The 55627-nt window shown below is 60.5% G+C and carries 56 protein-coding genes (2 of these 56 cut by a window edge); 31 read left to right on the top strand and 25 right to left on the bottom strand.

All coding sequences use genetic code 11. From position 1 onward, the window contains the following. From GO988_RS12655 to GO988_RS12645, 3 genes are all read left to right on the top strand, one after another. Positions 1 to 1275: the 3' portion of an MATE family efflux transporter gene (locus GO988_RS12655; RefSeq protein WP_157565977.1), read on the top strand. Its footprint begins 132 nt before the window's first position; only the last 1275 of its 1407 coding nucleotides appear in the window; its start codon lies beyond the left edge, outside the window; its stop codon occupies positions 1273 to 1275. Positions 1276 to 1369: 94 nt separating this feature from the next. Then, positions 1370 to 1939, top strand: coding sequence for a DUF922 domain-containing protein (locus GO988_RS12650; RefSeq protein WP_198172699.1), 570 nt, complete (start codon positions 1370 to 1372; stop codon positions 1937 to 1939). A 19-nt stretch (positions 1940 to 1958) separates the two neighbouring features. Then, positions 1959 to 2291: a tRNA-binding protein gene (locus tag GO988_RS12645; protein WP_157565973.1), complete on the top strand. Its 333-nt coding sequence runs from the start codon at positions 1959 to 1961 to the stop codon at positions 2289 to 2291. 27 nt (positions 2292 to 2318) lie between these two features. Here GO988_RS12645 and GO988_RS12640 read toward each other — a convergent pair whose 3' ends face one another. Continuing rightward, a complete protein-coding gene (locus GO988_RS12640; protein WP_198172697.1) occupies positions 2319 to 2714 on the bottom strand; it encodes a DUF4296 domain-containing protein in 396 nt (131 codons plus the stop codon). 54 nt (positions 2715 to 2768) lie between these two features. On the opposite strand from GO988_RS12640, the gene GO988_RS12635 reads away from it, so the two are divergent. The 3 genes from GO988_RS12635 (at position 2769) to GO988_RS12625 (ending at position 5450) form a co-directional block, all read left to right on the top strand. Continuing rightward, positions 2769 to 3677 carry a DUF58 domain-containing protein gene (locus GO988_RS12635; protein WP_157565969.1) on the top strand — a complete coding sequence of 303 codons (909 nt, stop codon included), beginning with the start codon at positions 2769 to 2771 and terminating at the stop codon, positions 3675 to 3677. Between the two features lie 129 nt (positions 3678 to 3806). Then, on the top strand, positions 3807 to 4703 hold the full coding sequence (locus GO988_RS12630; protein WP_157565967.1) for a hypothetical protein: 897 nt from the start codon (positions 3807 to 3809) through the stop codon (positions 4701 to 4703). Positions 4704 to 4760: 57 nt separating this feature from the next. Next, complete coding sequence (locus GO988_RS12625; RefSeq protein ID WP_157565965.1) at positions 4761 to 5450, top strand: SIR2 family NAD-dependent protein deacylase; 690 nt, start codon at positions 4761 to 4763, stop codon at positions 5448 to 5450. Here GO988_RS12625 and GO988_RS12620 read toward each other — a convergent pair. Beyond that, a complete protein-coding gene (locus GO988_RS12620) occupies positions 5447 to 6154 on the bottom strand; it encodes a TIGR02117 family protein (RefSeq protein WP_157565963.1) in 708 nt (235 codons plus the stop codon). The two genes, GO988_RS12625 and GO988_RS12620, sit on opposite strands and share 4 nt — an antisense overlap. Positions 6155 to 6225: 71 nt before the next feature. Here GO988_RS12620 and GO988_RS12615 point away from each other — a divergent pair, with 71 nt between their 5' ends. Continuing rightward, positions 6226 to 6636 (top strand): hypothetical protein, encoded by a 411-nt coding sequence (locus GO988_RS12615; RefSeq protein ID WP_198172695.1) that lies wholly within the window; start codon positions 6226 to 6228, stop codon positions 6634 to 6636. 45 nt (positions 6637 to 6681) lie between these two features. Here the strand turns inward: GO988_RS12615 and GO988_RS12610 are convergent, their stop codons facing one another. After that, positions 6682 to 7710, bottom strand: coding sequence for an SMP-30/gluconolactonase/LRE family protein (locus GO988_RS12610; protein WP_157565962.1), 1029 nt, complete (start codon positions 7708 to 7710; stop codon positions 6682 to 6684). Between the two features lie 218 nt (positions 7711 to 7928). Here GO988_RS12610 and GO988_RS12605 point away from each other — a divergent pair, with 218 nt between their 5' ends. Continuing rightward, positions 7929 to 8990, top strand: coding sequence for an SMP-30/gluconolactonase/LRE family protein (locus GO988_RS12605; RefSeq protein WP_317164858.1), 1062 nt, complete (start codon positions 7929 to 7931; stop codon positions 8988 to 8990). A gap of 116 nt (positions 8991 to 9106) precedes the next feature. On the opposite strand, the gene GO988_RS12600 is transcribed toward GO988_RS12605, so the two are convergent. From GO988_RS12600 to GO988_RS12580, 5 genes are all read right to left on the bottom strand, one after another. Continuing rightward, positions 9107 to 10093 carry an aldo/keto reductase gene (locus GO988_RS12600; RefSeq protein WP_157565958.1) on the bottom strand — a complete coding sequence of 329 codons (987 nt, stop codon included), beginning with the start codon at positions 10091 to 10093 and terminating at the stop codon, positions 9107 to 9109. Positions 10094 to 10239: 146 nt separating this feature from the next. Then, positions 10240 to 10965: a methyltransferase domain-containing protein gene (locus tag GO988_RS12595; protein WP_157565956.1), complete on the bottom strand. Its 726-nt coding sequence runs from the start codon at positions 10963 to 10965 to the stop codon at positions 10240 to 10242. Positions 10966 to 11042: 77 nt separating this feature from the next. Then, the gene (locus tag GO988_RS12590; RefSeq protein WP_157565954.1) at positions 11043 to 11993 is read right to left on the bottom strand and encodes a DMT family transporter; all 951 of its coding nucleotides are present in this window, start codon (positions 11991 to 11993) and stop codon (positions 11043 to 11045) included. Positions 11994 to 12057: 64 nt separating this feature from the next. After that, positions 12058 to 12513, bottom strand: coding sequence for a hypothetical protein (locus GO988_RS12585; protein ID WP_157565952.1), 456 nt, complete (start codon positions 12511 to 12513; stop codon positions 12058 to 12060). 79 nt (positions 12514 to 12592) lie between these two features. Then, entirely contained in the window at positions 12593 to 14872 is a 2280-nt protein-coding gene (locus tag GO988_RS12580; RefSeq protein WP_157565950.1) for an aconitate hydratase, read from the bottom strand. 225 nt (positions 14873 to 15097) lie between these two features. On the opposite strand from GO988_RS12580, the gene GO988_RS12575 reads away from it, so the two are divergent. Then, positions 15098 to 16384, top strand: coding sequence for a TlpA disulfide reductase family protein (locus GO988_RS12575; RefSeq protein ID WP_157565948.1), 1287 nt, complete (start codon positions 15098 to 15100; stop codon positions 16382 to 16384). Positions 16385 to 16585: 201 nt separating this feature from the next. Here GO988_RS12575 and GO988_RS23765 read toward each other — a convergent pair whose 3' ends face one another. Next, entirely contained in the window at positions 16586 to 17500 is a 915-nt protein-coding gene (locus GO988_RS23765) for a hypothetical protein (protein ID WP_198172693.1), read from the bottom strand. A 215-nt stretch (positions 17501 to 17715) separates the two neighbouring features. On the opposite strand from GO988_RS23765, the gene GO988_RS12565 reads away from it, so the two are divergent. After that, positions 17716 to 19167 (top strand): M48 family metalloprotease, encoded by a 1452-nt coding sequence (locus GO988_RS12565; protein ID WP_157565946.1) that lies wholly within the window; start codon positions 17716 to 17718, stop codon positions 19165 to 19167. Positions 19168 to 19313: 146 nt separating this feature from the next. On the opposite strand, the gene ychF is transcribed toward GO988_RS12565, so the two are convergent. Together ychF and GO988_RS12555 are read right to left on the bottom strand one after the other, a co-directional pair. Next, positions 19314 to 20414, bottom strand: a complete 1101-nt coding sequence (ychF, locus tag GO988_RS12560; protein ID WP_157565944.1) for a redox-regulated ATPase YchF — start codon at positions 20412 to 20414, stop codon at positions 19314 to 19316. Between the two features lie 164 nt (positions 20415 to 20578). Further along, a complete protein-coding gene (locus tag GO988_RS12555; protein WP_317164857.1) occupies positions 20579 to 20956 on the bottom strand; it encodes a DUF3276 family protein in 378 nt (125 codons plus the stop codon). Positions 20957 to 21254: 298 nt separating this feature from the next. On the opposite strand from GO988_RS12555, the gene GO988_RS12550 reads away from it, so the two are divergent. The 4 genes from GO988_RS12550 (at position 21255) to GO988_RS12535 (ending at position 23223) form a co-directional block, all read left to right on the top strand. Next, a complete protein-coding gene (locus tag GO988_RS12550; protein WP_157565942.1) occupies positions 21255 to 22184 on the top strand; it encodes a DUF58 domain-containing protein in 930 nt (309 codons plus the stop codon). Positions 22185 to 22187: 3 nt separating this feature from the next. Next, entirely contained in the window at positions 22188 to 22430 is a 243-nt protein-coding gene (locus GO988_RS12545) for a hypothetical protein (RefSeq protein WP_157565940.1), read from the top strand. Between the two features lie 157 nt (positions 22431 to 22587). Beyond that, a complete protein-coding gene (locus GO988_RS12540) occupies positions 22588 to 23052 on the top strand; it encodes a hypothetical protein (RefSeq protein WP_157565938.1) in 465 nt (154 codons plus the stop codon). 3 nt (positions 23053 to 23055) lie between these two features. After that, a complete protein-coding gene (locus GO988_RS12535) occupies positions 23056 to 23223 on the top strand; it encodes a hypothetical protein (protein ID WP_157565936.1) in 168 nt (55 codons plus the stop codon). A 439-nt stretch (positions 23224 to 23662) separates the two neighbouring features. Here the strand turns inward: GO988_RS12535 and GO988_RS12530 are convergent, their stop codons facing one another. Both GO988_RS12530 and GO988_RS12525 read right to left on the bottom strand, forming a co-directional pair. Next, positions 23663 to 24424: an SDR family oxidoreductase gene (locus GO988_RS12530; protein ID WP_157565933.1), complete on the bottom strand. Its 762-nt coding sequence runs from the start codon at positions 24422 to 24424 to the stop codon at positions 23663 to 23665. Positions 24425 to 24511: 87 nt separating this feature from the next. Then, positions 24512 to 24931 (bottom strand): helix-turn-helix domain-containing protein, encoded by a 420-nt coding sequence (locus GO988_RS12525; RefSeq protein WP_157565931.1) that lies wholly within the window; start codon positions 24929 to 24931, stop codon positions 24512 to 24514. A 128-nt stretch (positions 24932 to 25059) separates the two neighbouring features. Here GO988_RS12525 and GO988_RS12520 point away from each other — a divergent pair, with 128 nt between their 5' ends. The 4 genes from GO988_RS12520 to GO988_RS12505 all read left to right on the top strand — a co-directional run bounded on the left by GO988_RS12520 (position 25060) and on the right by GO988_RS12505 (position 28521). Continuing rightward, positions 25060 to 25626 (top strand): DUF1572 domain-containing protein, encoded by a 567-nt coding sequence (locus GO988_RS12520; protein ID WP_157565928.1) that lies wholly within the window; start codon positions 25060 to 25062, stop codon positions 25624 to 25626. A 25-nt stretch (positions 25627 to 25651) separates the two neighbouring features. Beyond that, on the top strand, positions 25652 to 26554 hold the full coding sequence (locus GO988_RS12515; RefSeq protein ID WP_157565925.1) for a helix-turn-helix domain-containing protein: 903 nt from the start codon (positions 25652 to 25654) through the stop codon (positions 26552 to 26554). An 82-nt stretch (positions 26555 to 26636) separates the two neighbouring features. Beyond that, positions 26637 to 27476, top strand: a complete 840-nt coding sequence (locus tag GO988_RS12510; RefSeq protein WP_157565922.1) for an SDR family NAD(P)-dependent oxidoreductase — start codon at positions 26637 to 26639, stop codon at positions 27474 to 27476. Positions 27477 to 27669: 193 nt separating this feature from the next. Further along, a complete protein-coding gene (locus tag GO988_RS12505) occupies positions 27670 to 28521 on the top strand; it encodes an SDR family NAD(P)-dependent oxidoreductase (protein ID WP_157565919.1) in 852 nt (283 codons plus the stop codon). A 199-nt stretch (positions 28522 to 28720) separates the two neighbouring features. Here GO988_RS12505 and GO988_RS12500 read toward each other — a convergent pair whose 3' ends face one another. The 5 genes from GO988_RS12500 to GO988_RS12480 form a co-directional block, all read right to left on the bottom strand. Then, on the bottom strand, positions 28721 to 29692 hold the full coding sequence (locus GO988_RS12500; protein WP_157565916.1) for a deoxyhypusine synthase family protein: 972 nt from the start codon (positions 29690 to 29692) through the stop codon (positions 28721 to 28723). Between the two features lie 146 nt (positions 29693 to 29838). After that, on the bottom strand, positions 29839 to 30381 hold the full coding sequence (hslV, locus tag GO988_RS12495) for an ATP-dependent protease subunit HslV (RefSeq protein ID WP_157565914.1): 543 nt from the start codon (positions 30379 to 30381) through the stop codon (positions 29839 to 29841). A 212-nt stretch (positions 30382 to 30593) separates the two neighbouring features. After that, positions 30594 to 33176: a TonB-dependent receptor gene (locus GO988_RS12490; RefSeq protein WP_157565911.1), complete on the bottom strand. Its 2583-nt coding sequence runs from the start codon at positions 33174 to 33176 to the stop codon at positions 30594 to 30596. Between the two features lie 167 nt (positions 33177 to 33343). Beyond that, a complete protein-coding gene (locus GO988_RS12485) occupies positions 33344 to 35080 on the bottom strand; it encodes a pyruvate dehydrogenase complex dihydrolipoamide acetyltransferase (RefSeq protein ID WP_157565909.1) in 1737 nt (578 codons plus the stop codon). 141 nt (positions 35081 to 35221) lie between these two features. After that, positions 35222 to 35833: a histidine phosphatase family protein gene (locus GO988_RS12480; RefSeq protein WP_317164856.1), complete on the bottom strand. Its 612-nt coding sequence runs from the start codon at positions 35831 to 35833 to the stop codon at positions 35222 to 35224. Positions 35834 to 36065: 232 nt separating this feature from the next. On the opposite strand from GO988_RS12480, the gene GO988_RS12475 reads away from it, so the two are divergent. The 9 genes from GO988_RS12475 to GO988_RS12435 all read left to right on the top strand — a co-directional run bounded on the left by GO988_RS12475 (position 36066) and on the right by GO988_RS12435 (position 46033). After that, the gene (locus tag GO988_RS12475; RefSeq protein ID WP_317164855.1) at positions 36066 to 36500 is read left to right on the top strand and encodes a hotdog fold thioesterase; all 435 of its coding nucleotides are present in this window, start codon (positions 36066 to 36068) and stop codon (positions 36498 to 36500) included. Next, on the top strand, positions 36500 to 37738 hold the full coding sequence (locus tag GO988_RS12470; protein WP_157565907.1) for a chorismate-binding protein: 1239 nt from the start codon (positions 36500 to 36502) through the stop codon (positions 37736 to 37738). The genes GO988_RS12475 and GO988_RS12470 overlap by 1 nt, the downstream gene beginning before the upstream one ends. Before the next feature lie 132 nt (positions 37739 to 37870). Continuing rightward, positions 37871 to 39703 carry a 2-succinyl-5-enolpyruvyl-6-hydroxy-3-cyclohexene-1-carboxylic-acid synthase gene (gene menD / locus GO988_RS12465; protein ID WP_157565904.1) on the top strand — a complete coding sequence of 611 codons (1833 nt, stop codon included), beginning with the start codon at positions 37871 to 37873 and terminating at the stop codon, positions 39701 to 39703. Positions 39704 to 39833: 130 nt separating this feature from the next. Continuing rightward, on the top strand, positions 39834 to 40658 hold the full coding sequence (gene menB, locus GO988_RS12460; protein WP_157565902.1) for a 1,4-dihydroxy-2-naphthoyl-CoA synthase: 825 nt from the start codon (positions 39834 to 39836) through the stop codon (positions 40656 to 40658). 167 nt (positions 40659 to 40825) lie between these two features. Then, positions 40826 to 41536: a hypothetical protein gene (locus GO988_RS12455; protein WP_198172691.1), complete on the top strand. Its 711-nt coding sequence runs from the start codon at positions 40826 to 40828 to the stop codon at positions 41534 to 41536. 373 nt (positions 41537 to 41909) lie between these two features. Further along, entirely contained in the window at positions 41910 to 43268 is a 1359-nt protein-coding gene (locus tag GO988_RS12450) for an alpha-amylase family glycosyl hydrolase (protein ID WP_157565898.1), read from the top strand. A 64-nt stretch (positions 43269 to 43332) separates the two neighbouring features. Beyond that, positions 43333 to 43782, top strand: a complete 450-nt coding sequence (locus GO988_RS12445) for a hypothetical protein (protein WP_157565896.1) — start codon at positions 43333 to 43335, stop codon at positions 43780 to 43782. A gap of 52 nt (positions 43783 to 43834) precedes the next feature. After that, positions 43835 to 44968 (top strand): AMP-binding protein, encoded by a 1134-nt coding sequence (locus GO988_RS12440; protein WP_157565894.1) that lies wholly within the window; start codon positions 43835 to 43837, stop codon positions 44966 to 44968. Between the two features lie 201 nt (positions 44969 to 45169). Continuing rightward, positions 45170 to 46033, top strand: coding sequence for a DUF481 domain-containing protein (locus tag GO988_RS12435; RefSeq protein WP_157565892.1), 864 nt, complete (start codon positions 45170 to 45172; stop codon positions 46031 to 46033). Between the two features lie 19 nt (positions 46034 to 46052). Here the strand turns inward: GO988_RS12435 and GO988_RS12430 are convergent, their stop codons facing one another. Then, positions 46053 to 46835, bottom strand: a complete 783-nt coding sequence (locus tag GO988_RS12430; protein WP_157565890.1) for a hypothetical protein — start codon at positions 46833 to 46835, stop codon at positions 46053 to 46055. 70 nt (positions 46836 to 46905) lie between these two features. Beyond that, a complete protein-coding gene (locus tag GO988_RS12425; RefSeq protein ID WP_157565888.1) occupies positions 46906 to 48450 on the bottom strand; it encodes a TlpA family protein disulfide reductase in 1545 nt (514 codons plus the stop codon). Between the two features lie 197 nt (positions 48451 to 48647). On the opposite strand from GO988_RS12425, the gene GO988_RS12420 reads away from it, so the two are divergent. The 4 genes from GO988_RS12420 to GO988_RS12405 are packed head-to-tail and all read left to right on the top strand — an operon-like array spanning position 48648 to position 51873. Continuing rightward, entirely contained in the window at positions 48648 to 49088 is a 441-nt protein-coding gene (locus GO988_RS12420; RefSeq protein ID WP_157565885.1) for an ABA4-like family protein, read from the top strand. Between the two features lie 19 nt (positions 49089 to 49107). After that, the gene (locus tag GO988_RS12415; RefSeq protein WP_157565883.1) at positions 49108 to 49986 is read left to right on the top strand and encodes a hypothetical protein; all 879 of its coding nucleotides are present in this window, start codon (positions 49108 to 49110) and stop codon (positions 49984 to 49986) included. Between the two features lie 2 nt (positions 49987 to 49988). Further along, complete coding sequence (locus GO988_RS24610) at positions 49989 to 51035, top strand: sensor histidine kinase (protein ID WP_157565880.1); 1047 nt, start codon at positions 49989 to 49991, stop codon at positions 51033 to 51035. Positions 51036 to 51042: 7 nt separating this feature from the next. Then, complete coding sequence (locus GO988_RS12405) at positions 51043 to 51873, top strand: LytR/AlgR family response regulator transcription factor (protein ID WP_157565878.1); 831 nt, start codon at positions 51043 to 51045, stop codon at positions 51871 to 51873. A 32-nt stretch (positions 51874 to 51905) separates the two neighbouring features. Here the strand turns inward: GO988_RS12405 and GO988_RS12400 are convergent, their stop codons facing one another. The 5 genes from GO988_RS12400 to GO988_RS12380 form a co-directional block, all read right to left on the bottom strand. Next, complete coding sequence (locus tag GO988_RS12400) at positions 51906 to 52748, bottom strand: LytR/AlgR family response regulator transcription factor (RefSeq protein WP_157565876.1); 843 nt, start codon at positions 52746 to 52748, stop codon at positions 51906 to 51908. A 38-nt stretch (positions 52749 to 52786) separates the two neighbouring features. Next, positions 52787 to 53287, bottom strand: a complete 501-nt coding sequence (locus GO988_RS12395) for a hypothetical protein (protein WP_157565874.1) — start codon at positions 53285 to 53287, stop codon at positions 52787 to 52789. A gap of 38 nt (positions 53288 to 53325) precedes the next feature. Then, a complete protein-coding gene (locus tag GO988_RS12390; protein WP_157565872.1) occupies positions 53326 to 54480 on the bottom strand; it encodes a sensor histidine kinase in 1155 nt (384 codons plus the stop codon). Between the two features lie 97 nt (positions 54481 to 54577). Further along, a complete protein-coding gene (locus tag GO988_RS12385) occupies positions 54578 to 55285 on the bottom strand; it encodes a hypothetical protein (protein ID WP_157565870.1) in 708 nt (235 codons plus the stop codon). Positions 55286 to 55492: 207 nt separating this feature from the next. Continuing rightward, positions 55493 to 55627, bottom strand: partial view of a TonB-dependent receptor gene (locus GO988_RS12380; RefSeq protein WP_157565868.1) — the final stretch only. Its footprint extends 2112 nt past the window's final position; 135 of the gene's 2247 nt are visible here — the last part of the coding sequence; its start codon lies off the right edge, out of view — the gene reads right to left on this strand; the stop codon is at positions 55493 to 55495.

Genomic DNA, 55627 nt, shown 5'->3' with positions numbered 1-55627 from the left:
AGCCTTGGCGTAAGTGCCACCACGGTGCTGATGGTGCTGGGCCTGGGCGTGAGCATGGGCGCGGTGCCCCGGGTGGCCGCCGCCAACGGCCGCGGCGATACCGGCGCGCTCGGCGGCCTGCTGGTGGGCGCCGTGTGGCTGAATACGCTGGTGGGCGTGGCGCTGGCCGGCCTTAGCCAGCTGCTGCCGCTGGCCCTCCCCCACTTGCGCCAGGCCCCCGAGGTGGTAGCGCTGGCTACCCCCTGGGTGCGCGTGGTGGGCCTATCGCTGCTGCCCATGATGGTGTTTCAAGGCTTTCGCGAGTGGGCCGAAGGGCTGGGGCTGACGCGCCAAGCCATGCAGCTTTCCATTTTGGGTAACCTGGTGAACGCGCTGCTATGCTACGCGCTCATTTTCGGGCACTTCGGCTCGCCCGCGCTGGGGCTGATGGGCGCGGCCTGGGCCACGCTGCTGGCGCGCATTCTCATGGCCCTGCTGATGGCCCAGTTCGTGCTGCGCGAAGAAAAGCTGCGCACCCGCCGCCCGGCCGAGGCGGCCGCCTGGATGCGGCCGGGCCTAGCCGAGCTGCGCGGGCAGTTGGCCCTGGGCCTACCCATCGGTGTGCAAATGATGTTTGAAGTGGGCGCCTTCGCGGCTTCGGCCTTGATGATGGGCTGGATAAGCGTGACCACCCAAGCCGCCCACCAGATTGCGATTAACGTAGCCTCGGTCACGTATATGTCGGCGAGCGGCATTGCGGCGGCGGCCACCATTCGGGTGGGCAACCTGCGCGGCAGCGGCGATGCCAACGGAGCCCGGCAGGCGGGCTTTGCGGCGTATTGGCTGGCCTTCGGGTTTATGAGCACCATGGGCTTGCTGATGCTGGCGCTGCGCCACATTATTCCCACCTGGTACAACACCGACCCGGCGGTGGTGGCCCAGGCGGCTACGCTGCTGGCCATTGCGGCCGCCTTCCAAGTCTCGGATGGCCTGCAAGTGGTAGGCCTGGGCGCGCTGCGCGGCCTCGAAGATGTGAAAGTGCCTTCGGTGGTGGCGCTGCTAGCTTACTGGGCCATTGCCCTACCCCTCGGCTACGGGCTAGGGTTTGGCCTGCATCTAGGCGCGCCCGGCGTGTGGCTGGGCTTGCTCACGGGCCTTTCGGTAGTGGCGGGGGTACTGCTGCTACGCTTTCGCCGCCAAAGCGCGCCGGGCAGCGCGGCCCCCGGCGCAGGCACCCCCGCCGAAGCCTACCAACAAGCCGAGCTGGTGGTGGCCGAGGGCCAGCCGGCTGGCTAGCGCCCTACCCCCTGCTGGGGCCGGAACTATGGCTTGGCCGGCCGGCGTTGCCGCAAAGCTTGGGCGCCAGTGCCCGGCCTTATTTTCTGCAAAAATGACGAAGAAGCTGCTAGGCCTTTTTGCTTTGGTAGTGAGCCTATCAGGTAGCCAATCGGTAGCTGCGCAAGCGGTGAAGATTCCGGCCGGCACGTTGCGCTGGTCGGCCAACCGCCCGCTCACGGTGGCCGATTTCAAGGGCAAAGCCAAGCCAGGCGAGCCCCACGCCGCCCTCACTTCCGCCAATATCAACACCGGGGCTAGCTGCCGCGGCAACGTGTTTTCGGGCACGGCGCGGGCCAGCTTCGACCCCGCTGCGTCGTGGGTGCGCGATGCCTCGCGCATGACGCCCGCCCTGCTGCGCCACGAGCAGCTGCACTTCGACATTGCCGAGGTATATGCTCGCCGCTTGCGCCAGCAACTAGCCGCTCTGCACGTGCCCTGCGACAAGCTAGGCTCGGCCTTCGACCAAGTGAGCCAGGCCGCTTACGCAGCCTGGGCCAAGGCCGAGGACGCCTACGACCGCGACACCAACCACGGCTTGCAGCACGAGCAGCAAGCCCGCTGGGAAGCCCAAGTGAAGCAGGAGCTGCTGGACTTGGCCGATTTTGTGGAAACCGACGCGTAAATTTCGGTTTTGCTGACGCATGATTTCCTGGGCCGATTTTGAGCAAGTTGACATCCGGGTGGGCACCATTGTGGAGGCTCACCCTTTTCCCGAAGCACGCCGGCCGGCCTACCAACTGCTGCTCGACTTCGGCCCCGAACTAGGTATTAAAAAGTCGAGTGCCCAGCTCACGCACCACTACACGCCCGCCACGCTGCTAGGCCGGCAGGTGCTGGCCGTAGTCAACTTTCCGCCCAAGCAAATTGGGCCGTTTCGCTCTGAGGTGCTGGTGCTGGGCGCGCCCGATGCCGCGGGCCACACGGTGCTAGCTGCGCTAGCCGACTCGGTGCCCAATGGCAGCAAGCTTCACTAGCCAACGCGCTCTACCTCTGCTAATTGTCTACGGATGCACAACAACCGGGTTGCCGCCCAAACTTTTGTCGCGCACCACCAACGAGTCGATTACGGCCGCATAAATTTCATCTAAATCTTTGTTGTGCACCGCGTAGTAGCGGTAGCTGTGCTGGAAGCTGGAGTCGGCGGGCGTGATGCCGTACTTTTTGAAAATGAGCACCTGCTGGCTCTGGTAAAGGGCGCGGGTCGAATCGGTGTTCATGTGGCTGCCCTCCACGCGCGCCTCCAGCAGGTGTATCCGAATCAGGATGCTCGTCACCACGGACGCGGGCAGCAAATTGGGCGGGGGTAGGGGCGCTTCGGGGCGGGCGCAGCCAGCCAGCAGCACCGCCAGCAGCAAGGGCCACCGCCCCGGCGCAACAAAGGAGAGGAGCAATTTCACCCTCAAAAATAACCCCCGGCCGTAGCTTAGCCGCGCGTCTTCTCTTTTTTGCCTATGCCCCCCGCTGCTGCCTCACCTTCGGCCCTACCCGCCAGCCTCACCTTGCTGGTGCGCCGCCTGCGCCACCTCGAAATACGCATGCACCAGGCTGTGGAAGCCCAATTGCAGGGCAATTTCCGGTCGGTGTTTCGCGGCAACGGGCTGGAGTTTGACGACGTGCGCCTCTACCAGTACGGCGACGAAGTGCGGGCCATCGACTGGGCCGTGAGCAGCAAGGGCCACGGCACGTTCGTGAAAACGTATAAGGAAGAGCGCGAGCAGCAAGTGCTAGTGGCCCTCGATGTGAGCGCTTCGCAGCGCATTGGGGGGAGCAGCGGCAGCGCCTGCAAGCTCGATGTGGGCCGCGACTTGGCTGGGCTGCTGGCACTATCGGCCGCCCGCCAAGAAGCCGGCCTGGGCCTGCTGGCTTTTTCCGACCAAAAGGAGCTTTTCCTACCCCCCGCTAAGGGCGTGCGGGCAGCGTATGCGCTGTTGCAGCGCCTCTACGGTTTGCAGCCAGTCTCGCGCTATACCAGCTTGGCGGCCGGCATCCGGCAGGCGCTGGGGCTGCTGCGCCGCCGCACGCTGGTAGTGCTCATCTCCGATTTTATCGACGACAACTACGAGCGCGAACTGGCCATGCTGGCGCGCCAGCACCAGCTGCTGGTGGTGCAGCTGGTGGCCCCGCAGGAGGCGGCTTTTCCGGCGCTGGGCATTGTGCCGCTGCGCGATGCCGAAACCGGCGCGTTGCGCTGGGTCGATACATCGGCACCCGGCTTCCGGGCCCGCTATACGGCGCAAGTGGCTGATAGGCAGCAGGCGCTGCAAGCCTTGTGCCGCCGCCAGCGGGTAGGATTTTTGGCCTTGCGCACCGATGAAGATTTTGTGCCGCAGCTGGTGGGCTTGTTTCGGCAGCGGCGCTAAGGCAGGCATTGGCAGGGATTAACGTATGACTTGTGACTTGAAAAGTGCGCGCATCATCTGGCAAAATTTTGCACTATATGCCGCCAAACGCCGCGCTAATGTCAGTGGCGCTGTCTTAACTTAAGGCTTATGGCACGCTTCATTTTTTCTGGCTGGCTGCTGGGGTTTTTATGCTGGCAAACCGCTTACGCCACCCCGCCGGTGGGGCGCTTTTCGCGCGCGGTGGTGCAGGTGGGCCAGCCGCTCGACTACGAACTGAGCTACCGACACGCCCCCACCGAGGAGGTGGTATTTCCCGATTCGCTGGCCGACTTTGGCCCCTTTGAGTACGCCGGCCGCCGCTGGCTACCCACCCGCACCGCCAATGGCCAAAGCCTCGACCGGGTAGTGTACCACCTGCGCACGTTTTCGCTGGCCGCCGTGCAGCGCTTGCAGCTGCCGGTGCTAGTGCTGGGCGCCCAGGATACCCTGCGCCTGCTGCCGGCCCCGGCCCAAGTGCAGCTTCAGCGCGTGGCCCCGGCACTAGCGGGTGCAGCCCTCCCCCCCCTGCGCCCCGATAACCGCCAGGAGCTGTTGAAACCTGCCTTCAACTACCCCTTCTGGCTGGCGGGGGGGGTAGGGCTACTGGCGCTGGCGGGCGCAGCCTGGGCGCTGTTTGGCCGGCGCTGGCGCGGGCGCTACAACCTCTACAAGCGCCGCAAAAACCACGTGTATTTCCTGGCGCAATTTGCCCGCCACGCCGAGCGCTTCACGCTTTCGCGCTCGGCCCAGGTGGTGGAGCGGGCCGTAGTACTCTGGAAAAACTACTTATCGAGCCTCGAAGACACTAACCTCAGTTCTTTAACCACCAAGGAATTGGCTTCCCATTTCAACGAGGATGAGGACGTGCGCCGCGCCCTGCGCGCCACCGACCGCGTCGTGTACGGCAACTTGCTGAGCGAAGACGCCCGCGAAGTTGATGCCGCTTTTCATCGCCTGCGCTCGTTTGCCGAGCGGCAATACGAGCGTGTATCGGGCAATGCTTAGCACTGGTTACTTCGTGCTTATTAACCCTTAACCGTTAATCTATTAACCATTAAAAAAATGCCCCACCTAGTAGTCCTCACCGGCGCCGGCGTATCGGCCGAAAGCGGCATTCGCACCTTCCGCGACACCAATGGTTTGTGGGAAGAACACCGCATCGAAGACGTGGCCACGCCCGAGGCCTTTGCCCGCAACCCGGCGCTGGTGCTCGATTTTTATAATAAGCGCCGCGCCCAGGCTCGCGAAGTAGTGCCCAACGCTGCCCATTTGGCGCTGGCGGGCTTCGAGGAAGCGCCCGGCTGGCAGGTCAGCATCATCACCCAAAACGTGGACGACCTGCACGAGCGCGCCGGCTCGACGGAGGTGGTGCACCTGCACGGCCGCCTCGACCAAATGCGCTCGGTGAAGAACGAGAACGTCATTTTTGACTGCCCCGGCGACATTGCGGTGGGCGACCTGGCGGCCGATGGCGGCCAGCTACGCCCGCACATTGTGTGGTTTGGCGAGATGGTGCCCGCCATTGAGGAAGCCGCCGAAATAGTGGCCACCGCCGATGCGCTGCTCGTGGTGGGCACTTCGCTGCAAGTGTACCCGGCCGCCGGGCTGCTGCACTACGCGCCGGCCGGTTGCCCGGTGGTCGTCATCGACCCGCACCAGCCCGAAGTAAGCGGCCGGCGCAACGTGCGCTACGTGGTGGAGCCCGCCAGCATTGGCGTGCCCCAGGTGCTGCGCGAGTTGGCGGCGGGCTAGCGGCCCGTCTGGTCGCGGTACTGGTGCAGGATGCCCGTGTCGAAGGGCGTCCAGAGGCAGGCTTTTTGGCCGCTGATTTTCAAGGCGTTATTTGCCCAAGTGTTGCAGGTATAGAACACGCTATACACGCGGTGTGCCTCGTAGAAGGCATCGGTGCGGGCGTAACTGTGGCCGGGTATTAGTTCGACGTTGCCGGCGGCATCATGCCGGAAGCTAGCCTGAATGTAGGCGATAAGCCGGGCGTATTCGGCGGGGCTCAGGTGCAGGGCCACGCACTCGGGGCCGGGCCGCAGCTCACTTTCGGCGTAAAACGTGGCGTGCATGGCCGACGAACTCAGCCAAAACCCAGCCTTGAAGGCGGTGCTTGCCTTGAGGTCGGCCCAGGTGGGCGTGTCGAGGTAAAACCCTTTATCGCCCCACCCAATGCCAACGTAGGGTAGGCTGGCATCGTTGGCCAGGGTGTTGGCATAGCGCACTTGCTGGCTCCAGTCGATGAGGCTGGTTTTGACGGGCATGACCAGGTCGGTGTGCACACCGTTGGAGTAGACGAAAAACGGAATGGTTTCGGCTTCGTTCGACGGCTTTTTGGCCACCGGAATGCGCGACAGCACCCACGAAACTCCCAGGTACACGCCCACGATGCCGGCCAACGAGGCCGCGGTGTAGCCGGTTATTTTTACGGTTTTGCGCAGCAGCGATGCCATAGGGAGAGCGTTATTTTTGCTTGCTAATACGCAATCGTGCCAAAAGTAACCTGCGCCCTTTTCCCGTCTTTATGAGCCAGCCTGCCGAAGAAATTTACGCCATTCCGGCCGAGTACCGCAAGATGGAGAACACCCACATTTTGTTCTGGCTCGTCAAAGACATCAGCTGGTGCATGGTCTGGAAAACGCTGGGCATCTTGATGATAGGCCCTACCCTCGGCATTGCCATCGTCATTGCCTGGCGCACGCGCGCCCTCAAGTCGGAGCTGGCGCACAACCTGGCCATCGTGTTCTGGATTACGGCCAACTCGTACTGGATGCTCAGCGAGTTTTTCGGCTTCGACACCGTGCGCATTGGCACCCTCACCGATGGCAAGCACTTGGCTATCATTCCGTTCGCCATCGGCTTGCTTATTCTGGCCTACTACTACCTGGTGCAAAAACCTCGCGAGGCGCGCGAGGCGCAAGTCGCTACGCTATAAACCCAGGGAAAGTAGCGCGAAGCTGCCGCTGCGCCATACCCCCCTCTACCGGCCCGGCACGCCCTGGGCCAGCGTTTTGATGCGGCATACGAAGGTGGTGGCCATCAGGTAGAGCGAGTGGCCGTCGTCGCCCCAGGCGCAGTTGGCCACTACTTCGCCGGGGTCAATGGTGCCCAGCAACTGGCCCTGTGGCGAGATGATGAGCAGCCCGCCTACTCCCGCCGCGTACACGTTGCCGGCCTGATCAACCTTCAGGCCATCAGGCGTTTCCTTGAAGCGAATTTTGGGCAGGCTCTTCATGTCGAAGAAAGGCCGCTCCTTACTCAGCTTGCCATTCTTACCCACCTCAAAAGCCAGAATAAGCGGCCGCAGTGAGTCGGCATTCGACACGTACAGCGTGCGGCCATCTGGGCTAAAAGCCAGGCCATTGGCAAAGGGAATGTCAGTAGCTTCGGCGGTTACCTGGCCATCGGCGGCGCGCCGAAACACGCCCGTAAAGGGTAGTTCGCGCGGCGCGCTTGGGCCGAGCTTGGGCAAGCCGAAAGGCGGGTCGGTGAAGTAAACGGCGCCGTCGGGCGCCACTACTGCGTCGTTGGGGCTATTGTAGCGCTTGCCTTGGAAATTGTCGGTGAGGGTGCGCTTGCCGCTATTGGGCTGGGCGAGGGGTAGGGCCGCCAGGCGGCGGTCGCCGTGCTCGCAGAACAGCAAATTGCCGCGGCCATCCAGGGCGAGGCCGTTACTGCCCGGCTCGTCTTTATAAGGCATTCGCCCCGTGTAGCCACTGGCTTCTAAGAACTTACTGCGTTTATTATCGGCTGCCTTCCAGCGATAGACGGTGCGCGTCTTGGTATCTGAAAACAGGAGCATACTGCTGTCGGGCACCCACAAGGGCCCTTCGACGTGGGTGTGGCCCGAGGAAATTATTTCGAGTTGCGCGCCGGGCGCCAGTATTTGGTCGAGGGCTGGGCTCTGCCGCACCACGTGCCCAATGGTGAGGGCTGGCTGTTGGGCCCGCGCGGGTCCAACGACCAGCCCCAACGCTGTTAAAAAAAAGGGGTACAATGACAAACGCATAGCCAAACAATGCTTAACCAAAGGGCAAACGCCCGGTAAATCTGCTCATCCTACCCCACCCTGCGCCGGAAGGTTGCGGCTAGCCCTTGTAAATGGCGCGGCCCCTACCCCACCAACCTTGGGCAAAGGCCGCCCGTAGGAACCCAGCCGCTGGCCCCTCATCGCCGGGCACCTCCTACGCTATGTTCGTTCGCTGTTTACTCGTTCTTTTTTGCGCTGTGCCTTTGCTTTCCGCTACTGCTCAAGACCTTAAGATTCCACTCGAAGAAGTAGCCCAGGTGGGTCGCTACCAGCCCATTGGGGTAGGCGTTTCGCACAAAGGGCGCATTTTTATGACGTTCCCTAAAAAGAAAAACGACAAAAACTACAGCTACAATTATGGCTTGGTGGAGCTAGTAAACGGCAAGCGCCTCCCCTACCCTAACGCCCTCTGGAACCAGTGGGATTCGACGCAGGCTCCTAATCGCTTCGTGAATGTGCAGGCCGCCGTAGTCGATGCCGATGACAACCTGTGGGTACTCGACCCCTCGAACCCCGACGACCAGCCGCCAGTTGTATCAGGCATTAAGCTACTGAAAATCAACCTTAGCGATAATAAAGTCGAGCGCATTTACCGCTTCGAGGATTTGCCCCGCGAGCGTACCGGCCTCAACGATGTGCGCATCGACACACGCCGCCAGCTGGCCTACCTCTCCGACCCTGTGCTGGCCGCCCTAGTGGTGCTCGACCTGCGCACGGGCAAGAGCCGCGTCGTGCTGCAAGGCGATAAATCGACCACTACCGAACCCGGCTTTGTGCTGCGCCTCGATGGCAAAGAAGTGAAAGACAAAATGGGTAAGCCCTTCAGCAGCAACGTCAATGGCATTGCCCTGACGCCCGACTTTAAGTACCTCTACTACCGGGCCATCAACCAAACCAAGCTCTACCGCATCGGCACCGAGTACTTGGCCAACCCCGCCCTACCCCCTGCCGAACTGGTGAGCCACGTCGAAACTGTAGGCGAAACCGGCGTGAGCCACGGCATGCTAGCCGATATGCAAGGCAATATCTACCTCTCCGATTCGCCCAACTACGCCATTCGCCGCGTGACGCCCGCGGGCCGCTTCGAAACGCTGGTGCACGACTCGCGCCTGAGTTGGCCCGATACCTTCGCCCTCGGCCCCGATGGCTACCTCTACCTCACCGCTACCCAAATAAACCGCGCTCCGAAGTGGAACGCTGGCGAAAGCAAAGTCGATTATCCCTTCCGTTTGTATCGCCTGAAATTGCCAAAAAACTAATTTACAGAGAAGAACGTCATGCTGAGTCCCGCGAAGCATCTTGGCCGCTTCATCTAACGAGCCTGCCAAGATGCTTCGCGAGGCTCAGCATGACGTTCTTCTCTAATTTATTTTCTCTACCAAATTTGATGCACCTGGGGCCGAATCATGCGGTCGTACACCTCGCGCACAGCGGCCATTTGCTCATTGGTCAGGGCCGGTAGTTCTTCAGTTTTTAGATTTGAGAGCAACTGCTCGGGCCTGGAGGCGCCGGGGATGATGCAGCTTACTTCGGGAAACATCAGTATCCAGCGCAGAGCCAGCGGCGCCAATTCTGGCTGGTTGGGGAATATTTTCTTTAGCTCATCAACTGCGGCGAGGCCCGTGTTGTAGTCAACGCCCGAGAAGGTTTCGCCCTTATCGAACGCTTGGCCGTCGCGGTTGAAGTTGCGGTGGTCGTCCTTATCGAACGTGGTTTGGGGCGAAAACTTGCCCGTTAGCAGCCCGCTGGCCAGCGGCACCCGCACAATTAGGCCCACGTCGCGCCGCTGGGCTTCTTTGAAAAACAACTCGGCCGGACGCTGACGAAACATATTAAAAATCACCTGCACCGTCGTCACGTTCGGGTATTCGATGGCTTTCAGGCCTTCCTCCACCTTCTCCACACTCACGCCCAGGTTGCGGATTTTACCCTCTTCTTTCAAGCGGTCGAATAGCTCGAAAATCTCGGGCCGGTAGTATACCTCCGTGGGCGGGCAGTGCAGTTGAATAAGGTCGAGGGTGTCGAGGCCCATGTTTCGCAAGCTATCCTCCACGAAGCCGCGCAGGGCGGCCGGCTGGTAAGCCTCAGCCGTGTGGGGCTGCAAGCGCCGGCCGCATTTGGTGGCCACGTACACGCGCTCGGAGCGGCTACGCACGAGGCGGCCCACGGCCTTTTCGCTTTCGCCGTCGCCGTACACATCGGCCGTGTCGATGAAGTTGATGCCCGCATCCACGGCGGCGTTCAGGATGCGGTCGGCGGTATCGTGGCTAAAGGGTTCGCCCCATTTGCCGCCTACTTGCCAGGTGCCGAGGCTGATTTCTGAAATGGAAAAACCGGTTTTGCCGAGGGTGCGGTGCTGCATGGGGGGTAGGGAAAAAGTAGAGTAGCCGCCGGATGGCAGGGTGTTTAGCTAAACTCTAAAATTCTCCGCAGGTTGCCTCTCAGCGCATTTCTGCCCAGTAGGCCGGCCCTAAGCGGTGGGGCCTACCCCCGCCATTTACCCCGACCCTATATCTTTCCCTCGCCCACGCACGTGACGCCGAAGAGCTTATTGGCCGAGGCTATTTTCATTTCTACCGACGTCAGGCCCAGCAGCACTTTGTTGACCAAGGCATTGAAAGGCCGCATGTTAGAAGCTGCTTCCTGTTTTTTTAAGTTGGCGAGCTGGCGCACCGACCACACCAGCGGAAACAGCCCGCCGTAGAGGTAATAATTGCTGATTTTGCGAAAACCTGCCTGCTGCAACACCCCACGCAGCATGGGTATCTGGTAGCGGCGGTAGTGGCCCAGGAATACATCGTGCCCACTCCACAATGATTGAAACGCCGGCACCGTGATAAAGAAGTAGTTATTGTCGCCCACGCAGGCGGCCTTCACGCTTTGCAGCATAGCCAGGTCGCTTTCGAGGTGTTCGAGCACGTCCATCATTATCACCAGCCCATTCTCAATTTTTGCCGGAATGGCGTGCACCATCTCTACCTTTTTGCCGCGGGTAGGCGCCATTTCCTCCTCCGAATACCCGGTGTCAACCAAGTATACTTTGCGAATGGCGTCGCCGTATTTTTTCTCCAGCTCCAGCGCAAAAAAGCCCGACCCCGAGCCAATATCTACAATCGTGAGCGGCTGGCCGCTGGCCAAAGCTTTTTGGGTATAGCTGAGGAGCGGCAGCTTTTTGCTTTGATAATACCAGTGTACGTCGGGATTGACGCCGTTTTCAAGCTCTTTTAAATCCATGCGGGCAGGTCGAGATGCGGCTAAAGTAAGGTGGCAGTAAATATAACCCGCCAACTACCGTACGCGCCCCCAAGTGGCTAAACACTGGCTAGGCTAGCGGCAGGCGGCGCCACGGCCTTCCTTTTCCAACTGAGCAGCAACACCCCTATTATAACCAGCAAGGTGCCCGTGATTTGAGCCGCAAAAATCTTTTCATTCAAAAAGAAGTGCGCCTGCAAAATGGTAGAAACCGGCCCTATTCCACTCACAATGGCTACGTTGTTGGAGCCAATTCTTTTCAAGCCCTGCGAGATAATAAAGGAAGGCAGCACCGTAGAGAATACCGCTAGTGCCAGCCCATAGGCCCACAAAGCTTTGCCGGCTACCCATACTTGCCCATTGCCCGCCACGGCAAAATGCACGAATATGCCCGCAGTAGCCGCCAGCATGGCATAAGCCGTGAATTTATTGGCTCCTACCTTCGGAATTACTTTACCACTACCCGCTATGTAAATGGAATAAGTAATAGCGCACAGGAATACCATAAAGCTGCCAAAATACAGTCCTCGTTTGCTGGTATCAATTACTAATTCGCCTACGTAGGCAATTGCAATGCCGCTATACGTTAGCAATAACGCCCCCTTTTGAATACCCGAAATCCGCTGCTTAAAGACAATAGCGTTAATAAAAACCACGAAGCTGGGATACAGAAATAGTATCAGCCGTTCCAATCCCGCCGATACATATTGCAAGCCAATAAAGTCTAATAAGCTGCTCAGGTAATAGCCACAAAGCCCCAAAAACGCTACTAATAGCCATTCCTGGCGGTTCATGCGCACATTGGTTTTCTGCCCTGATACTAGCAACGCCGCTACCCCATAAAATGGGAGCGAGAATACCATGCGCAGCGTGAGCAGGGTAAGCGCATCGGTGTGCGTGGCCCCAAATGCCAGCTTCACAATTATTGCTTTAGTAGAAAATAAAATGGCGCCGACCAACGTGATTATAAATCCGCTAATTGGCACTGCCGAACGAGTAGAATCACTCATGTAAAATGAAAATTGAAAAAGTAGTGCTTACCCAACCAGAGCTGATGCTAAGTGAGAATCTCCATTAAGAAATTAATGCCCTTTTTCTCAACAAAAATGAATAACCATTCCCAATAATTAGGCTTGCATCACTCGCCACCCACAACCAATACCCAATGCCATAATGCGTGATTTCTGCTAATCCACCAGCTTCATTAACAACTACTTTATCAAAAGTCAAAAATGAAAGCATAAAGAATAAAACAAGTGCACTTGCTACTAATGCAAATATCGGCTTATCAAAAAGCAATACCCAGGCTATTAGTAAAAGGGGATTAGCTAGCCAAGCTATTGCAGAAAATTGACCAGCGAAAATTCCAAGCCAACCAATCAATAATAAACTTAATGACTGTGTACCAGCCCCTCCTCTAGAGTCCGCCGTAGTATAATAGGCATTTTGAGTTAAGGAAAAGGCAAATAGGAAAATACTGGTTATCAAAGTCAACTGCCTAACTCTGCTAATACTATTTGTTAACTTCATGAAATTGAATTGTTCTAAAATCAAAACGGCCGCCCCAGTTTCCTGAGGCGGCCGTTTTAACTAAGCAGCAAAACGAAATTTACACCGCTACGCCGCTAGCTTCCAGCTTAATCAGGTTTAGGGCCGAGCCGGCTTTAAACCAGCCGATTTGGCCTTCGTTGTAGGTGTGGTTGACGGTGATAAGGTCCGTATCACCATCGGCGTGGCGCAGGCGCACTTGCAGCGGCTGGCCGGGGGCGAAGGTGGTCAGACCGAGGATGTCGATTTGGTCGTCTTCTTCAATAAGGTCGTAATCCGACTTATTGGCGAAGGTGAGAGCCAACATCCCCTGCTTTTTGAGGTTGGTTTCATGAATACGAGCGAAGCTTTTCACCAACACGGCACGCACGCCAAGGTGGCGGGGCTCCATGGCGGCGTGCTCGCGCGAGCTGCCTTCGCCGTAGTTCTCGTCACCCACCACAATGGTACCAATGCCGAGGCTCTTGAGCACGCGGGCCGCTTGGGGAACCGGCACGTAGGGCGAGCCCTGGGTACCGCTGTCTTTCACGGCGTTGGTTTCGCCGGTGAAGGCGTTGGTGGCGCCGATGAGCATGTTGTTGGAAATGTTGTCCAAATGGCCGCGGAACTTCAACCACGGGCCGGCCATGCTGATATGGTCGGTGGTGCACTTGCCGAGCGCCTTGATGAGCAGGCGCAGCCCCACCAGGTCGCTGCCTTCCCAAGGCTTAAAGGGCTCCAGCAGCTCGAGGCGGTCCGAAGTAGGCGATACGAGTACTTGTACGCTGCTACCATCGGCAGCAGGCGCCTGGAAGCCAGCATCTTCTACTGCAAAACCAGCCGGAGGCATTTCGAGGCCTACTGGCTCGTCGAACTTCACTTCCCCATTTTTGCCGGGTAGGGTATCGGTAAGCGGGTTAAAGCTGAGGCTACCAGCGATAGCGAAAGCCGTCACGATTTCGGGCGAAGCCACGAAAGCGTGGGTGTTCGGGTTACCGTCGTTGCGCTTGGCGAAGTTGCGGTTGAAGCTCGTAATGATGGAGTTACGGCGCTTGGGGTCGTCGGTGTGGCGGGCCCACTGGCCGATGCACGGGCCGCACGCGTTGGCGAGTACTACCCCCCCCATTTCGGCGAAGGTGTCGAGGAGGCCGTCGCGGGCTACGGTGTAGCGCACCAGCTCCGAGCCGGGCGTGATGGTGAACTCGGCGGCTACGTGCAGGCCTTTATCCACGGCTTGCTTGGCGATGCTGGCGGCGCGGGTAATGTCCTCGTACGACGAGTTGGTGCACGAGCCGATGAGGCCGACTTCCAATTTTTCGGGCCAGCCGTGCTCTTTTACGGCGGCGGCAAACTCCGAAATCGGCCAGGCGGCGTCCGGCGTGAACGGGCCGTTCACGTAGGGCTCCAGCGTGTTGAGGTCGATTTCGATGAGCTGGTCGTAGAAATTTTCGGGGTTGGCGTACACCTCGTCGTCAGCGCGCAGGTGCGCAGCCTGGGCGCGGGCCATGTCGGCAATTTCGGCACGGCCAGTGCCGCGCAGGTAGTCGCCCATTTTCTCATCGTAGCCAAATACCGAGGTCGTGGCCCCGATTTCAGCGCCCATGTTGCAAATGGTGCCTTTGCCGGTAGCCGAGAGGCTTTCGGCGCCTTCACCAAAGTACTCGACGATGGCGCCGGTGCCACCTTTTACGGTCAGAATGCCTGCTACGCGCAGAATTACATCTTTGGCCGAAGTCCAGCCGCTCATTTTGCCAGTCAGCTTTACGCCGATAACTTTCGGGAATTTCAACTCCCAAGGCATACCAGCCATTACGTCTACCGCGTCGGCGCCGCCTACGCCAATGGCAATCATGCCAAGGCCACCCGCGTTGGGGGTGTGCGAGTCGGTGCCAATCATCATACCGCCGGGGAAGGCGTAGTTTTCGAGCACTACCTGGTGAATAATGCCCGCGCCGGGCTTCCAGAAACCAATGCCGTACTTGTTAGAAACCGAGGCCAGGAAATCGTAAACTTCGCGGTTCTCGTCGTTGGCAATGGCTAGGTCTTCGGTAGCACCATCCTTGGCCTGAATCAGGTGGTCGCAGTGCACGGTAGAGGGCACGGCAGTTTTGTCCTTGCCAGCCTGCATGAACTGGAGCAGCGCCATTTGGGCGGTAGCATCCTGCATGGCTACGCGGTCGGGCGTGAAGTCAACGTAGCTTATGCCGCGCTGGTACGACTCGCCGACTTTGCCACCGTAGAGGTGGGCGTAAAGGATTTTTTCGGTGAGCGTGAGCGGACGGCCAACGGCCGTGCGGGCAGCTTCGATGCGCGAGCCGAGGCCCGCGTACACGGCCCGAATCATATCAAGGTCAAACGCCATAGTAAGGAGAGTGGGTTGTTAGCTTAGGCGCAAAAGTAACTCGCAGGGTAGGCAAGTTGGTAGTTTATGCGTATACTTAGAACCGGTCCAGATAAGGGAAGGTTCTGCACGATGCGAATGGGGTTTCACCGCAACGGGCACGGCGGTTCTTGGCGCGGCCCCTTGGGGGTGGGCGATAACTAAAGGGGTAGGCTGCTAGTTTTGGGGGTTCTACTTTGCTCTTTCATGAAAGCCTACCCCCTCCTTTTGAGTGCGGCGCTGCTGGTCGGCTGCCAATCTGCCACTACCGATACAACGGCGCAATCGGGTGCCGCGGCTGTTGCGGCGGCCACGCTGCTCACGCCCGGCCCCTGGCGCGGCGAGCTAGCCATTCAGGGCCAGCAACTACCGTTTTTATTTGAGGTGAAAACGGAAGCCGGCAAGCCCGTTGTGTACCTCATCAACAAAGGCCTAAACGGCGAGGAGCGCCTGCGCTGCGACGAAATTTCGGCGGCTGGCGACTCGGCCACTATCAAGCTACACGTCTTTGATGCGGCGCTGGTGGTGCGAGAGGCCGGACCAGGCAAATTGCGCGGCAGCTGGGTAAAATACGATGCCAAAACGCCCTACCGGGTGCCGCTGGCAGCTACGGCTGGCGCACAGCCACTTTTCAAAGGCGCCGCCGACCCCAAAGCTTCTTTCACCGGAACTTGGCAAACGGAGTTCAAGGGCGCGGACGGTGACCCCTACCCGGCCGTGGGGGTTTTCAAGCAGAGTGACAGCGACTTAACCGGCACTTTTCTGACCACGACCGGCGACTACCGCTACCTAGCCGGCCAAACTGATGGCCCTAAAGTGCGCATGAGCACTTTTGACGGCAGCCACGCCTTTCTATTTACCGGCGAGCTGAAAGCTGGTGCTACGCCAAGTAGCATTACCGGGGATTTTTACTCGGGTAAGTCGGGCCATGAAAACTGGACGGCTGCTATCAATCCCAACGCCAAGCTGCCCGACGCCGACACCCTCACCTACCTCAAAAAAGGCGAGTCGCGGCTGAACTTCAAGTTCCCCAGCGTGGCGGCGGGGGGTAGCATTTCGCCCAGCGACCCCAAATACAAAGGCAAGGTAGTGGTACTGCAAATCCTGGGCTCGTGGTGCCCCAACTGCATGGACGAGACGGCCTTTATGGTGCCGTGGTACGAGAAAAACAAGGCGCGCGGCGTGGAGGTAATCGGCCTAGGCTACGAGCGGATGCCCGAGTACGACAAAGCGGCCGCCCGCCTACGCAAGCTGAAAGAGCGTTACAACATCGGCTACGACTTGGCCGTGGCCGGCATTTCCAACAAGGATTCGGTGGCCAAGTCACTGCCGCAACTGGCGAAATTCTTGGCTTTCCCAACTACTATTTTCCTCGATAAGAAGGGCGCGGTGCGCAGCATCCACACCGGCTTTGCCGGGCCGGGCACGGGGAAATATTACGCCGAAGAGCAAGCCAATTTCAACAAAACCGTGGACAAGCTGCTAAAAGAATAGCCTCCCTACCCCCCTGTTTTGCCCTGGGGTCGGGTGCCTGTGCTAGTATTTAGGCTACAGCAGCATTCAAAAAAGAACGTCCTGCTGAGCTGGTTGAAAACATTGCGCTCGCATAGCCGGATTAGTAACCCAACGGCGCGAGCGAGATGCTTCGACCAGCTCAGCAGGACGTTCTTTTTTAAGGAATTATCCCTCGGCGACCTACTTGCCGAGCAGCGGCGCACTAGTTTTGAGCGTCAACGGGGTGAAGCCCGAGCCGCCCCCACCACCGCGCATACCGCCGCCGCGCATGCCGCCGCCATACCCCCCGCCGCCGTAGCCGCCGCGCATACCGCCCATGCCGCCACCCATGCTATTGCTACCCGTCACGTTGTAGTCCGAGTTGTTGCTGCTGCCGGGTGGTAGTTTGGGCTTCATACCCGCCAGCCACACGCCTACTACGGCTGGCTGGCCGCTAGCCAGGGCCGGTAGGCGACGGTAGAGCAAGCGCATAGGCACAGCCAGCTCGTAGATAAGGTTGTTTTGGGCATCCACGGCCACGGCGGCTTTCACGCCGAGCTGCGATTGTGCATCGGTGAGCGTGGGCTCCTTACTGCCTTTGTAGTTGAGCAATTCCATTTCGTTGGCGTTGGCTACGGCTTCGCGCAGGCGGCCGAGGTGCTCGGCTTGGCGCTCGGCGGCCGAGGGGCCCATAGCGCCGGCTGGGCGCTCGGGCGCTGGCTTAAAGGAATTCAAATCGACACCCAACGGGTAGCGGATACCCAACTGCTGCTGGTTGCGGCCAGTAGTATCGAGCCACACCACGAGGCCCAGGTAGGCCATTTTGGCCTGGGTAGGCGCGTCGGCGGCTTTCAGGCGCACATACACCGTACGGTTGTCGTTGAGCACCTGGTACTGCAGCTTGGTATTGGCGTCGTACTGCAAAGAGTCGGTCCAGTCGCTGGTTTGTCCGTCGATAACGGGGGGGGTAGCGAGGAAATGCCCCGGCGCCTTGCTGGGGGGCAGTTTGCTGGCCGTGGCCGCAGTGGCCGCCGTAGTAGTGATGGGCTGGCGGGCGCAGGCAGCAAGCAGCATGGCAGCCGGCACGCAAATACCCAGGAAACGAGAGAAACGCATAAGTACGAAAACCAGTGGACTACAAAACTACACTCCTACCGTAAGTCAGCCATGAAGTCGGGCCCCGCGCGGCGCGGCCATATGGCCCTATTCTTGTTTTAGGGGGGTAGGGAGCGCGGCGGCGGCGCGAGTTGGCCGTAACCTTCGCCCCCACTAGCTGCGTTGCAAAGTTCATTAATTGCTCATCTCTGGCCTTCGGGCTACTCTTTTCTTCCATGAAATTCCCTTTTCTGCGCGCTGGTGCGGCCCTACTGCTGCTCCCCTTGGTAAGCGCGGCCCCGCGCCCGGCCACCCAGCCTTTCACGTTTCCAACCCTCAGCACTACCCTGGCGGCCCACCCGCTGCAAGGCGCTAAGCCCGACCCCCAGGTAATAGCCCAGTTTGGCTTATACGAAAACGCTGCCCTTCAGCAGTATATCACGAAGCAGGGCAAGCAGATGACGGCCATCTCGGACCGCCCCGGCGACTACGGTTTCACCATCGTGGACTCGCCGGTTATCAACGCCTTTGCTACCCCCGATGGCCACGTGTACTTCACGCGCGGCATCATGGCGTATTTCAACAACGAGGCGCAGTTTACGGGGGTGCTGGGCCACGAGCTGGGCCACATCACGGCGCGCCACGGCCAGAAGCAGCAAACGCGCTCTACTATCAGCAGCATTTTGCTGGGCGCCGCCTCCATGGCATCGAGCCGCGTGGCGGCCATTGCCCAGCCCTTGTCGTCGGTGGTGGGGGTAGGGCTGCTCAAGTACGGCCGCGATGCCGAAAACGAGGCCGATGGCCTGGGCGTGAAGTATTCGTCTAAGATTGGCTACGATGCCTCGCAAATGGCCGATTTCTTCCTCACCCTCGAGCGCACCGAAAAGCTGAGCGGCGCCGGCGGCACGCCCACTTTCCTCTCTACCCACCCCAACTCGGCCGACCGCTACGAGCGCGTAAAAGGCCTGGCGGCGGCGCAAAAACGCACGCTCGGCAACCGCACGCTCACCGTCAACCGCGACAGCTACTTGCGCTCTATCGAGGGCCTGCCCTTTGGCGACGACCCGCGCCAGGGCTTTGTGGAGAGTAACGCGTTTTACCACCCCGATTTGAAGCTGCAATTTCCCGTACCCGCTGGGTGGAAAACTCAGAACACGCCCGAGCAATTTCAGATGGCCGAGCCGAGCGGCAAGGCGCTGATGGCTTTCACGGCGGCCGGCACCGGCACACCCGATGCCGCTGCCCAGGCACTAGTTAAGCAGCTGGGCCTCACGGCCACCAGCTCGCAGGCTACCACGCTGAACGGCTTTTCGGCCCTGGCCGTCGAAGGCGACCAGGCGGCCTCTGACCAGCAAAGCACCCCGGCGCACGTGCGCGCCTACCTCATCCAGGATGGTAAAACGGTGTACGCGCTCATTGGGCTGGCGCCTGCGGCATCGTTTGCCACCTACGCCCCGCAATTTGCCAGCGTGGCGCAGGGCTACCAGCGTCTCACCGATGCCAATAAACTCAACCGCCAGCCCGAGCACGTGCACGTCAAAACGGCGGCCAGCGCTACTACTCTCGCTTCCGCTTTCGCCGCCGCTGGCGTGCCCAGCAAGCGCTACGAAGAGTTGGCCATCCTCAACGGGATGCAAACCACCGACCGCCTTAGCAAAGGACAGCTGTATAAAATAGTAGGCAAATAGGACCGCGGATTTCTCGGATTTTGTAGGCGGCGCTACGTAGCGTTAATCTAACAAGCCGCAACAGAAAAGGCTACCCACTTGGGTAGCCTTTTCTGTTGGTAATGTCAGGTGTAGCTACACCCACAAAATCCGTGAAATCCGCGGTCCTAGACGTTGAAGCGGAAGTGCATGATGTCGCCATCCTGCACCACGTAGTCTTTACCTTCCACGGCCATTTTGCCGGCCTCTTTGATTTTTACTTCAGTCTTATACTCCTGATAATCGGCGAGTTTGATAACTTCAGCCCGAATAAAACCCTTCTCGAAGTCGGAGTGAATAACGCCGGCGGCGGCGGGCGCCTTGTCGCCGCGGTGCACCGTCCAGGCGCGTACTTCTTGCACGCCGGCCGTGAAGTAGGTGATGAGGTTGAGTAGCTCGTAGCTGGCGCGGATGAGCTTGTTGAGGCCCGACTCGGTGAGCCCATACTCGCCCAAGAACATGGCTTTTTCCTCAGGGTCTTCTATCTCGGCAATCTGCGACTCGATGGCGGCCGACACGAGCACTACTTGCGCGTTTTCGCTCTTCACGTGCTCGCGCAGGGCAGCCACGTGCTTGTTGCCGTTGGTAGCAATGCTGGCCTCGTCCACGTTGGCCACGTAAATCACGGGCTTGATGGTGAGCAGCTGCAAGTCGGCCACGGCCTCAAGGTCGTCGGCGGTGGCGTCGAGGGCGCGGGCGTTCTGCCCGGCTTCGAGCGCCGTCTTAAACTTGTGGAGGCTGGCCACTTCTTTTTTAGCGGCCGCGTCGCCGGCCTTGGCGCTACGCTCCGACTTGATTAGCTTCTTATCGATGCTTTCCAAGTCTTTGATTTGCAGCTCGGTATCGATGACATCCTTGTCAAACACCGGGTCGACGCCGCCCGCCACGTGCACGATATTGGGGTCGTCGAAGCAGCGCACCACGTGAATAATGGCGTCTACCTCGCGAATGTTGGCCAGGAATTTATTGCCCAATCCTTCGCCCTTGCTGGCGCCCTTCACCAAGCCGGCGATGTCGACAAACTCGATAATGGTGGGCAGCACGCGCTTGGGGTTCACGAGGGCTTCCAGAATCTGGAGGCGTTCGTCGGGCACGGTAATGACGCCCACATTGGGCTCGATGGTGCAAAAAGGATAATTGGCCGATTCGGCCTTGGCGTTGGATAACGCGTTGAAAAGCGTGGATTTGCCGACGTTCGGCAGGCCGACAATACCGCAGCGGAGGCCCATTTTGGTGGAGTTAGGAGTTGTGAGTTATGAATTATGAGTTGCCCACAATTCTAAGGCAAAGGTACGGCAGCCGGCGGCACCCTACCCCCCTCCCAACGCCAAGCGCGCCGCTACCCCCTTCGGAGGCCGCGGCGCGCTTGGGTAAACTTTCCCGGCTGTGGGGCTTAGTAGGTGCTATCGCCGAGGTCGGCAGCGGCCGAGGGCTGGCCGCCTTCGCGGGGCTGCTCGCCGTCGTAGGTGGGGCGCGGGCGGTCGAGCTCGGCTACTTCTTCGGCCGTCAGCAGCTCGTCGCGCACGTAGTCAACGGCATCGTGCAGGGCATCGATAAACTTGTTGAAATCCTCCTTATAGAGAAATATTTTGTGCTTTTCGTAGGTCGCCGGGCCGTCGGGGTCGCTGCCGGGCCGGCGCTTGCTTTCGGTGATGGTGAGGTAATAGTCCTGGCCGCGCGTAGCTTTCACATCGAAAAAGTATGTGCGCTTACCAGCTTTCATACGGTACGAGTAGATTTCTTCTTGGTCTTTAGAGTAGCGGTCTTCCACAAGCGAGATTTATTGGAGAGAGTGAAATAAAGGGTAGTCGGGGCAGCCAGATTTACAGGCCATTCGCAAATATAAAGCCAGATTTACTAATTTAAATTGCTTAAAAGTGCGCTGGTCTAACCAAAAATTACTTGATGAAACCCTGGTTGCCGGCACCTTGTTTATCAGCCTCTAAAGCTACTTCGCGCAGGGGGCTAGCCACACCGCCAGCCCGGCCTACCAGTAACCCCCGCCCTATCCCTCGCTATCGCCTTGAGGGCTAGCTACGTATTCCATATATCCTAGTAATTTTAGTCTTATGCCTTCGCCCCCCCTCGACCTTGCCGCCATCCGTTCGTTTGAAAACCTAGAGCTGCTGGCGCGGCAGCTGGTTGATGGTTTTATTACGGGGCTGCACCAGTCGCCCTACCACGGGTTTTCGGTTGAGTTCAGCGAGCACCGCCTCTACAACTCGGGCGATAGCACCCGGCACATCGACTGGAAAGTATTTGCCCGCACCGACAAGGTATTTGTGAAGCGCTACGAGGAAGAAACCAACTTGCGGGCCTACCTGCTACTTGATGTGAGCCCGAGCATGTACTACCCCGCTCCCGGCCACGACAAGCTGCGCTTTTCGGTGCTGGCAGCGGCGGCGCTCACCACGCTGCTGCAGCGCCAGCGCGATGCTGTGGGCCTCGTCACCTTTGCCGAGCAAGTGGAGCTGCAAACGCCGGTGCGCTCGACTTCGGCGCACCGCCACACGCTGCTGCTGGCTATGCAGCAACTGCTGGAGCGCCCTACCCCCCCGGCCGGCGCACAGCGCGCTACCGACGTGGCCGGCGTGCTGCACACCATTGCGCAGCAGATTCCGAAGCGCTCGCTCGTGGTGATATTTAGCGATATGCTGGGGCGCGGGGCGGCCGAGCAGGAGGCGGCGCTGGCGGCCTTGCAGCACCTGCGCCACCAGCACCACGAGGTGCTGCTGTTTCACGTGCTCGACCGGGCCACGGAGGCCAATTTCGACTTTCAGGACCGGCCCTATATTTTTGAGGACATGGAAACGGGCCAGGAAATTCGCCTGCAACCAGCCCAAGTGCGCGAGCAGTACCGGGCGGCCATGCGGCAGTTTGAAGAAGACTTGGCATTGCGCTGCGGGCAACTCAAAATCGACTTTGTGCCCGTTGATGTGCGCGAGCCGTTTGAGAAAGTGTTGTATGCCTATCTCGTTAAGCGCGGCAAAGCGCGGTAATTCATGTTTGCTACTTTTTTCTTTGGGGCCATTGCCCTGCTGCTGCTCGATGCCCTGCTGGCATCCATCACTATGTACATCGCCTACTCGCACGGCCACTCGCGCCTGAAGTGGTTTTTGCTGGGCCTGGCGCTGCCGTTTCTTTCCATCTTTATTGCCCTGGCTGTAGCCATCCGCGACGAGCAGCGTGCTAAAGCGGCGCGCGGCGGCGCGCCCGCTCCCATCCCCGAGCCGGGCGAGTTTTAATTCCTCCGCTAGCCATTGCTAGGTAGTGTTTAGCAAGCGCTTACGCGTACGCTTCGCAAGTACCGCCAGGCCAGTGCTCCCAACTAAAAAAGCCAACCCGTAGCTTCGCGGCAGTTTTATCACTGGCCGGGCTGCCTGGCATTTCCCTACCCCCCGTATGAGCGCCTACTCCGTTCTTTTGTTTCTTCACTCGTGGTTGCGCTGGTTTGTGCTGGGCGCGGGTCTGGTAGCCGTCTATCGCGGCTACGTAGGCTGGACGGGCCGCCGGGCCTTCGCCAAGGGCGACAACGCGTTCGGAGCCAGCTTTGTAGGCTTTATGCTTTTGCAACTCATCGTGGGCCTGGGCCTGTACTTCGGCCTCAGCCCTGTGGGCCTGAAAGCTATGAAAGTAGCCGGCGCCATGAAGGACCCAACTACCCGCTTTTTCGGCATGGAGCACGTAGTAATGATGGTATTGGCCGTGCTCATCGCCCAGATTGGCCGCACACTTTCCAAAAAACGCCTCAGCGACGTGCAGAAACACAAAACCGCCTTCATCTACTACGGCATCGCCCTGCTACTGGTGCTGCTCATGATTCCGTGGGGCATCTGGAACCCGGCGCGGCCGCTGTTCCGGTTTTAGTTTATGACCAAGCTCTTAGTAGTACGTTTTCTTTGCTTAGCGATGGGCTCCCCCAATGCGCAGCAAGCAGGTAAAGTAGACGTCAAAAAAGAGGCTTTTATAGATGATAACGGCCAGCGCATCTCTTTAAAATTCCACAGACTTGGAAATTTGAAGGAAGCATTATCTTAAATGCCAATGGCAAAAAGGTCGGTGAGTTTATGCCTGGAACCGTTGCGAACTGTAGGTATCAATCTGGCGCTGACTATCTCAAGGAACTACGAGCGGGCTACCTAGACGATATGGGTAGCCCGCGCTTTATAGGCTCGCGCACTTTGGTAATTGGCAAAACCACTTGGACTGAAGGGGTGCGCAACATACCGGCTTGGGATGGCAAAAGCAACCCTGGCAGATGGTATGCGCATAGCTTCTTTGCGCTCTTAAATAGGCACTGTTTTACAATTAATTTTTACAGTCAGCAAAGGCAACTACCAGAAGAAGAGAAATTTAAAGCCGTTCTTGCTTCTATCGTATTGCTTTAACTAGGGTCTTGCCTAACGCACAACGCCGTGCCTCCCAATCTGTTGGAAGGCACGGCGTTGTGCGTTAGGCCATATCAACCGATAGCTGGCTATATGTTCATCCCACCCGAGGCCTCAATGCGCTGGGCATTAATCCACTTCGCATCCTCGGTGCAGAGGAAGGCTACTATAGAGCCAATGTCGTCGGGCTGGCCCACGCGGCCGAGGGGCGTAGCGGAGGCTACTTGTGCGTTCAGTTCTTTGTTGTCGCGCACGTGGCCGCCGCCGAAGTCGGTTTCGATGGCACCGGGGGCTACCACGTTGGCGGCGATGCCGCGCGCGCCCAGTTCCTTAGCCTGGTAGCGAGTCAGCACCTCAATGGCACCCTTCATGCTGGCGTAGGCCGACGAGCCGGGGTAGGAAAACCGCGCTAAGCCCGACGAAATATTGACGATGCGGCCGCCGTCATTAAGCAATGTTAACGCCTTCTGGGTCAGAAAGAACGGGCCTTTGAAGTGAAGATTCAGCGCCTGGTCGAACTGCTCCTCTGAAGTTTCGGCAAATGAGGCGTAGAGGCCGGTGCCCGCGTTGTTGATAAGAAAATCGAACTTATCGGCGCCGAACGTGTCGCGCAGGGCAGCCTTTACTTGTTCGAAGAAGCCGTCGAACGTTTTCACCGCGGAGGCGTCGAGCTGCAAAGCGACGGCCTGGCGGCCGTGGTTCTTTATTTCGGCCACTACGGCTTCAGCTTCGGCTTGCTGGCTGTGATACGTAAGGATGACATCGATGCCTTTTTGGGCGAGGCTCAGGGCCATATTTTTGCCCAGGCCGCGGCTGCCACCGGTGACGAGGGCTATTTTGGAAGTGCTCATTAGGTTGCTTAGTTGAGAATTTCGTGGGTGAATTGACCTGACAAAGGTCCCCTACTCGGCCCCGGGGTTTATGGTGAGTAGCCCACTTTAAATGGTGAGTAGTTCCGAAAATTCTTCGCGCCGCGCGGCCCACACCTGCTCGCGGTACTGCTTGGGCGTGACGCCGGCAAAGCGCTTGAAAAACTTGGTGAAATTCGACGGGTCGTAAGTGAGCTGGGTGGCAATGTCGGCCGCGGGCCGAGTCGTATCGCGCAGTAGCTGCTGGGCCGTCTTCAGGATTTCTGCCTCAAAAAAGAAACACGGCGGCTGGCCCGTCGTCAGCTTAATGGTGTTGCTGAGATGCGTGGGATGGATGCAGAGCTGGCTGGCAAAGTCGCGGATTTCGAGCATCTCGGTAGCGCGGCCGGCCGCCACATCCGCCACGTGCGCCACTACCAGCCGCCGAAACTCGGCCGTTATTTCGTGCTGGCGGGCCAGTATTTTCTTCGGGATGGAAGTTGTTGCCATGTAAGGATAACAAGCTGCGGGTAAAATCTTCTTGCTCAACTGCGAACCAAGCAGACGAAGCACGGGGTAGTTTATTTTTAGCTCGCCAAAGAGGCGCCGCCCGCCCTACCCCCTTATTTCTACCCAGCATGTCTCAGGACTTCCTCGCTAGTGCCCGCAAGCAGTTTGCCTATTATAAGTTGTTGGGCGAGCAAACCTTCGCGCAGGTGTCAGACGACCAATTGTTTTGGCAGCCCAACGCCGCCAGCAACAGCATGGCCGCCATCGTGAAACACTTGTGGGGCAATATGTTGTCGCGCTGGACCGACTTTCTCACCAGCGACGGCGAAAAGCCCTGGCGCGAGCGCGAGGCCGAATTTGACAACGACCTGCGCACCCGCGCCGAGCTACTAGCGCGTTGGGAAGCGGGGTGGCACTGCCTGTTTTCAGCCTTAGATGCGCTGACGCCCAGTGACCTAGCACGCACTATTTACATCCGCCACCAGGGCCATACTGTTATGGAAGCCATCAATCGGCAGTTGGCGCACTACCCCTACCACGTGGGCCAGCTGGTATTTATCGGCAAGCTGGTGCAGGGCGAGGCGTGGCAGTCACTCTCCATTCCGCGTGGTGGCTCGGCGGCGTACAATGCGGAGAAGTTTGCCCTACCTCCTCACCAAGCGCATTTCACTGATGAGCACCTGGGGCAGCAGTAGCGTTTGATTCTCGTAACTTTGCCCGATGTCGAAGCTCCAGACCCTCGAAGACTTTTACCAGCAGAAAATCCATTGGCTGCCCGAAAACCTACGGCAAGATATTGGGCATTTCAACGTATTTCGGCTCGATGACTACGTGGGCCCCAAGGCGTGCAAGATGCCGTATAGCCGCAAGGATTTCTATAAAATCACGTTGGTGACGGGGCATAGCAACTACCACTTTGCCGATAAGACCATCGAACTGCGCGGCAACGCCCTCTTTTTTGCTAACCCGCTGGTACCCTACGAGTGGGAGCCGCTGAACGAGGACCAATCGGGTAATTTCTGCATTTTCACGGAGGCTTTTTTGCAGCGGCAGGGCGGCCCGCAGCCGCAGGATATGCCCATGTTTCGGCCCGGCGGGCAGCCCGTTTATTTCCTGACTGATGCACAGCTGGCTGTTATCAAGCCCGTGTTTGAGAAGATGGCTGCGGAGATAGAGTCGGACTATGCGTATAAGTACGACTTGCTGCGCACCTACGTGTTTGAGCTGCTGCACAGCGCGTTGAAACTGCAACCCGCCACCACGCTCTACCACGACAGCACGGCCGCCACGCGCATTGCCTCGCTGTTTGCGGAGTTGCTAGAGCGGCAGTTTCCCATCGAGGCGCCCGACCAGCGGGTGAAGCTGCGCAGTGCGGAGTCATTTGCCGGGCAGCTGGCCGTGCACGTCAACCACCTGAACCGCGCGCTGAAGGAAGTGACGGGCAAAACCACTACCCAGCTCATTGCGGGCCGCCTCGTGCAGGAAGCCCATGCGTTGCTCAAGCATACCGATTGGAACGTGGCCGAAATCAGCTACTGCCTGGGGTTTGAGGAGCCGGCCCATTTCAGCAACTTCTTTCGCAAGCACCTGGGGGTAGCGCCCTCGGCCATGCGGGCTGTTTGATTTTCGCAAGCATTGGTTTGAACTGGGCAAGCCGGCCGGCAGTAGGCACTTCTAGTTTTGCAGTATCAAAAACGCAAAACTTATGAGCACTCCCAAAACCTGGTTTGTCACCGGCGCTTCGCAAGGCCTAGGCCTCACGCTGGTTAAGCGCCTGCTGCACGAAGGCCACCGCGTGGCCGCCACTTCGCGCCACCAAGTCAGCCTTACCCAAGCCGTGGGCACCAATTCGGCGGCCTTCCTACCCCTGCAAGTTGACTTGGCCAACCCAGCCAGCGTGCAGCAGGCTATCGAGCAGGCTATCAGCACCCTGGGCCACCTCGATGTAGTGGTGAATAATGCCGGCTACGGCATCGGCGGCAGTATTGAAGAACTGACCGACGCCGAAACGCGCCAAGCCTTCGACGTGAATGTGTTTGGGGCGCTGAACGTGGTGCGGGCGGCCCTGCCACACTTGCGGGCAGCGGGCGCGGGGCACATCATCAATATTTCTTCCATCGCGGCGATTGCCGGTGCTACTGGCTGGGCCGTATATGCGGCTACCAAAGCGGCGCTGAGCAGCTTCTCGGAAGTGCTGGCGCAGGACGTAGCCAACTTTGGCATCAGGGTGACGGTAGTGGAGCCGGGCGCTTTCCGCACCAACTTCCTCACCACCGAATCACTGACGCTGCCGCAGCAACCCATTGCGGCCTACGAGGCTATTCGCACCTCGCACGCCAAGTACCTCGAAATGAATGGCGCGCAGGCCGGCGACCCCGAGAAAGCTGCCGCAGCCATCATGCAAATCACCACCGAAGCCAACCCGCCCCTGCACCTGCTGCTCGGCCAAGATGCCTACCAGCGCGCTACCCACAAGCTGGAGGTGCTCGGGCAAAACTTCCAGGCGTGGGAAGCACTCACGGCTTCCACTCAATTTGGGGGGTAGGGCCTACATGGGGCTTCATCCCGAAAGAGTGGGCGTTGGTCGACTAGCTTTTTTGGCTTGCAACTACGGTAAGACGCGCGGTATCGCGTCTATATACTGCACCACCCCCTTTTTAAGCTCTTAGCCATGCTTTATCTCTTCGGCCGCCTCGCCCTCAGCGATTCTTATTACTTCAACCAAGATTTCCACAGCGATGAATACCAAGAAAATATGGTTCGTGACGGGCGCCTCGAAGGGCCTGGGCCTGACGCTCGTGCAGCAGTTATTAGCCGCCGGCTACGCCGTAGCCGCCACCTCCCGCAATCTGGCCGAGCTAACGCAGGCTGTATCGGCTGCAACTGACCGCTTCCTACCCCTGCACCTGGACTTGAGCAGCGAGGCCAGCGTGCGCCAGGCCATCGAAGCCACTGTCAGCACGCTTGGCGGGCTCGATGTGGTGGTGAATAATGCCGGCTACGGCTTGCTGGGCGGCCTCGAAGAACTAAGCGACCAGGAAGCGCGCCAAAACTTCGACGTCAATGTGTTTGGCTTGCTACATGTGCTGCGCCAGGCTACCCCCCATTTGCGGCAGCAGCGCGGGGGCCACGTGTTCAATATCTCGTCTATTGGCGGGTTTTCGGGGGCTTTCCCGGGGTTCGGCATTTACTGCGCCACCAAGTTTGCGGTAGCCGGCCTCACCGAGTCGTACGCCGCTGAGGTAAAAGATTTTAACATCCGAGCTACGGTGGTATACCCGGGCTATTTCCGCACCGAATTTTTATCGTCCGGCTCGTTGGGCACACCCAAGAATCCCATCAACGCCTACCAGTCTATCCGCGACTCGCAGGCGGCGCACGAGCAGCAAATCAACGGCAACCAACCCGGTGACCCAGTCAAGGCGGCCCAGGTCCTCATGCAAGTAAGTGCGGCTGAAAACCCGCCCGTACACCTCTTCTTAGGCGAAGATGCCTACCAAGTGGCTGACCAAAAAATAGCCACTATACAGCACGACTTGCAGCAGTGGCAAGGGGTAGCCACGGCTACGAGCTTCCCGGTTGAGGCGTAAATACAACGCAGCCAAAACCGTTTGTCATGCTAACGAAGGAAGCCTCTTGTCAGCAGGTTATGTAGATGAAGCGGCCAAGATGTTTCCTGCACCGGCCTGACAGACGTAGTTCGTTGTAGTTAATTAGATAATTAAACCCATTAAAAAGCCCGCCCCTGAAATGCAGAGGCGGGCTTTTTCGTAAGCGATTAAGCGGCAATTATTGCCCCAATACAATCGCAAAAATCAACGGAGCGACGATGGTCGCATCGCTTTCGATGATGAATTTCGGCGTTTTCTCGCCTAGTTTGCCCCAGGTGATTTTCTCGTTGGGCACGGCACCCGAGTAGCTACCGTAGCTGGTAGTAGAGTCCGAAATCTGGCAGAAGTAGCCCCACAGCGGCACCGAGTGGCGCTGCAAATCTTGGTGCAGCATGGGCACCACGCAAATGGGGAAGTCACCAGCGATGCCGCCGCCAATCTGGAAGAAGCCGATTTTGCTTTCCTCAGTGGCAGTTTTGGTGTACCAGTCGGCCAGGTAAATCATGTACTGAATCCCGGTTTTCATGGTGTGCACGTTCTGGATGTCACCTGTGATAACGTGGCCGGCGTAGATGTTGCCGAGCGTCGAGTCTTCCCAGCCGGGGCAGATGATGGGCAGGTTTTTTTCGGCCGCCGCCAGCATCCACGAGTCTTTGGGGTCAATCTGGTAGTACTGCTCCAGCTCGCCCGAGAGCAGAATCTGGTAGAAGAATTCGTGGGGGAAATAGGCTTCGCCGGCTTTGTCGGCCTTCTCCCAAAACTTCAGTACCACGTGCTCGAGGCGGCGCATCGCTTCCTCTTCGGGAATGCACGTATCGGTCACGCGGTTCATGTGGCGCTTCAACAGCTCGTGCTCGTCGGCGGGGGTAAGGTCGCGGTAGTTGGGCACGCGCTCGTAGAAGTCGTGGGCCACGAGGTTGAAAATATCTTCCTCTAGGTTAGCACCCGTGCAGCTGATAACCTGCACTTTATCTTGGCGAATGAGTTCAGCCAGCTGAATACCCATTTCGGCGGTGCTCATGGCGCCGGCCAGGGTAATCATCATTTTGCCCCCTTCGGCAAGGTGCTTGTTGTAGCCATCGGCCGCATCAATGAGGGCAGCCGCGTTGAAGTGGCGGTAGTGGTGCTTGAGGAAATTGGTGATTTGCATGGAATGGGTGGGTATTTGGCCCTTTAAAATCAGTTGTCATGGCGAGTGCAGCGCAGCAAGTGCACCAAAACGAAGCCTGAACGACTCGTTCTGGTGCGCTTGCTGCGCTGCGCTCGCCATGACAAACGGGAAGAACGGAAAAGGGATTACGCCGGCTCGGCAATAATCAGATTATGGTTGGTGTAAATGCAGATGTCGGCGGCGATGTGCAGGGCATCTTCCACCATTTGGCGGGCGGTGAGGTGCGGCGCGTGCTTCTTAAGCGCCAGCGCGGCGGCCTGTGCATACATGGCGCCACTGCCAATGGCAGCCACGTCGGAGTCGGGCTCCAGCACGTCGCCGGTGCCGCTAATGATAAGTAGCTCGTCCTTATCGGCAACGACCATCATGGCTTCTAACTTACGCAGGTACTGGTCTTTGCGCCAATCCTTGGCCAGTTCAATGGCCGCGCGCTTGAGGTTGTTTCCGTACGCGCCGAGCTTTTCCTCGAAGCGGTCGAGCAGCATAAAAGCGTCGGCAGTAGAGCCGGCAAAACCAGTCACAACTTTGCCGTCGTTTAGCTGGCGCACTTTGCGCACGTTGTTTTTGGCTACGTGCTTATCCATGGTGGCCTGGCCATCGGCCCCGAGGGCAATCTGGCCGTTGTGGCGCACGCCGAGCACGGTCGTGGAGCGAATTTTTGGTAGCATGACGCAAAAATACAACCCCCTACCCCACCGGTGCCGAGCGAGCGCTAGAAAGACTTGCTTCTAAAGCATAAGAACGTCATGCTGAGCGCGGTGCAGCATCTTGCCTGGGCCGTTGGAATTCCTAATCCTACCGGCGTGGGCGAGATGCTGCACCAAGGCTCCGCATGACGTTCTATTTTTAGGCCCTGGCGGCAGGGCAGCCCCTACCCCCTCTAAAAGCGGGCTTGCAGCTTCGCAAAAAGGAAGCGGCCATTGCTGCCCATCTGCACGGGGTCCCAGGCGCCGCCGGTTTCGGTGGCCTGGGGATTGAAGAAGGTCGGGTACTTGTTGAACAGATTGGAGCTGCCCAGCGACAAGCGCAGCTGGTTGGTAAGGGCGTAGCTCAGGGCCACGTCGGTGGTGAGGCGGTGGCCGTAGTCGTTAAGGTCCTCGTTGTAGTCGTATAGCTTCACGCCGCCAAACTCCACAAACCGCACCAGCGCTCCGAAGCGCCCCAGGTTATAATCAAAGGTCAGGTTGATTTTATAAGGTGGCGCCGAGGCTTTTACAAACGCTTGCTCGCGCTGGCCAAAGAATACATCCTCCTTACCTGCGAGGCCGGGGGTAGTCTTTACATCCGTGACCAGCAAGCGGTTGAGGTTGGCGGCCAGCGTGGTGGTGAGGCGGCCGCTGCCTACCCCTATCGTGTTGGCCACCACAGCGTCGAGGCCCCAGGTGGTAGTTGAGGCGGCGTTGGCAAAGAACTGGGCCTGGCCCACGTTCAAGCCAGCCAGGGTCGAGCCAATGACATTATCGCTCTGGTCGAACGTGCCCGTGAGCACAATGCGGTCCTTGATGTGGATGTAGTAGCCATCCACCGTAAAGCTCAAAATCGAGCCCGCCCGGCCCGTAAAGCCCACGCTCGCCGACTTAGAGCGCTCCTGCGTGAGGGCCGGAATGCCCACCGCTCGCGACACCGGGCCATCGTTGCGGTCAAGCAAAATATCAATCGGCTTACCCCCTACTACGTTGGTAAACACCGTATTAAAATTAATTTGTGCCAGCGAAGGTGCCCGGAAGCCCGTACTCAGCGTGCCGCGCAACGAGAAGTTGTCGCTCAGTTTGAGGCGAGTGGCCACCTTGCCGGTTACGTTGCTGCCAAAGTCGGTGTAGTGCTCGTAGCGCACGGCGCCCTCTACCAGCCAAGCCTTGGTCACGTCGAGTTCGGCGTCGGCGTACACGCCCACGTTGTTGCGGCTGGCCTTCACTTCGTTGCGCGGCTGGAAACCAGGAAACCCCTGGGCACCGCCCGCTATCCCCGAGCCCGGCGCGTAGTTGGTGTAGGAAGCTGCTTCGCCGGCAAAAAGGGAGTACCATTCGCGGCGGTATTCGCTACCAAAGGCTACGTTCAGGCCCTGCAACACAGTCTTGTAATTGTGGCTGATGTTGAGGTCTACCACATCTTGCTGCAACTGGAAGCCGCCCGCATCGAAGCTCGTGGGCGAGGTAGCACCTAGGGTTGCATTCAGCGAATTGCGCACGCCGTAGTGAAAGCGATTCGAGCCGAAGCCATTGCTCAAATCCACGTCCCAGCCCCCAAAATTTCCGCGCACGCCCGCTACCCCCTGCCCGTCGAAAATGCTGCTGCTGATGATGGGGTCGAAGCCATTGGGATACAGCACCGCGTTGCTGCGCGGGTTCGGAATGGTATTGCCATTGGCGTCCGTTACCGTCGGAAACCGCGTGTAGGCATAGGCATCGCCTTTGCGCACGTTGATGCCGCCAAATACGTAGGCGTAAATATTCTCGCTTATCGGCAGCTTACTGTTGAGGTAAGCCGAGGTATTGAGGGCCTTGGGGTCGCCGTATTCGCGGCGCTGAATACCTTCCGTATTGGGCACGTTGGCCCGCTGGGTATGCTCGCGCTGGTTGTAATCGGCCGTGAGGTTGACGAAGCCACCCTTGCCCACGGCCACGCCGTAGTTGGCATTTACGTTGAAGTTGCCGCCGTCAAAATTCTTATCATCGAAACGATACTTGGCGGTGTAGGCGCCGTAGTTGGCGTTGGCCGTCAGCTCCTTAGTACTGGTTTTGAGCACGATATTGATGACGCCGGCAATGGCATCGGAGCCATACTGGGCCGATGCACCATCGCGCAAAATCTCAATCCGCTCGATGCTGGCGGCCGGAATCGTATTCAAGTCGGTGCCCGTGTTGCCGCGGCCCCGCGAGCCAAACAGGTTTACTAGCGACGATTGGTGCCAGCGCTTGCCATTCACGAGTACCAGCGTTTGGTCGGGGCCCAGGCCCCGCAGCGTGGCGGGGTCTACGTGGTCGGCGCCATCGGCGCCCGTTTGGCGGTTCGAGTTGAAAGAGGGCGCCACAAATTGCAGCAGTTGGTTTACATCGAGTTGGCCCGTCTTAGCCGTCACCTCGCGCACGTCGATGATATCAACGGGTGAGGGCGAATCAGTTACGGTGCGGTTGAGGCTGCGCGAGCCTACCACCTGCACATCTTCGAGGGCGGTATTGCCCGTGGCCAAGCGCACGGCAATAGGCCCGTCGCCAGCGCTCACCTCCTGGCCGGCGTAGCCCAGCGCGCTCACCACCAGCCGGGGCTGAGCGGTGCGCGCCCGCAGCACAAAGCGGCCGGCGCCATCCGTGCCCGTGCCGTTGTTGGTGCCTTTCTCCACAACCGTAGCTCCAATTACGGGGCGGCCGTCGGCGTCCAGCACTTGGCCCGTCAGCGTTCGGGTTTGGGCGCATACTACACTACTCGTTACCAGTAGTGGCAAAATCAGTAAGCTGTGCTTCATAGTGCCGGTGTATAAGTGTTTTTGGGGTGTCGGGCAAATATACACTCGTAGCTAAATGACCTTCTGATTAGGGGTCAGATTTAGAATAAAAACAAAAAACCAGCCTGGCAGGGCTGGTTTTTTATAGGGTCAATCAAAAACTATACTACCAAAGGCTAATTAAGGCCTCAGATGAGCATACGCATGGGGTCTTCCAACAGGCCTTTCAGCGTTTGCAGGAAGGCTGCGCCCGTAGCGCCGTCTACCACGCGGTGGTCGCAGCTTAGCGTCACCTTCATGATGTTGCCGATGGCCAGTTCGCCATTTTTCACCACGGCGGTTTGCTTGATGCCGCCCACGGCCAGGATGCAGGCATCCGGCGGGTTGATGATGGCGGTGAATTCGTCGATGCCAAACATGCCCAGGTTGGAAATGGTGAAGGTGCTACCCTCCCACTCGGCTGGCTGCAGCTTCTTGCTCTTGGCCTTACCAGCCAATTCTTTTACCTCAGTGGCAATCTGCGACATGCCCTTGCCGTCGGCATTGCGGATAACGGGTACCAGCAGGCCTTCGTCCACGGCCACGGCCACGCCGATGTTCACCACCTTGTTTTGACGAATACGGTCGCCGAGCCACGACGAGTTGATGGCCGGGTGCTGACGCAGCGCTACGGCCGACGCCTTGATAACCATGTCGTTGAACGACAGCTTCACCGGCGACAGCTCGTTGAGTTTCACGCGAGTTTCCATCGCTTTGTCCATCAGAATTTCCATCGTGAGATAGAAATGCGGCGCCGTGAACAGGCTCTCAGACAAGCGCTTGGCAATCACCTTGCGCATCTGCGACACGGGTGTGTCGGTGTAGGTGCCTTCGGCAGCGGCCGGCGCGGGGGCCGGAGTAGCGGCGGGCTTGGCCGCGGCCTGCTCGGGCAGCGCGGCCTGGATGTACTCGTTCGGGGCCGGCGCGGGGGTAGCGGCCGGCGCAGCAGCAGGGGCGGCTACGGTAGCCGGCTGGGCGTTTTGCAAGTCGCGCGACACGATGCGGCCGTTCTCGCCGGTGCCTTTTATCTGGCGCAGGTCGAGACCTTTATCCTTGGCGATGCTCTTGGCGAGCGGCGAGGCAAGCAGGCGGCCCGTGCTGGCAGGCTCGGCAGCCGCAGCGGGGGTAGGGGCAACGGCGGCCGGGGCGGCCGTCTCGGCCGGAGCCGCGGCGGCGGGGGCTGCGCCACTACTGCCGCCATTCAGCAAAGCCTGAATGTCAGCGCCTTCTTCGCCGATAATAGCTAGTACGCCATCGACGGCAACGGCTTCACCTTCCTTGGGGCCGGTGTAGAGCAAAATACCGTCTTCGTAATTTTCGAGCTCCATGGTGGCTTTGTCGGTTTCGACTTCGGCCAGCACGTCGCCGGATTTTACTTTGTCACCCACCTTTTTGAGCCAGGCCGCGATGGTGCCCTCGGTCATGGTGTCGCTCATTTTGGGCATGCGCACCACGGTGGCTTTCTTGCCGTTGGCGGGCGCGGCGGGGGCGCTGGGTGCCGGTGCAGCCTGGGCGGCTGGCGCGGGGGTAGGGGCAGCCGCCGGAGCGGGCGTTGGGGCGGGGGCAGGAGCTGCTGGCGCCGGAGCAGCAACCACTTGCGGCGCGGCACCACCGCTTTGGCCACCCAGCAAGCTGGCGAAGTCTTCGCCCTCGTTGCCGACTACGGCCAGCACGCCATCGACGGCGACGGCTTCGCCTTCTTTGGGACCGATGTAGAGCAGGGTGCCATCGTCGTAGTTTTCGAGCTCCATGGTGGCTTTGTCGGTTTCGACTTCAGCCAGCACGTCGCCGGATTTTACTTTGTCACCTACTTTTTTGAGCCAGGCCGCGATGACACCTTCGGTCATCGTGTCGCTCATTTTGGGCATCTTAATTACTACGGCCATGATGGGTCTGGGCTGCGCGGTTGCTATCGGAGTTGAGAAGGCCAAAATTAGGGCGAAAATTGGCGCCAACGCCAGCCGGGGGGCCAGCAAATTTTGGCGGACCTAAGTAAGCCAGCTTATTGCTGGTTACGGCGGCCCTTTTTACGAAGATAAGTGGCTTACATCCAAAAAATTGCGAATCGTGTAAAGCGAACCAGTATAGTGAAGCTTGTATAAGCCGAGGTTGTGGTGCTCGAAGCCATCCATGCAGCTGAGGGGGTAGCCCAGCAGCTGGCAAAGCAGCACGCGCAGGGCCCGGCCGTGCAGGCAAACGAGCACAATTTCGTCGTGCGGACGGCTTTGCAGCAGCTCGATAAAGGGGCGCTGGCGGGCCGCTACCTCGGCTGGGCTTTCGCCGCCCGGCAGGCGGGCGTGGGGGTTGCCGGCGGCCCACTGGGCCAGTGTTTGGGCGTACTCGGCGTCTTCCTGGGGCGTGATGCGGGTGCCCTCGCGCGTGCCCCAGCTGATTTCGTTGAGGGCGGCGTAGTGCTCGTGCGGAATGCCTTTATCGATAAAATGCTGCACCGATTGCTGCGTGCGCCGCAGCTCGGAGGTGTAGACGCGGGCAAATGGCACGTGCTGGTAGGCGGCCCAAAACCGCTCGGCCTGCTGGCGGCCTTTGTCATTGAGGCTAGAGTTGACGCCACTGCCCTGCACAATGCCTTGCACGTTGAAATCGGTTTGGCCGTGGCGAAGTAGGTAGAGCTGAATCACGAAGTAAAACGAAGGGGACGGATGCCTCGAAGGTAGAATGGCTGGGCTGCCAAGCTGCCTGGAATGAAGAAATTGCTGGTTTTTAGGTTGGCAAGCCCGATGGGGCCATGGGCACCGCGGCGCCGAGTAGCTTTGCAGCGAAACAAAGGAACGCTTCCTTGGTAAAGAAAGCGACGACTGGCCCGCCGCCGGGCACCGGCCAGTTGTCAATTTCGCTTAAATCTGTGATTCCGTGACGCTGGACGACGTAAAAACTTGGGTGGCCCACCGCCCTACCCTGGCCGACACGCTGGGCATTGAGCTTACCGCGCTTACCCCCGAGTACCTCGAAGGCCGCATGCCCGTTGATGGGCGCACGCACCAACCCATGGGCCTGCTGCACGGTGGCGCCTCGGTGGCGCTGGCCGAAACCCTAGGCAGCATTGGCGCGGCTACCCGCATCGACGTGACCAAGCAGGCCTGCGTGGGCCTCGAAATCAACGCCAACCACATCAAGGGCGTGCGGGCAGGCTGGGTGCGGGGCCGGGCCACGGCGCTGCATGTGGGCCGCACCACGCAGGTGTGGGAAATTCGCATTACGCACGAAGAAACGGGCGCCCTCGTCTGCATCAGCCGCATCACGATGGCCGTGATTGACCTGCCGGCTACCCAGGAAAAAGCAGCCTGATGCCGGTTCTCGAACCTCGCCAGCTACTTTGGCCCACCGCGGCAGCTGGCCTCGACGCCCAGGCCCGACTGCGCCACTTGGCGGCAGGCGCGCTGCGCACGAGCCGGCCACTGGCCATCTGGCGCGAGCCGGGCGCCGCGCACCCGCGCCTGCTGGTGGCCCGCTCGCTGGAGGCCACGTACACGGGCCTACCCCCTGCCCTCGATGGCCAAGCGCCGGCGGGCTTTGCCTTCTTTCCTTTTCGCGACTCTGACCACAACCCGGCGCTTTTTTTGCCCGCCGATGTGCAGTTTGATGTGGCTCGGCCCGACGCGGTGGTGGTATCGCCCGCTGCCCGCGACTTGGTACCGGCGCTTACGGCGTGGCTGGCCCTACCCCCCCTGCCCGAGCTGGCCTGGCACCACGGTGGGCAGCCCGCCCCGCCTGCCGCTACCGAGGCCGAATACACCCAGTTGGTGCGCACCGGTGTGGCCGCCATTAAGGCCAAGGAGGTGGTGAAAGTCGTGAGCTCGCGCGCCGCGCGCCTGCCCCTACCCCCTGGTTTTGACCCGCTGGTGGCCTTCGCCGAGCTGAGTGCCCGCTACGAGCGGGCGTTTGTGTCGTTGGTGAGCGTGCCGGGGGTAGGCACTTGGTTGGGCGCCTCGCCCGAAGTGCTGGCCGAAGTCACGGCCGATGGGCAGTTTCACACCATGGCCCTGGCGGCCACCCAGCCGTTGGTGCCGGGCCGGCTACCGCAAGATGCCATCTGGCGGCAAAAGGAGATTGAGGAACAAGCCCTGGTAGCGCGCTACATCGTGAGTTGTTTCAAGCAGTTGCGCCTGCGCGAATACCAAGAAACCGGGCCGCGCACCGTGGTGGCTGGGCAGCTGCTGCACCTGCGCACCGACTTTGAAGTGGACTTGAAAAACGTCCCCTTCCCCTCCTCCTTGGGCACCGATATGCTCCGCTTACTGCACCCTACCTCTGCCGTGGGCGGCATGCCCAAGGCAGCCGCTCTAGCATTTTTGCAGCGCTACGAAGGCTACGACCGCGCTTACTACAGCGGCTTTCTAGGGCCCGTAAACGTGGGGGCGCCGGGTGTTTCGCGTTTGTTTGTGAACCTGCGCTGCCTGCAAGTGCGCACCACCGAGGCCATACTATACGCCGGCACCGGCCTCACCGTAGACTCAGACCCGACGCGTGAGTGGCAGGAAACCGAGTATAAAATGCAAACCGTGGCGGCAGTATTGGCCATCTAATTAGCTCATTGCTCACAGGAAAAGCACGTCATGCTGACGAGGGAAGCAGCTTGTCAGGTTTGCGTACAGATTATTATATCCTAACAAGCTGCTTCCCTCGTCAGCATGCCAACTGGTTTTTCACTATCCGCCATGAATTCTCTCCAGGCCGTTTTTAACATCGCCGAAATTTGCGCCCAACACGGGATTACCGACGTCATTTTGTCGCCGGGTTCGCGCTCGGCGCCGCTCACGCTGGCGTTTGCGCGGCACCCGGCCTACCGCGGCAAGCTGCGCGTGGTGCCCGACGAGCGGGCAGCGGCGTTTATCGGCCTGGGCATCGCGCAGGCTACGCGGCGGCCGGTGGCGCTGGTGTGCACCAGCGGCACGGCGGGCCTCAACTACGCGCCGGCCGTAGCGGAGGCGTACTTTCAGCAGCTACCACTGCTTGTGCTCACGGCCGACCGCCCACCCGAATGGATAGACCAGCTCGATGGCCAGACCATCCGGCAGCGCGACTTGTACGGTGCGCACGCCAAGGGCACATTTGATTTCCCCGCTGATACCAGCCACGCCGATGCCAAGTGGCACGGCGAGCGCCTCCTCAACGAGGCCATTAACCTGGCGCAGGCTTTTCCGGCTGGGCCCGTGCAAGTGAATGTGCCGCTGCGCGAGCCCTTCTACCCCAAGCCGGGCGAGGAAATGGGCTACGAGCAGCAGGTCAAAATTATGCACGAAGACCAGACCAACGCCACCCTACCCCCCGCCGAAATCCTGACGCTGCGGCAGCTGTTGCGCCAGGCTAGCCGCGTGCTGGTAGTGGCCGGGCAGCAGCCCAGCAACCCTGGCCTAACTGCGGCGCTGCACGAGTTTGCTGCCGCGCGCCAAGTGCCGGTCGTGGCCGATGTCATCACCAATTTAGAGGGGGTAGCGGCCCTGCGGAAGCAAGACGTTTTTCTGGCTGGGTTGCCCAAAGAGCAGAAGGACGCGCTGCGGCCCGACTTGCTTATCACCTTTGGCCAGTCGCTGATTTCAAAGAGCTTGAAGCTATTTTTGCGCGATGCGGCTCCGGCGCAGCACTGGCATATTCAGCCCGCCGGGCCGGTGGCCGATACCTTTCGCAGCCTCACACGCATTATTCGGGTGCAGCCGGCGGCGTTTTTTCAGCAGCTGGCGGTCTTCGAAACCAAAGACTATAACCGGTCCGGGGGTTCGAATCCCTCCTTATCCGAATCTGTGCAAAAAGTTATCGTGGGTTCGAATTCCATCCTCTCTGCAAAAGCAGAAACCGGTTCGAATGCTAGCGCAACCACCGAGCTAGCTATTACCTGGCCGCGGGCCGATGCTGCGGCCACGCAGTTTTTGACCAATTTCTTCGCCGCCAAAGGCCAGCCGTTCAACGAGTTCACGGCCTTTTACCAAACCCTGGCGGCGCTGCCCGATGCCACGGCCTTGCACTTAGCTAACAGCATGGCCGTGCGCTACGCCAATATTATTGGCTTGCCTGCGGGGCAGCAAATTGAGGTGTTTGCCAACCGCGGCACCAGCGGCATCGACGGCTGTAACAGCACGGCGGTGGGCGCGGCGCTGGCCCAACCCGAGCGGCCGGTGGTGCTGCTGACCGGCGACGTGGCCTTCTTCTACGACCGCAACGCCTTCTGGCACAACTACCCTACCCCCAACCTACGGGTCGTGCTCTTCAACAATCACGGCGGCGGCATTTTCCGGCTCATCGACGGGCCGCGCCAGCAACCCGAACTGGACGAGTTTTTTGAAACCACGCAGGCGCTCACGGCCGAGAACCTGTGCCGCGATTTTCAGCTGCGCTACCTGCCCGTAGCCTCGTTTGCCGAACTTGAAGCGGCGCTACCGGTTTTCTTTGCGGCCGAAAGCGGCGCGGCGGTGCTCGAAGTTTTCACCGATAGCAAGACCAACGCCGCTTTTTTTGAGGACTACCGCAAGGCGGCGAAAGCTGCTTTCGCTTGAAAACCAATCCATTGAGCGTCATATTGAATGCCGAAAAACAGCTGGCGCGCGTCGTGGCACAACCCTAACGCTGCGCGCCAGCTACCCCCTGCATTCAGCCTGACGTTCTATATATTTTCTCTTTTAACCTATGTCTGAACCCATTCAGTGGACCCCCATTAAGGAGTTCCAGGAAATCCTTTTCTCCCAGCACGGGGGCATTGCCAAAATCAGCATCAACCGGCCGCAGGTGCACAACGCCTTCACGCCGCTCACGGTAGATGAAATGATTCAGGCGATGGACATTTGCCGCAACCGCACCGATATCGGCGTCATCATCCTAACCGGTGAGGGGGGTAGGGCCTTTTGTTCGGGCGGCGACCAGAGCGTGCGCGGCCATGGCGGCTACGTGGGCGAAAATGCGGTGCCGCGCCTAAACGTGCTCGACTTGCAGAAGATGATTCGCAGCATTCCCAAGCCCGTAGTGGCCATGGTGGCGGGCTGGGCCATTGGCGGCGGCCACGTGCTGCACGTAGTCTGCGACCTGAGCATTGCGGCCGATAATGCGCGCTTCGGCCAGACGGGCCCCAACGTGGGCTCGTTCGACGGGGGCTTTGGCGCCTCTTACCTCGCCCGCGTAGTAGGCCAGAAAAAAGCCCGCGAAATTTGGTTTCTCTGCGACCAGTACGATGCCCAAGAAGCCCTCGACATGGGCCTGGTAAATAAGGTAGTACCGCTCGACAAGCTCGAAGAAACCACCGTAGCTTGGTGCCACAAGATGCTGGAGAAAAGCCCCTTGTCGTTGCGCTTGCTCAAGTCGGCCTTCAACGCTGAGCTTGATGGCCAAGCCGGCATTCAGGAATTGGCGGGCAATGCGACGCTGCTCTACTACCTCAGCGACGAGGCTAAAGAAGGTAAAAACGCCTTCCTGGAGAAGCGCAAGCCCGATTTTGACAAATTTCCGAAGTTTCCGTAGCGTCCGTTAGGCCTTGCGTGCTACTACCCTGCTTTTCTGCTTGCCAGAGAAGCAGGGTATTTTTTTTGGTAATGGTGTGCAATCCAACTTGTTGTGGCATCCTAAGCGCAGGGACTTCACCTAATCCAGCATGGCGTATGACAGCTACCACTTCCTTTCCGGCAAAAATGGCCACTTGTTTGGTGGCGGGGTTGACTTGCGCAGCATTTTGGTTGCTTCTAGGCAATGGGGGAGGCATCCCCTGGCTGCCGCCGACGCTTGTTTTTTCGTTGGTAGCGCTATCGCTGGTGGCAGCCGGTGGGCTGCTAGCGTGGTGGCAAGCCGGCGAAGCCCGGTGGCCGGTTGCTGCCAAAGTTGGGCCTTGGCTGCAAGAGGCAATTTGTTATCTCACAGCGTTTAACATCGCCTGCTTTGGGTGGAAAAAGCTGTTTGGCCTCCAGTTTATCGTGCCCCCCGCCATTGCTAGTCAGCCCATGAACCAGCAGTCGGGCGAGTGGCTAACCTGGTACTATTTCGGTTATTCGCCCACTTTTGGGCTTCTACTGGCCCTCATTCAATTAGCGGGAGCGGGGCTGCTGCTTTTTCGCGCTACGCGGCTGCTCGGCGCCGTCATTCTGACGGCTTTTTTACTCAACCTTACGCTAATTGATATTTGCTACCACCTCAACGCCGGGGCGGTTGTGCAGGCCGTTGTCGCCACCCTCGACGTGCTGTTCATCATGTGGCTGCACTACGCGCGGCTCTTGGCTATTTTCTTGCCAACTGCCGAGCCAGAAACTGCAAGTGCTACGCGAACACTGCCTGGCAACTTGGTCAGAATTTCGGCAATCTTATTGTCGCTGCTATTCACATTTTACTTAAGCATTCTACTTAAGTAAGTAGCTAACAAAGGGTTATTTAACTCATTTCAGCTGCGTGCTAAAAACTAAAACCCAACGCGTGCAAACCCGCGCACCAGCCTGAAAAGAACCGCAACCGCTCTTGCTTGCGCCATTTTTTCAGCGCTTTGGCGCGGGTCTTGACGGCGGCTAAAATGGGGCACGGCGCAACAGTAGGGTCGAGCGCACTACTTCCAGTAGCCAGTACCAATTCGGGGGCGGGTTGCAGGGAAGGTTGCATGATAGGGAAGGTTTAGTGTGGGGTAAGTATACGTGGTTTTTTCTTGAAAAGCAAGTACTCACTCACTGCTAAATTCTTAAAACTTACCATAGCTAGCCGCGTACTTTGCAGCCTATCTCCTTCTTTGCTACCATGAAAAAGCCTTTGCTGCTGGCGCTGCTAAATATTCTCTGTTTTTCGCAGGCCTTCGGGCAAGCTGCTGTGCCTAAGGCTACAGCGCCTACGCCTTTTATGCATCCGGCTTGGATAATGCAGGGCAACATCTACGAGGTGAACGTGCGCCAGTATACCCCCGAAGGCACGCTCAATGCTTTTGCCAAGCACCTCGACCGGCTGCAAAAAATGGGGGTAGAGACGCTGTGGTTCATGCCCTTGAATCCTATCAGTAAGCTCGACCGCAAGGGCAGCCTGGGCAGCTACTACGCCGTGGCCGACTACACCAAGCTCAACCCCGAGTTTGGTACCATGGCCGACTGGCAGCGGTTGGTGGAGGCTATTCATGCCCGCGGCATGAAGGTGATTATCGACTGGGTGCCCAACCACGTGGGCGCCGACAACCGCTGGCTGACGCAGCACCCCAGCTTTTTTATGAAAGACAAGGAGGGCAAGCCAGCCGTGGCCTTCGACTGGGCCGATACGCGGCAGCTCGACTACCGCAACCCCGAAATGCAGGACAGCATGATTGCGGCTATGCGCTACTGGGTGAGCAGCAGCCACATCGACGGTTTTCGCTGCGATGTGGCCTGGAACGTGCCGGCTACCTTCTGGCAGCGCGCCATTCCGGCGCTGCGCCAAAGCAAGAGCTTGTTTATGCTGGCCGAGGGCGACAGCGCCTACCTGCCCCGCAGCGGCTTCGACGCGGTATACCCGTGGCACATGTTTAAGGCGATGGGCACGGTGGCGGCGGGCAAGCGCCCGGCCACGGTGCTCGACAGCATTTGGCAGGAGCAAAACCGGCTCTACCCCAAGGGCACAATGGAGCTGTACTTCACTAGCAACCACGACGAAAACACTTGGAACAAAGCCGATTATGGCCTATTCCCTGGCCGCGTGCACGCGCCTTTTGCCGTGTTTACCCAGACCATGGGCGACGCGGTGCCGCTCATTTACAGCGGGCAGGAAGAGCCGGTGCTGCGGAGCCTCCAGTTTTTTGACAAAGACCCGATGACTTTGGGCAAGTACCAACGGGCCAAATTCTACCAAACCCTCTTGGCCTTGCGCAAGCGCAGCCCGGCGCTGGCCGCCGATGCGTCATTTCGGAAAGTCAACGTCGGCGATGAGCGGGCGGTGTACGCGTATGTACGCGAAAAAGCGGGTAAGAAAGTGCTGGTTATCCTAAACTTGTCAAACAAGAATCAGACTATTACTGTGAAGGAAAAAGCCTTACAAGGCAAGCCCTACAACCTATTTATGTACACCAACGAGCCGCTAACGAGCAAGCCCTGGCAAGTGGAGCCCTGGGGCTACGTGGTGTACGAGTACGGCAAGTAACCTAGCAGGTACTAGGGCAGTTTGTGCGGACCTTGCTCAGCTTTGAGCCCTAAGCTTGCCTGCCATGACCGACGAGGAATACCACCAGAACATGCAGCGTTTTCGGCGCAGGCACTGGCTCCACTTTGGGGTGCAAGGCGGGCTGCTGGGTGGCGCGGCGCTGGCTGGGCACCACCAACCTGTTGCGCTGGCGGCCATCGATTCGCGGCTGGCTACCTGGCCCGTGCTACTCGCGCTGCTTGTGGCGGTGCCACTGGTGAGCATAGTGCTGTATGCCGTGTGCCAAAGCATTAAACCTAATCTGCGGCGGCCCTACGCCGAGAATATGCGCATTTACCAGAGCCGGCTCGTGGTGCGCAACAGCCTGCTGGGGCTGCTGGGCCTACCCCTGCTCGCGGTCTACATCCTTACGCACCACGCGGGGGCGCTGGTTGCCTACGGCGCCCTGCTGCTACTTTTGAGCCGCCAGACAGTGCCCTCGGCCAAAACTTACCAGCGCTGGCTCCTGAGCTAGCGCCCGCGCGGCGGCCAGATAGCTGCGCGCGCGGATTTTTCGTTTGCCCCCCATGCCTACCCCCAACCTCCCAACCTCCCTGCTGCTCAACGGCCGCGAATTCAGCTACGACGCCATTCAGCAAACCCCTACCCCCCACGCCAGCCTCAACGGCTACGAGGCGCGGGTGCTGGAGCTGCTGCGCCAGTGGCTGACGGGTGCCCAGGAGTTTGGCTTGCGCACTTCGGGCAGCACGGGCCAGCCCCAGCTTATTGTGCTGAAGCGGCGGCAGCTGGCGGCCTCGGCGGCCCGCACCGGCGACTACTTCGACCTGGGGCCCGGCGACCGGGCGCTGGTCTGCCTCAACTGCGAGTTTATTGGGGGTAAAATGATGCTGGTGCGCGGCCTGGAGCGCCATATGCACCTGACTATTGTGGAGCCGCACGCCGACCCATTTGATTTCGTGCCGGCCGAGGCCGAATTTGATTTTGGGGCCTTTGTGCCCTTGCAGCTGCGGGCGGTGCTGGCGGCGGGGCGAGCGCCGCGGCTCAATAAGCTGCGCGCCATTTTGGTGGGCGGCGCAGGGGTAGAGCCTAGTTTGCTGCGCGAGATTCAACATCTCAAGGTGCCGGTGTACCTCACGTATGGCATGACCGAAACGGCTTCGCACATGGCGCTGCGCCGCCTCAATGGGCCCGACGCCAGCCCGCACTACCGCGTGCTGCCCGGCCTGCACCTGGGGCAGGACGAGCGCGGCTGCCTCACGGTGCGCGGCGACGTGACGGACGACCAGCTCATCGTCACCAACGACCGCATCGAGCTACTTGATAAACACACCTTTGACTGGCTCGGGCGGGTCGATTTTGTTATCAACTCGGGCGGAGTGAAGGTGCAGGCCGAGAAGGTAGAGCAAGTGCTAGATGTGGCCCTGGCTGAGTTGGGGCAGTCGCGCCGCGCCTTTGTGGCCGGGCGGCCCGATGAGCGCCTCGGCCAAGCCGTGACGGCCTACGTGGAGGGCACCGCCCTACCCCCCGCCGCCGAGCAAAGGCTGCTGGCCTTGCTGGGCCAGCGCCTCGATAAATACGAGCAGCCGAAGGCCGTGGTATACGTGCCCACGTTCCGGACAACGGCTTCGGGTAAGCTCGACCGGGCGGCTACGCTGCGCGGCAGCGCCCCGGCGCGGCGCGGCGCGGCGGGCCAGCCCTGAGCACGGGTGGCAGGTGCCGTGCACCTCACTTTCCGCTGGGCATCCCTACCCCCGCCACCCAAGCCAAGGCGGGAGCGGCGGTTTACTGCTCCGGCTGGCCAGTGTGGCGGGCTAGTATTTGGGCTTGACTGGCAGCTACTTAAGAGCAAAGAAGTACTGGTGAGCCTTGGTTTGAGTAGGCGAAGTGTAATTTTGACTTGCATGACTGACCAAAATTCTCGTGGGTTCGGGAAACGGGCCAGCGGGTTTTTACTGCTGCTGGCCCTGGCTTTTTCCACTGCCCACGCCCAAACTAATTCGGCCACCACGCCAGCCGCCGACACCACGGCTACGCCGGTGGTAGCCCCCGCGGCCGGTTCGTCGAGCGGCATTCCTTCCTCCGAATTTGAAACCTACACCGTGAAGGAGAGCGGGGTGCGCTACACGGCCACGCTCACGGGCATCTATACCACGGGCACCGTGGAGCGCTCGTACTTCACCACCAGCCAAACCGGCAATTTCAAGCTGAGCACGCACTGGCTGCTGCCCACATCCTTTTCGTACAGCTACGGCAAGCAAGATGGCTTGCTGCGCGAGCGCGAGCTACAAGGCCTGCTTACGCCCACCTACCAAAACGGGCGGGTGAAATACTACCTGCTGGCCAATGCCGAGCGTAGCAACCTGCGGGCCATTGCACAACGCTTCGTGACGGGCGCGGGCGCGGGCTACCAGCTCTACATCGACACCCTGCGCAACGAGATAGGCCTGAGCCAGTTTGTGCTCTACGAGCACACCGAGTACCTGGAGGGCTTGCGGCGCGAAGTACCCCGCAGCTCTACGCGCCTCAAGCTGCGCTACACGGCCGGGCCGGTGGTGCTGTCGGGGCTACTATACTACCAGCCCTCGCTGCAGGATTTTGCCAACGACTACCGCCTGAATTTAACCAGCGGCGTCAATTTTAACCTGAGCCGCCACCTGGCCCTGACGGCGGCTTATGCCTACTCCTACGAAAGCATTGCGGTGGAAGGCCGCGCCCCCGGCAACAGCAACCTCACGATTGGGTTTACCTACGTGGCGGGCAAGTAGCTGCTCGGCAGGCGCTTACTTAATGGCCATAAAATTTCAACCGGTCGCGCTTGCTGAGGCCGTGAATGCGGAGGCCATCCTGCGAGAATAGCGGCTCTTGCTTGCGCACCAGCCGAATAAGCGGGCCAATGAGCACCTTGGCGCGCAGGTAAAAAATGGGGCCGCTGAGTTCGCGCCGCACAATGGGCGGCACAAACAGCGTTTGGCGCCAGCCTGCCCCCGCCCCCAGGCTAGCCCAGGAAAACAGGCGCATTTGGGCGGCCACCGATGGCTCGACCAAGGCAATAAAATCGCGGGGGCTGCGAATGCGGTTGAGCGCCTCGTCGGTGTACTCGACGCGCACCGTGCCCATGCCACTTTGCACGTTGCCGGTGAGCTCCCAGCGGGCATTTTCCAGTATTACGTACTCGCCGTAGAGGGCCACGTTGTAGAAGCGCAGGGTAGCATCGGCCTCCTCAGCGGCATTGTCGGGCGGCTCGAGGCGGGTAGGGATGCGGCTACTGAGCAAGTAGATGGCCGCGCCGGTGCGCACCCGGCCCTTCCACTCGAGGCCCAGCTTGAGGCCATTGATAGTGCAGAAGTGGCTGTTGATGATGGAGTAACGCGAGTCGTACTGTACCACTAGCCGGCGCCGCTCAAACACCCGCGCTGGCCGCAGCGAATCGGGTGGGGCAGTAGTAGGCGCCGCTGCCGCGGGCACCGCCGCCCCGGCTGCCAGCCCGGCCACCAGTAGCCACCGAAGCGCCGCCAGCCGCCGAAAGCACTGATTAATAAGAGAGAACAGGTAACACTTCGACTTCACACAGCGGGTGCGCGGCGCCGGCCAAAACCGTTCCGCGCGGGGGTAGCAGGGCTTAACAGCCGGACTGGCATTAGGGTTGTAAGGCTTTTTCGAGGGCCTCGTCGCTGGCCGGGCGGGCCGAGGGGTGGGGCGGGGAACTGAGCACAAGGCGGCCATCGCGCCCAATGAGCCAGTAGCTAGGAATAGATTTCACACCAAACGCCTTGGCAGCCAGCCCATTAAAGGCTGCCGCATCGTGTAGCTGCACGGCATTGGGGGTAGGCGTGTGCTTGGCAGCTACGTAGGCCTGCCAATCGGCGGTTTTGCTGTCGAGCGACACGTAAAGAAAAACCACGTCGCGGCCCGCAAACTTTTGGCGCAGCGCCAGGCTGGCGGGCATTTCGGCCAGGCAGGGCGCGCACCAGGTAGCCCAAAAATCGAGGTATACTACCCGGCCCTTAAAATCGCTGAGTGACACGCTTTTACCGCTGGCATCCTGCAAGGTAAAGTTAGGCGCAGGCTGGCCGCTCATCAGGGCCGCGTGCGCCCGCAGGGCTTGGCGCAGGGTACGGGCGATGGTCGAATCGTGGTTGTGGGCCCGAAAATCGGCCAGCAGCGGCCGAATATCGGCGTGCTCGTACTCGACCTTGCTCAGCAGGTACTGGCCCACGGCCACGTCGCGCACGCGGCCATCGCCGAGGGCATCGGTGGCGAGTTGGTAGAGGCGGCGGCCGGCGGTGGGGCCGGTGGGCAGGTTGCCGTCGGGCCCGTTGAGCTGGGTGAAGCCGTAGGTCATGAGCAAGCTCTGGAAGCTGGCCCGCACCAGGGCCGAATCCTGGGTGTAGAGCTGCATTTCGGGCAAGAAATCGTAGTAGCCGACCGGCACCGTGGCGTAGCCCTCGCGCCGCCTTGCCTCCGGCTGCCGCGAGTAGTAGCTCAGCAGCGAGCTCGCCCACTCGTAGCCAATGGCCTGCTGCTGCTGGCGCACAAAGGCCGCCGGCAGCGGGTGCGTAGCCGCGTAGGCCTGCAGAATAGCCAGCCGCCGCTGGCGGTAGGCATCGGCCAGTTGGCGCAGGTCGGCGGCGCTGAGGCGGGCGGCTTGGGTATCAGGCGTTTGGCGGGCTTCGTCGTCGTGGGCAGCTTGGTGAGCAGTTTGGGCTAGGTAGGTGTTGGCGTTGGCCCCACGCCCAGTAAAGGCCAAAGTTTGGTCAAATTTGGCGGCGTCGAAAGCCAAGTGCAGGTTGTCGCCCGGCGTCAGGTAGAGGTCGGCAGCCTCCTTTTGGTAGCTCAGGCGTGCCTCGCCCGCGGTGGTGAAGCCCGGCAGGGGGAGGCGAAAATCGCCGGTTGGGCTCAGCTTGGCTTCTACCGTTTTGGTGAGGTGCCCCCGCCAGTCGGGCGCGTAGCTGAGGCTGATGGTTTTGGCCGTGGGCTTATCCACGTGGCCGCTCACTACGGGTGCCGCCCCCACCGGTGCCCCCGTAGCCCGGAAGGGTGGCGCCTTAAATGCAATAGGCATGGGCGGGCGCGCCACCTGCGCCCCGGCTACCTGCGGCAACGCGGCAGCCATTGCCAGCAGCCAGCCGCCTACCCCCCCTGCCCTAAGCCAGGCCCCGCAGCCCTCCGGTATAATGCGCATAATTCTAGTGAGGTGGCCGCACTTGGCAAGCCGCTTGGGCAAAGATAACGGCCCCGCGCCGGGGCAGTGGGCCGGCGCTTCGCCCGGCGCGGTGGGCGCTTGGCCGGCCCGCGCGGGCGCTTGGCCCCGGTTGGGCTAGCGCCAGGGGGTAGGCGCTGGGTAAGTTTGACGCAGTTCTACCGCTTTCCTGCTGCGCCATGCTCCTCACCCCCGCCCATCTTTTTGCTCTGGCCAATCCGCTCGCCCTGCTGGGCTGGGCGCTGCTCGTACTGGCCCCACGCTGGCGCTTCACTCGCGCCCTGGTGCTGAGCGGCGCGTGGCAGCTGGGGCTGGCGGTGGCCTACGCGGTGCTCATTGCCACGCACTACCTGGGCGCGCACGGCGGCGAGGGCGGCTTTGGCTCGCTGGCGCAGGTGGCGGCGCTCTTTCACGACCCTTGGGCGCTGCTGGCAGGCTGGGTGCACTACCTGTGCTTCGACCTATTTGTGGGCGCCTGGGAAGTGCGCGATGCCCAGCAGCGCGGCCTGCCGCACGGGGCAGTGGTGCCGGCGCTGGTGCTCACCTTCCTGTTTGGGCCGGTGGGACTGCTGGTGTACTTCGGCAGCCGGGCCGCTTTTGGTAAAAAACAACTTTCTTAACCCTTTAGTCCTCAGCTGCATGGAAACGCTGCACGTCGTCAACTTCTCGCCCGCGTCCGCCCCTTCGGCCTCCGGCACTTCGCACCCTACCCCCTCGCTTTGGCAGCAGGCCGCCGACGGCCTGCGGGTGCTGCACCGGGTCAACCCAGTGCTGTCCTGGACGGGGTGGCTGCACATCGGGTTGGCTGGGGTAGCGCTGGCGCTGCTGCCCCTCGACCACCGCCTCATCACAGGCGCGCCCGCCTGGGTGAAGCCGCTTAAGTTTGCCCTTTCCATCACGGCCTACGTCTGGACGCTGGGCTGGCTGCTGGCCGACTTGCCTACCCCGGCCCAGCGCGCGGTGCGCCGCATCAGCGCGGGCGTGGCCCTGAGCATGGTCGTAGAAATAGGCGTGATTTTTCTGCAGGCCGGGCGCGGCACTTCGTCGCACTACAACCAGAGCAGCGCCCTGAACGGGCTGCTGTTTGGCCTGATGGGCATTTTTATTCTGGTTAATACCGTGCTGACCGCCTGGGCCTTGTACTTGGTGTGGCGGCACCGGCCGCACGGGCCGGCGGGCTACGTGTGGGGCGTGCGGCTGGGGCTGCTGGTCTTCTTAATAGGCTCGCTGCTGGGGGGCTTCATGATTCATAACGCCAGCCACACGGTGGGCGCCCCCGACGGTGGCCCCGGCCTACCCGGCCTGGGCTGGAGCACCCGCGCCGGCGATTTGCGCATCGCGCATTTCTTGGGGATGCACGCCTTGCAGGCGCTGCCGCTGCTGGGCTGGGCACTCAGCCGCTGGGCGCCGCGGCGGGCGGTGGCGCTCACGTGGCTGGGTACGGCACTGTATGCGGCGGCGGTGGCCGGGCTGTTTGTGCAGGCTATGGCGGGCCGGCCGCTGCTGGCCGGCCGCTAGCAGTGGCATTTGCCCCGACCTTCGCCCGCAGCATGAACGACCGACGCTTTCTCCTCTTCGGTATTCCGGGCATGGCCGCCCTGTCTTTGGTGCCGCGCGGGGTGCTTAGCTTGCCAGTGCTGCCGTTCTGGCCGGCGTCCTACGCGGTTTCGCTCACCTTCACGCTGGCGCTGTGGCTCGGCAACCGCCAGCTGTGGCAGTGGCTGCTGCGGCGCTGGCCCGAGGCCGCCGACACGGCCCGCCGCTTGTGGTGGCTGGCTGGCCTGGGCGTGGCCTACACCCTGGCCACTACGCTGGGGCTGGGCGCGGCCATTGTGGGGTGGCAGGGCGGCCGGCTGCGACTACCCCAGGAGCTACGCGAAATTGGCCTCAACCTGGTGGCGACCTTCATTGTGCTGCTGCTCTACGAAAGCATGCATTTCTTTCAGCAATGGCAGGCCAACCTGCGCCGCGCCGACCAGCTAGCCCGCGCCCAAACCCAGGCCCAGCTCGACGCCCTGGCTCAGCAGCTCGACCCGCATTTTCTGTTCAATTCCTTGAACACGTTGGCTGCCCTCATCGAGCCCCAGAACGAGCCGGCCCAGCACTACGTCGAGGGCCTGGCCGATGTGTACCGCTACGTGCTGCTGAGCCGCGAGCGCCCCACCGTGCCGCTGGCCGAGGAGCTAGCCTTTGTGCAAACCTACGTGGCGCTGCAAAAAGTCCGGTTTCGGGAGAATGTGCAGGTGCACTACCACATCCCTACCACCGCCCTGGCCCAGCACGTGGCCCCGCTGAGCGTGCAGCTGCTGGTGGAGAATGCCCTGAAGCACAACGAAGCATCGCAGGCCCGGCCGCTGCACCTGCGCCTCGTGGCCGATGCCGCCGCCACCGTGCTGCGCGTCGAAAACGCCTGGCAGCCCCGCACGGCCGGCCTGGCGCCCAGCACCAGCACCGGCCTGGCCAACGTGCGCCAGCGCTACGCGCTGCTCGGCGCCGCCCAGCCGGTGGCCGTGGAGCAGGCGGCCGGCATCTTTGCCGTTACCCTACCCCTGCTGCCGCCCACTTAGCCCGCCGATGTCCCCCTTCCGCATTCTCATTTTTGAAGACGAATACCCAGCCGCCGAGCGCCTCCAACGGTTGCTAACGCAGGCCGCGCCCACGGCCCAGGTGCTGGCCGTGCTCGACACCGTGGCCGGGGCGCTGGCCTGGCTCGACCAGCACCCGGCGCCCGACCTCATCCTCAGCGACATTCAGCTGGCCGACGGCCTCAGCCTCGACGTGTTTGCCCAGACGGTGGTGCGCAGCCCGGTCATCTTCACCACCGCCTACGACCAGTATGCGCTGCAAGCCTTCAAGGCCAATAGCATCGATTATTTATTGAAGCCACTGAAGCTACCTGAGCTAAAAACCGCGCTCGACAAACTAGCCTTCCGGGCCCAAAGCCATGAGGCAAAAGCGGCGCCAGACGACGCGGCAAAAGCCCTTGCTACCCCCGATTTTCTCCCGCAGAACTATGCCCTGGAGCGGTTGCTCGACGCGCTGCCCCGCCCGCAGCAACCTTACAAAACGCGCTTTTTAGTGCGCCAGGGCGAGAACTTCCTACCCCTGCCCGCCGCCGAAGTGGCCTGGTTTCAGAGCCGCCACGAAACGACCACGCTCGCCACCCACGACGGCCGCCGCTTCGTGGTCGTTTATACCTTGGAGCAGCTGGAAGCCCTGCTCGACCCTACCCTCTTCTTCCGGCTCAACCGCCAGGTGCTGGCCCAGCTGCCGGCCGTGCGCCGCCTGGTGCCCCACTTCGGCGGCAAGCTGCTGGTCGAGCTCAGCCCTACCCCCTCCGCCGGCGATGAAGTGCTAGTAAGCAAGGAGAAAGCCGCCGCCGTCAAGAGCTGGCTGGAGGGGTAAAGCAGCCGCTTGCAGCTACGGTAGGCTACCCCCTACCTATCGAGCCAGCTTTTGAATACGCTCACTTTTTCGCGGCTCACCAGCACGGGGCCTTCGCTTTCGGGCGGCGCGGGCTTGAGGATGGTTTGCAGGCGCGAATTAGTGTAGTGAATAATGTCGTGGATGGCCGCTTGGCGAGCCAGATAGGCGCGGTTGAGTCGGAAAAACTGGGCCGGGTCGAGCAGGGTTTCCAGCTGCTCCATCGTGTAGTCTACCACGTACTTGCGGCCGTCGGTGCTTTGGAGCAGGGTCGTTTTTTCGAGGCTAAAAAAGTACGCCACTTGCTCCACCGTCACCACCTTGAGGTGCTCGCCTATGCGCACCACAAACTGCGTTTTGTAAGTGGCCGTGGGCGCGGGCTGGCGTAATTGCTGCACCAGCGCCGCCAGCGTAGCGGCGTCCAAGCCCGGTACAACGGGCGCGTTTGTGCTGGAAACCGAACCTTTTATACTAAATCCAGTGGTTTCGGGAGTATTTGGGCCGATGCGCTGCCGCAGTTTGGTGAGCGCCGCTTGCAATTCCTCTTCGTCGATGGGCTTCAGCAGATAATCGACGCTGTTTACTTTGAAGGCCCGCAGCGCATACTGGTCGTAGGCGGTGGTGAAGATGACCGGGCAGGTAATGGCTACCTGCTCAAACAGCTCGAAGCTGAGGCCGTCGGCCAGGTGAATATCCAGAAATAGCACGTCGGGCGCGGGGCCAGCTTGCAGCAGCGCCACGGCCTGCGCCACCGACTCGGCGGGGCCCAGCACGGTGAGTTCCGCTACGTGTTTGTGCAGCAGTGCAGTGAGGCGGCGAGCGGCCAGGGGCTCGTCTTCGACAAGTAATGCCAGCATGGCAAGGGCTTAACTAAAGGGAGAGGGGTAGGGAGAAATCAGCGGCGGGCCAGGCTGTCGCGCAGTTGCCTCAGCCGCTGGTTAAGGGCGGCCGCCTGGTAGAAATAATTGGTGCGGGCCAGCTGCGCCACCTCGCCCTGGTTGGAGCTGGCCAGCCGAAAAATAAGGTTGCGGCTGTGCAAGTGCCAAGCCTCGGCGGGCGGGGCCAGCAGGCGCACCACCAGGGTGGCTTCGAGCAGCGGCTGAAACGCGCTGGTGGCCGCCGCAATGGGCCGCAACTGCTGCAAAGCCGGCAGCAACGTGCGCAGCTGCGCGGGCGCGCGCGCCTGAAACGGGCGCGCCGGAGCACCTCCTTCACTGCCCACGAGCGGATACAGGGTGATACTTTCGAGGTCGGCGGGTGTGGCCTGGCGCAGGGCCTTTTCGACGGCCGCGCGCTCGTTGGGCACGGCCCCTTTGCGCACCAGCAGCCAGCCAATGGCCGTGGCCACCACCACGCACCCTACCCACAATACGTCCAGGTTAACGAGTTTTTTCACGCTGCAATAAAGCCCAGGCTCCGCTACTTACCGCGGGCCTACAAGGCCAGCAGCGGCAAAGTAACCACGAATTCGTGGCCCACTGGGCCTGCCTGCACCGGGCGCTCGGTGAGGAAGGCGTAGCGCGCGCGCAGGTTGGCGAGGCCGCGGCCCGAGGCTTCGTCGGGCGCTAGGCGGCGCGGGCGCAGCGTGTTGCGCACAGTGAGGGTGCGGGCCGCGGCCTCGACGCTCACGCGCAGGTGCAGCGGGTCGGCCTGGAAGGCGGTATTGTGCTTCACCGCGTTTTCGAGGAGTAGCTGCAGCGCCAGCGGGGGCAGAAATAGGGCGCTGAGCTCGGCGGCGGGGGGTAGGGCCAGCTCGGCCTGCAAGGCTTCGTCGAGCCGGGTTTTTTGCAGAAAAAGGTACGATTCGGCAAAGGCTAATTCTTCGCTCAGCGGCACCAGCTCCTGGCTTTGGCTGTCGAGCACGTAGCGGTACACGCTGCTGAGCTGGCGGATGAAGCGCACGGCGCGAGCCGGGTCGTTTTCCTCTACCAAGCTCGTGAGGGCGTTGAGCGAATTAAACAAGAAATGCGGGTCTACCTGCCGGCGCAAGGAGTCGAGGCGCGCCACGGCCGACTCTTTTTCGAGGCGCTCGGCGCGCACGGTGGCCTCGCGCCAAGCCAGCAAAAACGCGCGCGAGTGCATAAACAGCGAAATCACGACCGTAGCTAGCAGCGGAAACGTCGAGTGCTCGAAAAACTGGTGGCGCAGCGTGTAGCCCAGCGGCTGGTGAAACAGCAACACCGCCCCCAGCTCGCCCACCAGCACTATTACGAGCAGCGAGGCCAGCAGCGACAGGCCCACCGTAAACAGCAGCCGCCGAATAGGTTGCTCGCCCCAGCCGGTGCGCAAGCTGAGCAAGTCGGCAGTGTATGCATTGGCAAACCACAGCCCCGCCGCGTAGCAAAAAGCCAGGCCAAACGACACCGCATAGCCCTGCGGGTCGCGCCAGGGCGGCGGCGCAAATAGCAGCGCCGTGCCCGCGCACGCCAGCCCTATCCAGCCCAGCGACTTCTCAAAGGTTCGCACCTGCGTGCGTTTTACGGCCGCTAGGCGGGGTAGGGCCGGGTGAGATGCCTCGACAAAGGACGGCGGCGGTACGGGCGGTGAAGTTGAAGGCACGGCGGGCGGCGAAAGGAGCGTGGCGGCCATAAAAGTAGAAGCTAGCGCGGCGGAGTTTAGGTACAGTAGCGCGGACTTGTAGTCCGCGAATGCAGTCACTTTGGTAGTCGCGAACTACAAATCCGCGCTACCTATCAGTTTGCGCCGTGGCTACCTCGTATTGCTTGAGGCGGCCCAGCGTCTGGCCTTCGCCCCAACTGGGCGCGAGCGCCGTGGCAGGCCGGAAAGCGGCGAATTTGGCCTTAGCCTCCTCATACAAGGGTTTGGCCACGTCGGCCCCGCCGCCAAACATGCTGGGCGTGTAGTACACATTGTTGGCGCCCACGAGGTAAGCGCGCGGATTGGCGGGGTTCAGCTTTTTGGCTTGGGCTACCGTCTCGTTCACGAGGCGCGAGTACTTCAGGCTGCGCAGCACCGGCGCGATGCCCAGCCGCGCCTGGTACACGTAAGCTTGCAGCGTCAGCAGCTCCGACTCGTCGCCGCCCAGCTGGCGGGCCTGGGCCAGGGCGGCTTCGGCCTGGTCGAGGGTTTTGTCTTTGGCATCGCCGTCTTCCTTACTCTGGAACACGTTGATAAGCAGCGCATACGCCTGGTAATAGCGAGGCAGCCAGTCGGCCGGGGCCACCGTGGCAGCGCGCTCCAGCTTGGCAGCCAAGCCCTTGAGCTCCGCAGCGTCGCCGGTGTGCAGCACCTGGGCAATGGTGGCGCCGAGCAGGTCGGCGTAGCCAGCGGGGGTAGGAGCTACGGCGGCCTTAACCGGCGTAGCGGGGGTAGTTTGGGCCGCGGCCCCGAAGCTGGCGGCGGCGAGGGCGAGGGTGAACAAGTGCTTTTTCATGGCAGTAGCTAAGTAATGAAAGGAGAGATGAAGGGTACAAGGCGGGCGTTGCTGAATCAAAGGTGGGCGCGGGGGTAGGGTCCCCAAAACGGCCGTTGCCGAAGCGTCGAAAGCCGCCGCCGAAGCAGCCGCGCAGCCGGCTGTAGCGCTAAGGCCGGCCAGCTGCGCGGAGCCGCCCAAGCCCAAACTCGCGGCAAAACAGCCGCCTTACTCGGGGGCTACCGACGTGTCGCCGGGGGTCTTTTTATTAACCGAAATGAAGAGCGCGGCCACCACCAGCTGCGGCATGAGCGAGCGCACGGGCACGGCGGCGTAGCGGCCCGTAGCGGCATCGGGCGTGGT

This window comes from Hymenobacter ginkgonis (assembly GCF_009755225.1).
Lineage (GTDB): Bacteria > Bacteroidota > Bacteroidia > Cytophagales > Hymenobacteraceae > Hymenobacter > Hymenobacter ginkgonis.
The sequence above is the reverse complement of the archived record's forward strand: the minus strand, read 5'-3'. Positions and strand labels throughout refer to the sequence as shown.

Bases quoted from the DNA above. Each gene is read 5' to 3' on its own strand.
- GO988_RS12595 (WP_157565956.1), bottom strand. From the start codon at position 10,965: ATGGATTTAAAAGAGCTTGAAAACGGCGTCAATCCCGACGTACACTGG.
- GO988_RS12645 (WP_157565973.1), top strand. From the start codon at position 1,959: ATGATTTCCTGGGCCGATTTTGAGCAAGTTGACATCCGGGTGGGCACC.
- hslV (WP_157565914.1), bottom strand. From the start codon at position 30,381: ATGCTACCAAAAATTCGCTCCACGACCGTGCTCGGCGTGCGCCACAAC.
- GO988_RS12550 (WP_157565942.1), top strand. From the start codon at position 21,255: ATGCCTTCGCCCCCCCTCGACCTTGCCGCCATCCGTTCGTTTGAAAAC.
- GO988_RS12630 (WP_157565967.1), top strand. From the start codon at position 3,807: ATGGCACGCTTCATTTTTTCTGGCTGGCTGCTGGGGTTTTTATGCTGG.
- GO988_RS12405 (WP_157565878.1), top strand. From the start codon at position 51,043: ATGTCCCCCTTCCGCATTCTCATTTTTGAAGACGAATACCCAGCCGCC.
- GO988_RS12420 (WP_157565885.1), top strand. From the start codon at position 48,648: ATGCTCCTCACCCCCGCCCATCTTTTTGCTCTGGCCAATCCGCTCGCC.
- GO988_RS12650 (WP_198172699.1), top strand. From the start codon at position 1,370: ATGACGAAGAAGCTGCTAGGCCTTTTTGCTTTGGTAGTGAGCCTATCA.
- GO988_RS12580 (WP_157565950.1), bottom strand. From the start codon at position 14,872: ATGGCGTTTGACCTTGATATGATTCGGGCCGTGTACGCGGGCCTCGGC.
- GO988_RS12565 (WP_157565946.1), top strand. From the start codon at position 17,716: ATGAAATTCCCTTTTCTGCGCGCTGGTGCGGCCCTACTGCTGCTCCCC.
- GO988_RS12435 (WP_157565892.1), top strand. From the start codon at position 45,170: ATGACTGACCAAAATTCTCGTGGGTTCGGGAAACGGGCCAGCGGGTTT.
- GO988_RS12530 (WP_157565933.1), bottom strand. From the start codon at position 24,424: ATGAGCACTTCCAAAATAGCCCTCGTCACCGGTGGCAGCCGCGGCCTG.
- GO988_RS12635 (WP_157565969.1), top strand. From the start codon at position 2,769: ATGCCCCCCGCTGCTGCCTCACCTTCGGCCCTACCCGCCAGCCTCACC.
- GO988_RS12485 (WP_157565909.1), bottom strand. From the start codon at position 35,080: ATGGCCGTAGTAATTAAGATGCCCAAAATGAGCGACACGATGACCGAA.
- ychF (WP_157565944.1), bottom strand. From the start codon at position 20,414: ATGGGCCTCCGCTGCGGTATTGTCGGCCTGCCGAACGTCGGCAAATCC.
- GO988_RS12425 (WP_157565888.1), bottom strand. From the start codon at position 48,450: ATGCGCATTATACCGGAGGGCTGCGGGGCCTGGCTTAGGGCAGGGGGG.
- GO988_RS12600 (WP_157565958.1), bottom strand. From the start codon at position 10,093: ATGCAGCACCGCACCCTCGGCAAAACCGGTTTTTCCATTTCAGAAATC.
- GO988_RS12625 (WP_157565965.1), top strand. From the start codon at position 4,761: ATGCCCCACCTAGTAGTCCTCACCGGCGCCGGCGTATCGGCCGAAAGC.
- GO988_RS12490 (WP_157565911.1), bottom strand. From the start codon at position 33,176: ATGAAGCACAGCTTACTGATTTTGCCACTACTGGTAACGAGTAGTGTA.
- GO988_RS12500 (WP_157565916.1), bottom strand. From the start codon at position 29,692: ATGCAAATCACCAATTTCCTCAAGCACCACTACCGCCACTTCAACGCG.
- GO988_RS23765 (WP_198172693.1), bottom strand. From the start codon at position 17,500: ATGCGTTTCTCTCGTTTCCTGGGTATTTGCGTGCCGGCTGCCATGCTG.
- GO988_RS12620 (WP_157565963.1), bottom strand. From the start codon at position 6,154: ATGGCATCGCTGCTGCGCAAAACCGTAAAAATAACCGGCTACACCGCG.
- GO988_RS12385 (WP_157565870.1), bottom strand. From the start codon at position 55,285: ATGAAAAAGCACTTGTTCACCCTCGCCCTCGCCGCCGCCAGCTTCGGG.
- GO988_RS12515 (WP_157565925.1), top strand. From the start codon at position 25,652: ATGTCGAAGCTCCAGACCCTCGAAGACTTTTACCAGCAGAAAATCCAT.
- GO988_RS12390 (WP_157565872.1), bottom strand. From the start codon at position 54,480: ATGGCCGCCACGCTCCTTTCGCCGCCCGCCGTGCCTTCAACTTCACCG.
- GO988_RS12610 (WP_157565962.1), bottom strand. From the start codon at position 7,710: ATGCGTTTGTCATTGTACCCCTTTTTTTTAACAGCGTTGGGGCTGGTC.
- GO988_RS12520 (WP_157565928.1), top strand. From the start codon at position 25,060: ATGTCTCAGGACTTCCTCGCTAGTGCCCGCAAGCAGTTTGCCTATTAT.
- GO988_RS12400 (WP_157565876.1), bottom strand. From the start codon at position 52,748: ATGCTGGCATTACTTGTCGAAGACGAGCCCCTGGCCGCTCGCCGCCTC.
- GO988_RS12590 (WP_157565954.1), bottom strand. From the start codon at position 11,993: ATGAGTGATTCTACTCGTTCGGCAGTGCCAATTAGCGGATTTATAATC.
- GO988_RS12445 (WP_157565896.1), top strand. From the start codon at position 43,333: ATGACCGACGAGGAATACCACCAGAACATGCAGCGTTTTCGGCGCAGG.
- GO988_RS12615 (WP_198172695.1), top strand. From the start codon at position 6,226: ATGAGCCAGCCTGCCGAAGAAATTTACGCCATTCCGGCCGAGTACCGC.
- GO988_RS12510 (WP_157565922.1), top strand. From the start codon at position 26,637: ATGAGCACTCCCAAAACCTGGTTTGTCACCGGCGCTTCGCAAGGCCTA.
- GO988_RS12540 (WP_157565938.1), top strand. From the start codon at position 22,588: ATGAGCGCCTACTCCGTTCTTTTGTTTCTTCACTCGTGGTTGCGCTGG.
- GO988_RS12545 (WP_157565940.1), top strand. From the start codon at position 22,188: ATGTTTGCTACTTTTTTCTTTGGGGCCATTGCCCTGCTGCTGCTCGAT.
- GO988_RS12525 (WP_157565931.1), bottom strand. From the start codon at position 24,931: ATGGCAACAACTTCCATCCCGAAGAAAATACTGGCCCGCCAGCACGAA.
- menB (WP_157565902.1), top strand. From the start codon at position 39,834: ATGTCTGAACCCATTCAGTGGACCCCCATTAAGGAGTTCCAGGAAATC.
- menD (WP_157565904.1), top strand. From the start codon at position 37,871: ATGAATTCTCTCCAGGCCGTTTTTAACATCGCCGAAATTTGCGCCCAA.
- GO988_RS12585 (WP_157565952.1), bottom strand. From the start codon at position 12,513: ATGAAGTTAACAAATAGTATTAGCAGAGTTAGGCAGTTGACTTTGATA.
- GO988_RS12505 (WP_157565919.1), top strand. From the start codon at position 27,670: ATGAATACCAAGAAAATATGGTTCGTGACGGGCGCCTCGAAGGGCCTG.
- GO988_RS12455 (WP_198172691.1), top strand. From the start codon at position 40,826: ATGGCCACTTGTTTGGTGGCGGGGTTGACTTGCGCAGCATTTTGGTTG.
- GO988_RS12470 (WP_157565907.1), top strand. From the start codon at position 36,500: ATGCCGGTTCTCGAACCTCGCCAGCTACTTTGGCCCACCGCGGCAGCT.
- GO988_RS12575 (WP_157565948.1), top strand. From the start codon at position 15,098: ATGAAAGCCTACCCCCTCCTTTTGAGTGCGGCGCTGCTGGTCGGCTGC.
- GO988_RS12440 (WP_157565894.1), top strand. From the start codon at position 43,835: ATGCCTACCCCCAACCTCCCAACCTCCCTGCTGCTCAACGGCCGCGAA.
- GO988_RS12450 (WP_157565898.1), top strand. From the start codon at position 41,910: ATGAAAAAGCCTTTGCTGCTGGCGCTGCTAAATATTCTCTGTTTTTCG.
- GO988_RS12535 (WP_157565936.1), top strand. From the start codon at position 23,056: ATGACCAAGCTCTTAGTAGTACGTTTTCTTTGCTTAGCGATGGGCTCC.
- GO988_RS12415 (WP_157565883.1), top strand. From the start codon at position 49,108: ATGGAAACGCTGCACGTCGTCAACTTCTCGCCCGCGTCCGCCCCTTCG.